The organism is Vibrio sp. Y29_XK_CS5 (assembly GCF_024181835.1).
Taxonomy (GTDB): Bacteria; Pseudomonadota; Gammaproteobacteria; order Enterobacterales; family Vibrionaceae; genus Vibrio; species Vibrio harveyi.
Map to the genome: position 1 here is coordinate 1 of NZ_JAMZAM010000004.1, position 57671 is coordinate 57671.

Below are 57671 nucleotides of genomic sequence, written 5' to 3' on the forward strand. Positions count from 1 at the left end.
AAGTTAAGTTGACCGATAAAGGTGTCGAAGCGGTTAATAATGACCAGCTTGACCTAGACAGCCTAACGGTAACTGCTTCGGTATCTGATGGTGTGAACCCGAAAGTAACAGACACGGATTCTCTTGATGTCGTTCGTGTGAATGATGCGCCGACCATTGATGTCACAGCGGTTGATAGCGTGACTGAAGATGCGGTATCTACCGACACAGTAGTGGCAACACTCGTTGTTGCTGATACAGATACGCCAGCAGACGAGCTTACCGTTCAGCTCGAAAACAACGCTGACGGTTACTTCGTCCTAGACGGTGATCAAGTTAAGTTGACCGATAAAGGTGTTGAAGCGGTTAACAATGACCAGCTTGACCTAGACAGCCTAACGGTAACTGCTTCGGTATCTGACGGTGTGAACCCTAAATTAACAGACACCGATTCTCTTGATGTGGTACGCGTAAATGACGCACCAACCATTGATGTCACAGCGGTTGATAGCGTGACTGAAGATGCGGTGAGCACCGATACCGTAGTGGCAACACTCGTTGTTGCTGATACAGATACGCCAGCAGACGAGCTTACCGTTCAGCTAGAAAACAACGCTGACGGTTACTTCGTCCTAGACGGTGACCAAGTTAAGTTGACCGATAAAGGTGTCGAAGCGATTAATAATGACCAGCTTGACCTAACTACCTTGTCTGTCACAGCGTCGGTATCTGACGGCGTGAACCCGAAAGCGACAGACACCGATTCGTTGGACGTGGTTCGCGTAAACGACGCACCGACCATTGATGTCACAGCGGTTGATAGCGTAACTGAAGATGCGGTGAGCACCGATACCGTAGTGGCAACATTCGTTGTTGCTGATACGGATACGCCACCAGACGAGCTTACCGTTCAGCTAGAAAACAACACAGATGGTTACTTCGTCCTAGACGGTGATCAAGTTAAGTTGACCGATAAAGGTGTCGAAGCGGTTAATAACGACCAGCTAGATTTGAATAGCCTGAGTGTCACAGCGTCGGTATCTGACGGAGTGAACCCGAAAGCGACAGACACCGATTCGTTGGACGTGGTTCGCGTAAACGACGCACCAACCATCGACGTCACAGCGGTTGATAGCGTAACTGAAGATGTGGTGAGCACCGATACAGTAGTGGCAACACTCGTTGTTGCTGATACAGATACGCCAGCAGATGAGCTTACCGTTCAGCTAGAAAACAACACAGATGGTTACTTCGTCCTAGACGGTGATCAAGTTAAGTTGACCGATAAAGGTGTCGAAGCGGTTAATAATGACCAGCTTGATCTAACTACCTTGTCTGTTAGTGCTTCGGTATCAGACGGCGTGAATCCAAAAGTAACAGACACGGATTCGTTGGACGTGGTTCGCGTAAACGACGCACCGACTATCGACGTCACAGCGGTTGATAGCGTGACTGAAGATGCGGTGAGCACCGATACCGTAGTGGCAACACTCGTTGTTGCTGATACAGATACGCCAGCAGATCAATTGACCGTTCAGCTAGAAAACAACGATGACGGTTACTTCGTGCTCGATGGTGATCAAGTTAAGTTGACCGATAAAGGTGTCGAAGCGGTTAATAATGACCAGCTAGATTTGAATAGCCTGACTGTCACAGCGTCGGTATCAGACGGTGTGAACCCGAAAGCGACAGACACCGATTCGTTGGATGTGGTTCGTGTGAATGACGCCCCAGAATCTACGCCAACAACTGTGACTCTGAATGAAGATGCGCAGGGCGCAGATGTATTGCTTGATTGGGCATCTTTCGGTGTGACGGATGTGGATTCTGCAGACGCTTCACTATCAATTCAGATTACCTCGCTGCCGACTGACGGATTACTTGAGTACAAAGACGCTCAGGGTGATTGGCAGGCTGTTCAAGCAGATCAAGTTCTCGATAAGTCGCAGTTTGACGCTGACGGTGTGAGATTTACTCCGGAGACAAACGAGTCTGGTGATAGTAGCTTTGGCGGTACCAATGTTGGTGACCAATCTGGTCATTATGCTCAAATTGGCTTTAAACCAACAGATGGTCAGAACGAAGGTCAAGAATCGACGCTAACCATTGATGTCACCCCTGACGCTGATGCGCCAACCTTGAGCACCGTAACGCCAGGCTTGTCGGTACCTCTGCAAGAGTTCAATGTTACGTCTTGGAACAACGTCGTAGTGGGTTCTGGTAATGGGCTAGGTGTCACAGGTCAGGTTCTTATCAATGCAATTGATGCTCTTGATTCTGCTAACGGTAATCAATCCACAACTTCGAATGTGCAAGATACGTCGTCTTATGCGACAGCCGCAAATGAAGCAGTACTTGTGACAGGATTGGTTTACCTAGAAGCGGGGACAAGCTACGACTTCACTGGTCGCGCGGACGATAGCCTTGCAATCACAGTTGGTGGGTCATTGGTCGATGAAGCTCGTTGGGGTAATGCTCAAGGTACAATTACGGGTGGTGCATTCGTACCTACTGTTTCTGGATTCTACCCGCTAGAGATTTACCATCACAATCAAAGTGGTCCGGGTAACTTCAACGTCGATGTTTCTATCAATGGTCAAGCGCCAGTTAACCTAAGCAATAGTAACTTGGTTGTGGTTAGTGATGTTAACGCGTTAGACGCGACTGATATCAGAACCTCTGCACTACAAGAAGTGAATGGTGTTGAAGTCTACGAGACCTACCAAGTAAACGAAGGTCCTCAAGATACTGCGATTCCTCTATCTGAAATTAGAGCAAATCTAAATGATACTGACGGCTCAGAATCGCTTGAAGTGACATTGAAAGGTATTCCTGTAGGCGCGGTGATCTCGGATGGCACTAACTCAATTACTATTGCTAGCGCGGATGCGGTAGATGTAACCGGATGGGCGCTAGACGGACTGACGGTGACTCCTCCTGCAGGTTCTCATGATGATTTCACTATCACGGTAACTGCGACAGCAACAGAAGAGTCTAATGGTGATACTGCTGACTCTACGGCGACGATCAATGTAGTTGTGCATGAAAACTTGCCAACGAATACAGCAAGTGATGTTGTTACAACAGACGAAGATCAGCAGTTACAAGGTAACGTCCTGCTGAATGATTCAGATGGCGATAACGTTCTACTGGTTGACCATATCACGGTTAACAACACTGATTATGCGGTTGGTCAGACGGTATCGCTGAGCAACGGCACGCTGGTTGTGAACCAAGATGGTAGTTACACGTTCGACCCAGTAAAAGATTGGTCAGGTGACGTACCGACAATTACGTACACGACAAATACTGGAGCGACAGAAACACTAGATATTGACGTCGTAGCGGTAGCAGATAAGCCAACAATCAGTATCTCTGTGGGTGATATGTCGAAAACCGACGCGGTTGAGTCTAATCACAGCTTGGTAACATCGGCAACAAACAATACGCCGGCTCAGAACAAAGTTATCGCAGATGCAATTGGTTTAGATGGCGTTCAACAAGGAGTGAATCCGGTCGCGAATGTAGCCTTGGGTAGCAACAATGACACTTCAGATACTGATTCGTTATTTGTCGGTACAAATTACAACGACACCTTCTATGGTGGCGCTGGTGATGATGTCTTTGTTGGTGGTCGTCAAAATGACTCTTTCTACGGTGACGATGGAAGATCTACAACGCAATATGATGGTAAAGACACGGTTTACCTAACTGGTAACTTCAGTGACTACCAGTTTACGTTTAAGAACAACCATAGTGGCCAAGTTCCGTATTGGATCTTCCTAGACAAGCGTTCAATCGATTCAGAAAATGACAATACGGGCTTTGAGGACCGTGGTGATCACCTGTACGAAATCGAGCGCGTTGTCTTTGCGGATAAGGTGATTGAGATAAATAAAGATGGCACTTACGAGGTTCTACAAGATCGTTGGGTGCCGATTGAAGTGGATGTTGACTTAGCTGACACTGATGGCAGTGAGTCATTAGCTCAAACTGTCCTTGTTGATGGTCTACCTGATGGTGTTGAGTTGTACGTCAATGGTCAAGCTGTTGCGGAAGAGCCAAGCGGTGGCTATATCGTGAACCTCGATGCTCAAGGTCAAGCTAACTTTGATGTAAAAGTACCGTACGATTTTGAAGGTAGCCTGGACTTCCCATTAAGTGTCACTGCAACATCGGTTGAGTCATCAAATAATGACCAAGCGACTGAGACCGAATCGGCTCGAGTTTCAGTTCGCGATTACGAATACGTTACCGGTACGCACGGTGATAACGATATTACCGGTACAGCTGATGACGACATTATTGTTGGTGATGTCCAAGGTCTGCAGATTGTTGAGGGCGAGGATTACAACATTGCTTTTGTTCTAGATACTTCAGGCAGTATGGGGTATGACGTAGGTAAAGCAGAGACTGAGATTCAAACGGTTCTTGATACCTTGATCAGCAGTGCTACCGGTTCTCATTCGGGTAAAGTGAATGTCTTGCTAACAACGTTTGCAACGAATGATAAGTTGCTGTTGGAAGTTGATTTGAGTGACCCAGACGCTTCAACGAAAATCGCGACTGCATTTGCAAACAATAGAGACAATGGCAGTGGTAACACAAACTATGAAGCTGCATTTGATTCAGTGCTAGATTGGTTTGCAGGTAAAGATAGTGATGCAAATAACGTCACATACTTTATCTCTGATGGTACGCCGAACCAAGCTGACCACAATAGCGCTTATGATTTGGCTTCGATGACTAATGTGGTGATTGGTGCTGAAAATGGCAAAATTATTACTTTGGGAGACGTGTTACCAAGCGATTATCAACGTGGTGATGTTGTGACTTACAACAACCAAACGGTTATTGCGAGCAACACAGAGGTTTATTCTTTGTCGACTGGCGACCGCCTTGGCTACATGTACAGCAACACGGGTTACTATGACTACAGCAATAGTGTTACCGCTCAAGCTGAGAATATGTACAAAGCATTGGAAGAGTTTAGTGAAGTGCATGCGATTGGTCTTGGTAACAACTTGGACGCAAGCACACTCGAAAACTACGACTCAGACAATACAGTGCGAACCAACATTGATGTTTCACAGTTGGCTGAAGTTATCCTTGGTAAGGAAGTCGCTTTGCTTCAAGGTAGAGATGACATCGATAGTCAAGCTGGTGACGATATTATCTTCGGTGATGCAATTCGATTTGGTTCTAGTGATGAACAAGGTGTATCTGCATTACAAGAGTATGTTGCTGGTCAATTAGGTAAAGATGTTGGTCTTGTTACCGAGAAAGATGTTCATAACTACATTACTGACAACCAAGCTGAATTTGAGCAATCTCGTTCAAGCGACCGAGCGGATAACCTGTCTGGAGGTGAAGGCAACGATATCCTATTCGGGCAAGGTGGCTCAGATACGCTGGACGGCGGTATAGGTGATGACATCCTGATCGGTGGTTTGGGTAACGATATCCTTACCGGTGGTGATGGTGCAGACATCTTCAAGTGGGTGGATGTTGCAAATGAGACAGATACAGTAAAAGACTTCAATGCAAACGAAGACTCTCTTGATTTCTCTGACTTGTTCGAGGATCTATCTAAGGATGAACTTGGTTCGTTACTGGATGATCTGAAGTCGGGTGATCACGCTGGCGATGTTGGTAATTACCATGTGGAAGTTACGCAAGATGGAGCAACAGACTCTAACTTGAGTATCTCTAAAGGTGGAACGACATTAGATATCCATTTTGATGGAGCAAGTGTTGATGACGTCACTTCACACCTGATTGCAAGTCTGGATTCTCAACTTAAAGATATGTAATCAAACCAACTGAAGGTATGAAAAAAAGGTCTAGCGTAATGCTAGACCTTTTTTGTTTTCAGTCAGGTATAAGCCTTTATTGGCGTTTTCTGTGTTTTACTACAAAGTGTAGATGTCATGCTCTCGAAGCAGGTACAACGCGAAGCAAGCTGCGAGCATTGGCCACGCAGCAAAGAACAGCAGGTTGTTAAATGGGTCTAGGTATTTAGCAAACGAAGAAAAGGTTGAGCCAGCATGTAAAACTAAAATGGCGAGGTAGGTTATATTTTTCCATAAGCCAGCGACAAAAATCCCAATAAATACTAATTGGGCAAGCCCCATCGCGACAGAGATTCCACTTGAAATGTCTAAACCATAAAAGCCGGCAAATACTTTCATTGCGTGTTCTGGAACAAAGACTTTATCTAGTGCCCACATAATAAACACCAAGGCGATACTTAATCGCAATGCTAATAATCCTAGTCCTAATTTAAGTGGCAGTGTTTCTTTCATTTGGAGTCCTTTAAAGAGTAACGAATAAGTTCTCAATGGCAGACCGCGGTTTTTCTTATCTGATTACAACGGGATATGTAAATATTCGTGAATTGGTTATCTTGAGAAGCAAGTCCGTACAGGGTAATCCCGCTTGAGCACTAAAAGTGCGATGAACAAAAAAAACCGACAGAGTCGAATTCTGTCGGCTTTTGATTTACTGCGGTTTACTTAACGGACAAATACTCAGAAGGGGATTTGTCTGGTTTTGGTAGTTTCATTGCCGCTACGGCGTTGAAGCCTGCTTGTGTTAAGCCACCAGAGTAATCAACACTGCCATTTGGTAAGTTGGCTTTAGTTTCTGATGGGTTCCACTTGCGGAAGTAATCCGTCAAATCGTACTGGGTTAAATAAGACGTACACGCCATCAGCAAATCGCCTTGGCTTAACTGGCTGCTCTGCGTTGAACAGTAGTTAATGCCTTGGTCACCAACACTGTCACCACGAGCTTTGCGGTGAGCCAACTTGAAGAAGTTCCAACCCTGATCTTCACCAAAAATGCTTGGTTTAGATGCTTGATTAGAGTACCAAGTGTCGATGTTAAAGTGATCTTCTGCCCAAAGCTTCAACTGACCGAACATGGCTAAGCGCATACCGACATCTGCCTCACTCCAAGCGTGACCTTCAAAGCGGTCTAGCCATAGAGGTGACTTAGATAAGTCACTTGCGATGCGGTCCATGTATGGCTTCGCTTCGCGTTGCTCCTGCATGTATAACGCAAGAATGTTGTTGGTCACCTCGGTTGAGCCAGCTACCATAAATGGTGCTGATGCTAAGTTATGACCCACTTCGTGCCATAGCAGCCAATCATTCGTTGGGTTCGTTGGAACCACTGTCCATGTCGGCCAGTAGCTGTTGCTTTGTACTGGGTAACCAGAATGTGCTGCACCAATAGAGATTTGTACATCATTCACAAAGCGGTGTCGGTTAGCTAAGAGAGCATCATAGGTAAATCGACGATGCTTGCCATCTTCCGTCACCTGATCGCGTCCGTAAAAGTCGCTTGCATGATTTGCGAAGGCGTTCAGTTCATCAGCGAATTTAGGTACATCAGTTTCCTGTACGTTGTTGACAGGAGTGGTGTAGATGAAATGACCAGAATCGATTTCGGCAAGTGGTACGTCAGCATTGATGTTGTTTACCCATTTGCCATCTTTCCACCAAGATGCTTGTAGTACGCCGTTAAAGTTGAACGTCACCAAGTCACCTTGAGCTGTTTCAAGAGGCTGGATGTAAATCAAACCACCATAAGGGACTTTAAAGGTTAATTGCGCCCCGTCATATTGGAAGGTCTTCTGAACGCGAGGTGGACGTTTCAAACTCAACTCATGATTCGCGCGCCCTGTCAGATCATCTACTAACGCCACGTTAATCGAAGCTTTTACGCCCCCGGAAATCGTCACATTTTCAAGTTGTGGAGCCCACAAACCTGTTGATTGCATACTGCCAGCGGTGCCAATTACGGTTTTGTTGTTAGTGTGAATATCGACACTAGCCGAACTTCCAGATTGCAATGGTCGACCTGGGTAGCCTGTCGTATCAACACTGATGTCTAAATCCCAGTATGAGCGACCTAGCATCATGCGAGTTAACGGTTTTTCCATCCAGTTTAGTGGGTAAGAAGGGTTAAGTTCGCCTGATTCTGTAATCATTGACCATTTAGCTAACTGCTCTTGTGTCTCTTGCCCACATACATTTCCGCCTTGGTGAGTGTTATTGGTGTAACAGTTCAGTATTTCGACTGCGCGTTTGAAGCCAAGCTCGTCTTGTACGTCCTGTTTATACTCGTACTGTTCGTTATTCCATAGCCAAACTGATAGGTTGTCGTAAGTTGATGTTAACTCCGCTTGCGACAAGCGTTCACCAATCTCACCTTTACTACGGTAGTAAAGCTCGTGAGAGAATAAGCGATCAATGTTTGCACCTAGGTTTGCAGCCTTGACCATACTATCGACGACTTCAGGACTCATTTCGTAGCGAGTGAAGTCAGGACGGTGGTGGTTACCTCGGCTCGGAATACCATGACCTTTACGTACTTCAATACAGTTAACTTCGTATTGGTATTCGTCCTTACACAATGGCACACCAGGGAAGTTCTTTTGCAGTTCCGCGATGGCTGCTTGTTTCTCTTGCTCAGATTTCACCATGTGGAAGGCATAGCGCTGTTGCTCTTGGTCGCCAACAGTTACCTTGTACAACGGAATCTCAAGCGTTGGCATGTCGATATTACCCGGCCATGTGACGGTGCCATTGTCATTGATTTCAATTTTTGTGGTATCGGCATAACGCTCATAAACCACAAGATCGAATTCCGCCACTGTGTGTAGGTTAGGGACGTTTGGACCCGATGTACTATGACACCAGTAGCTATCTGAACAAAGAGACTGGAAGGTCTTCGCAACGTTTGCACCACCTACAGAGACGCCAGCGGCATCAGCTAAACGAGCGATAGGCTCAGGATTACTTGCCTCTAGAGCATCAAAGAAGATGATGTTGCCGCCGTTATTTACATATTCGATCAGCGCTGTGACGTCATCTGCATCCAACTTAGGCTGTTGAATATCAGAAACGACGGACTTGGTATCATAGCCATCGGTTTTAATCTCATAAGATTGAAGCAGTAATAGCGGAGTCGTCGTTGCATCAAGAGTGCTGAATGAACCACTATTTAGCAATTCCATATCACCAAGTTGGTAGCTTGGGTTAACGAAGAAGTCGTAGATTTGACCCTCTTTGCGATCCCAACGGAAAGCGTGCCCTTTGCTGATGTTCGTTGCAATGGCAATCGAATCCTGTGATGCGTTTGGTACTAGCCAATTGATCAAGTTGCCGAACATCTTTTGCATGCTGCCGTTGTCGGTACGAGTATCTGCGTCTTGAGCAACTTGGTTGTGTGGTGTGCTGTAGCGACATGTTTGTTTCTCGCTATCAATGCCCAAATCTGCGCCTGCCCAGTAGTTTTCTGGACACGAGAAGATAGAGGTGTACATCGCGTTACCCAAGAACACTACTTTACCTGAACCGATCATACCCGCGGTCATGGTTGGTAAATTGAAGGTCGCTGTTTGTTTCGAGATTTTTTCCGGACGCTGCATCTTGACTGTCGATGTCTCATCAATGGTCGTCGCATCTACGATGTAAGCTTTCTTGTCTTTACCTGAGCCACGTGTCCAAGCGGCCTCTTCACCAAAAGGAAGCCAGTAACTGTTGTCATTACGTGGCATTAGCACAGGGAATGCTTCATTGGTTAGGTTGAAGTTACGCATTGCACGCGTATAACCAGAACCGCCCCAACCATGGTTATCATGGAAGATGTGCACGCTATCCACGCCTGCATAAATTTGATGCAGAGATTGCGTTACATAATTGCTCCCAGTAGCGCGAACGGTACGCAACATAGGTGCCACAAAGCCTGACCACTGTGGTGCTTGTTTCAACTGTCCATCGATGATCTGCGTTAAACCTTGGCTAAACTGTGCAGCAAACTCGTTTGGCGTCGTGAAGTTAGTACCCTCAATCTTTGCGCCGTTTGGTAAGCTAAGGTTGATCAGTTCATTGATTACGTTAGGGTACTGTGCAAATACCTGACGAACGTTATCGTTGATCTCAATGTTGCTGCCAGTCTGAATACCATAACGACGAACAAACGCCTCTAGGTTTTGTTTTACCAACGGATTGTCACTTAAATCCGCAAGTTGGTAATTTACCTTGTTACCTTTAACTTGCCCGAGTGTGAAGGTATCGATACCAAAGATCAGGTTCTCGCCCCATAGGTATTCAAACTCGCCGTTTGCATCTGTCATACCACGGGCAGAGTGGCTGAAGAACTCAACACCTGCAAGGGGGTGGCCTTGCGAGTCCGTCAAGCGACTTGTCGTTAGTGGTTTGTTTGCAGCGCTTGGCTTGTATTCATAAGTTGCTTCGGCGTTGGCAGAAACAAACGACCCGGTTAAGTTGTTACTTGCACCTGGGGTGACTTCTGGCTGAAGCTCTGGATCAACATGTGCGCTTGGTTGCTCACCCTCATTCGCGACACTTGGATTGAGAAACTCATCAATCGCCGCTTGATCTTCGCTTAGATACAGGTCTTGGATATCGTAGCTGTTGATTTCATCTAAACACACTTGCGTATCTTGAGTAGTGCATGTGTCGATCTTGTTTAACAGCTTAGTAGCATTACTTGCGTGTTTGCCTAGCACATCTTTAAGATCATACGCTTGAGTTAATTCAGATGGTTGTGAACCTTCACGTGTTTGTTCTGGCACTAGGTAGTTGAACGTACCTAGAGTAATACCACCGAATTGACAGGTGAATGTGCCTTCAGAAGCGGTATAAGTGAAGTAGCCTGACTCACTGATATCCTGATCATCACACTCAAGATCACCGGTTAACTGTTTACTATGAATAAACAGTTTACCTTGATACGTGGTTACACCGATATCTGGTTGATCTGGCGGTAAATCAGGTTCAACAGTCGGTGGCGTGGTATTTGTTGAGTTGTTGCTTTCATCGCCACCGCAGCCAAACAGCAGCGAAGCGACAAGGATTGAAAGAAGACTTCGTTTCAAAGACTAAACCCTTATGAAGTGCCATCGTCATTTGGATGGCGAGTTGGTTGAGAGTTACTTTATTTTAAAGCTCAGAGCTATCGAGATTATGCTGTTAAGTAATTAACTTTTAGTAAGTTTTTAGGGCTCGATAAATGCGCGCGCATTCTAGTTTTAAAAGCGGCAGGAGGGAACAAAAAGATTAGCTTTGTATTGAACAAATTTTTACAACTGAGGGTGGGATTCACAGAATGAATAAGCCTAGTGGTTAGTTGGACTTTCTTTTCTGCAAAAATAGCGTACAGTTTGCTGGTTTTTCACTGAAATCATCCGATCATGACCAACGCAAAACTCCTTCTTATTCGTGGTTTACCAGGCTCTGGAAAGACAACGCTTGCTAAGAAATTGTCCAAACAGCTCAAAGCGAAACACTTTGAAGCTGACATGTATTTTGAGAATGAAATTGGAGAATACGTTTTTGATGGTACGAAGCTAGCGGATGCCCATGAATGGTGTTTTCAACAAACCCGTAAGTGGCTTAATAAAGGTAAGGTGGTGATTGTCAGCAATACCTTTGTTCGTCACTGGGAAATGAAGCGCTACCTAAAGTATTGTGAGAAAAAGCAAATTGAAGTGGAAGTGCAGGTGTGTCGTGAGCAATATCAAAGCATTCACGATGTGCCATCAGCGACGATCGAAAACATGCGTCGCCAATGGCAAGAATAACGTTTTAACCTCTTTTGGTCTCAAGAATACTACTGACCCCTGCCATCGATCATGACAACCAGTGTTTTGCTCATAATGGCGATGTCCATCGAAATCCACGAGTAAAATGAGCTTAGGCTCAATGCGTAGCTGTGGTCGAAGCCGACTTTACGGCGAACATCCTCAATACATGAGTCGTAGCCTTGATTGACTTGTGCTAACCCTGTGATGCCTGGTAGAACACCGTAAGTGCGTTCAACAAAGTAAGGAATCTCATCTTCTAGCTTTTGGTAAAAAGCAGGGCGCTCAGGACGAGGACCAATCAACGACATTTCACCTTTTAGCACATTGAATAACTGTGGCAGTTCATCTAAGCGTGTCTTACGTAAGAATCGACCGACAGGTGTGATTCTTGGATCATTCTCTGAAGCCCATACCGCGCCAGAACGTTGCTCGGCATCGACATACATAGTGCGAAACTTCATGATTTCAAACAGCTCCATCTTGTCTGGTGTACAACGACCCACACGAAGCTGACGATAAATGACAGGTCCTTTTGAGTTGATCGTGATTGCCATTGCAATGATTGGCATGGCTGGTAGGGATACAAGCAAAATAAGCATTGAAACAACAACATCGAAAGCGCGTTTTGCTAAATGAATATTTGAGTCATAACGTGAAGTCTTCATGATACTTTCCTTATTGATTAACGCGCTTCCAGCGACCATTTTCCATTCCTAGAAGATAACGAAGCCCGCCTGCGAAGTTTGCTATGTGTCCGACTACTATGTAGTTGATCAACTTGAATGGCTTAAACAAATTGAACGCTGGGATTAAATAAGTGATGAGAGTGATTGAGTAAACGGCTAACTGCGCTACGAGTAGAGCTTGAAACGTAGGGTATTCCATCAACAATAACGAACTCACGAAACACATGATCATTAGGTAAGGAGTCGCAAGACGCAGTACCTTTCCTGATAAAAATGCAAATGCAGTGCCACGATAGCGGGGTAACAGCAGCTTTTTAAGTTTCAAGAACTGCTGCATATTGCCTGCAGAGATGCGTAGACGTCGTTTGAAGTCAGAGTTATCAGAGCTTTCTTCTAGCTCAAGAGCCAGCATCCTAGGTTCATAAATGGATGCATAACCTTGTAGTACGATACGCATTGGTAAAATGAAGTCATCGTTAATGATCTCAGGTTCGAGCGGCGTGAACAGTTTGGTTCTAAATGTATAGAACGCGCCGTGAGAACCAATGGTTGAGCCAATCAACGACTCTTTGTATTTCACATTAGATTGGTACTGCCAGTAAGCTGCTTCACCTTGGTTTTGTGTCGCCATGATTTGATAAGTCGCATTGACTACACCGATATTCTCATTTTGATAGTGTTGGCTCGCTAGCAGTAAGGAATCACAAGAGACTAGGGCAGAAACATCACTAAGGACGGTAATCTCAGTGGTTATGTTTTTCATTTCAGAGTTGATGAGCGTCACTTTGCCACGATTGATTGCGTGGTCTCGAATGATGAATAAAGTGTCAGCACAGATCGCTTCTTGAATGGTGTTCTGTGCTATCTCTGCTGTGTTGTCGGTGCATCCATCACAAGCAATGACAATCGTTAATTTATCTCGCGGATAGTCAAGGCTTGCAAGGTTTCGGATCTTTTCTGCGATCCATTGTTCTTCGTTGTAGGCAGGTACAACGATTGTCATCGTAGGTAAGATGCAGTCGTTTTTGGATGCTTTGTAACAACGCTCTTTTACCGTTGCTTTCTTCGCTACCTTGCGCTGTTCACGACGTGTTGAAAGCCAGTTCAGAACAAGAGGGTAGCCAACGTGATGGTAGACAATTAATAGCGCAGACAAAACGAAGCCAGTGATCCAAAGTAAATCAATCATAAGTCCTCTCCTTGAGCTAACATCGCGTAGCGGTTAACCATATTGCGGATATCGAAATGCTTAAGAATATGGGCTCTAGGCGAACGCGGTATTTCTGATAAATGCTGTGACAATGCATCCGCTAGAACGGGAACTTTATTTGGCTCAACCAATGCGCTTGTTTGTGGGCATAGCGTCTCCTTTACCGCACCAACATCACTAGCAATGCAAGGGACGCCGCAGGCTTGTGCTTCTAAGGTTGAAAGTGGAAAACCCTCTTGAAGTGAAGGTAGACAAAAGACATTTAAGCTTTGGTAAAAGTGCGGCATGTCACTAACCAAGCCCAAGAACGTTACTCTGTCTTCCAGTCCCAAAGTGCGTACCTGCGCTTCTAATAGCTCTCTTTGGCTGCCGCTTCCTGCAATAGCAAGGTGTGTATGTGTTGGTAGATGTGAGAAGGCTTTGATTAGGATCTCTTGCCCCTTAACGGCTTCTAAACGACCTGCTGTTCCGACAATGAACTTATCAGTGGGAAGCGAAAAGCGCTCACGGGCTTGGTTTTGATTACCATTGGTGAACTTTTCACAATCAATCCCATTATGAATAGTGCTGACTCGAAGATAGCCTAGCTTGTTGGTTATTTGGTCAGCGACAAACTCAGCGTCTGCAACAACTTGGGGGCGAAGACTCTTGAGTAATACTGTTTGTAATCTAGCTGCTTTTTGGTTGTTTAAGTGCCAAGCATCATGCTCCGTGTGGATTAAGGTTTTAATGCCTAGCAATCGTGTCGCAATCCCGCCATACAGTAAGGGACCGATATGGTGAGTATGAACGACATTTGCGTTGAGTCTTTTGAGTATATGTTTCAATGTTCGGAGTGTGGTTAGGCTAAAACCTGGCGCTTTATCGAGAAAGCAAAGTTGGTCTCGGTAATCCAACAACTTACTCCAATGACGAAGTGCAACCGTTTTGTTCCCCTCAAGACTAACCACAAAAACGGAGTCTTCTGCTTTAGCAAAACGAAGCATCTCTAGTACCAGAGTTTCTAATCCGCCGGGGGCGAGATGTTGGACGACGTGTACAATCACATTGCCGTTCTTGGTTGAGGTTCGAGTGTCTGAGTTTTCCATTCCTGAGTCCTCGATATATTTGTTTTTCTACATGTTGACTTGTGCACGCTATGTGCCAAAAATTAAAGTAATTAAAAACAACAAGTTAATGATTTGGACGTGCTGAACATCAAAATGAGAAAAGAATATTCTCATTTTGAAATTCAGAATTAACGGATGAAAGAAATTTCCAGCTAATTGCTTGATTTAATGGGAATGGGGATGAGAAAGCACTCAACGAACGAGTGCCTTCACATGATGCTGAAATTTAAAATTCTGGCTAGAAGATTACTTTAGGGATAGTGGTAATCACAGGGACGCCCAAGTGTTTTTCAAGGGATTTTCGTGAGCGAATCGAGTTATCTGCCAGTTCCGCAATGGTTGCTAATCCGATACCTAATCCAGCACCACCAATGAACCCTAAGATAACAAACATAAAAGCGGGTAAATTGGCTGGAATTGTGGGAGTGTAAGGCTCATCAATGACTTTCACGCGTTTATTTTCTTCAAATACACCCAAAGAACCGGTGAGTTGGGCCATTTCATAACGTTCAACCAGTTCTTCGTACAATTGGCGTTTGACTGTCACATCTCTTGCCAGTCGATTGATTTCAGTTGCGGTGCTACCAAATCGATTCGCATTGGTTTCTAACTCTTGAATCATGCTTTGCAGACTCGCTGTCTCTTCTTGAAGCGATTCATATCGACCGCGCATGATTTGCAATTGATGGAGCTGAGAAACAAGCAGAGGTTGCGCATCACCAATATTACTTACCGTTGCGGTGCTGGCGATATCCCAAAGCTGGTTACTGTTCATCTCAGGTTGTTTTGAGTTGAGTAGAACGGCGCGCTCTTGTTCTAGGCGATTCAATTCTCGCAATTTACCTTGGACCATACTGTGCGCTTCTGTGTACTTGGCACGAAGTAGGGTTAGTTCACTGCGGATCTCGATGATTTGCTCTTCAATTTTACCAATCACTGGGTTGGTCTTAGAAAGTTGTTGGTCCAAGCTACCTAAGCTGCGTTTTACACCAGCCAGTTCCGCTTCTTTCTCTGCCAATGTCTGCTTTAGGCTCGCTAAACGAGTCAGGCTTTGTGCCTGCATCTCTGGTGTTGCGTGCGAATAGGCGTTTTTGTATTCGGCAAAGGCTTGCTCGGCTTTATCCAGTTCCTCACGACGTTTATCAATATGCATGGTAAGAAAGTGGCTTGAGTCTTTAATCGAAGATCGCTCTGGGGCAAGAAGTTGTTCTACAAAATGATCGCTGACGGAGCCAAGTATATCTTCCATACCTTCAGACTTACTGCTGGTTAACTGGATTTGAATGAAGTCTTTACCAAGCTGTTGCACCGTGAGGCGATTGGCAAGCTCTTTAATGATGGACTCTTGTTCTTTCGGTCCCATGGTGTCATCAATCAAGCCTTGTTCTTGAGCAACCGAATACAGCACATGACGGCTTTTCAATAGGGTACTTAACGCGCTCAAGCGATCTTTCAGCATGGTTGAGACGGCAAGATCTTCGAGGAATGGATTCATCTTGGCTGTTTCTTGAATCAGCATACTAGTGTGTGCCACATATTTCGTTGGCATCATTTTACTGACGACAAAGCCTAAGATAGGCAATACCAACATAGGAATAACAATCAGATAGCGACGTCGCCATGCACCATGCAGTAATAAGGTGATGTTGTCTCTTAAATCGTTCATAACGCCCTCACTAATCGCTCAACTTGACGTGCTCTTGATTGCCAACTTTGTTGTTGGATGATCGAGAGTGAACCCTCTGGTGGTGGGAGTAAGTGATCCAGGCTCGCACGAACATCATCCACATCCGCCACAACATGCAACATGTGTTGGTAGGGCTTAAGTGCCGGGAAAGCCGTACTGATGACCGGTGTTCCTGTGGCGAGGTATTCCAATAGTTTAAGTGGATTACAGGCTTGAATCTGTGCGTTATCGACGAACGGTAGCCAACTCGCATCCCAATGTTGTGAGTAGCTAGGTAAATCTTGATGTGCTCGCGGACCTAGGTAATGGATATTGTTTCGTTGTGGCAACGGGTTGTGAGGAAATTCATTTGGACCAATAAAGACCAAATCCCAATCCAGGGCTTGATCGGCGACTTGTTCTATTAAACGGTAATCCAACCATTCTGATAGGCTGCCGTAAAAACCGAGTACCTTACGACCATTGTTTGGCATATCTTGCGCTTTCGCCGTTGGCTCTGAAAACAAACTGAAGTCCACACCATGCGGTAGAGTCACGGTTTTCTCTTGCGGAAGCTCAGCGGTAAGCTTATCACTGGCAGCCAAAATAAGGTCTGCGTTCTCAATCAAGTCAGCTTCATGTTCCAAAATGGTTCGATGATCGACACCCGCGAGTGCGCCAAAGTCATCACCACAGTAATAAACAATGCCTTTGGTACTCATTTCTCGACAAATATCCACAGCGGTAGGCAGTGACGTCCAAAAAACGGCATGTTGAAAGCCGAGCTCATTCAGTTTTTTGCTCAGTTGATGTTTCATCATTTTCGTCGCGACGTTACGTGCCCATTTAGATTTGGGAGCAGGGATCGTCAGCAAAGTGATGGTGTGGATGTTTGAGACATCCTCTCGGCCGAAAGGCGTTTGAACCTTGTCTTGTTGTTTGAATGATCCAGTCAGTTTGGTGACGAGGCGTTTAGCGTCTTTTGGTGTGAACTTTGGTTGTCTTAAGCCGATAGAGTTGACCCAAAGAATACGATGGTTGTTCGCTAGGTGCTTTATCAGATGTTGAGTGGAAGATGGCAAGCCGCCGAAGTCTTCTCCAAATACTACGATATCTGTCATCGTTCTCTCCTTGAGCCAATTGATTCGTTGTTGTTACTCAAAGACGTATCATGATGCGTGCCAAGGGCTAAGTTTCATTAAAACAATAGGTTAGGTTATTTCTTGATTTGAGAGGGTGACGGTTTCTCATTTTGACAATCAGTTTGAACGATGCGATTTATCACTATAGTTAATGCGGCAAGTATGTAAATCGGCCAAGTGAAGCCTTGGGTGAGGAAGGTCCCTGAGACTATGGTGCCAATAAGTCCGCTCAATACGGCGTTTGCACCTACAGAAAGCGTGAAGTGGGACTTTTCAGTCAGAAGTGAAATTGAACTTAATGACGTTTTGACCAGAGAAACAATCAGAGTAATGAAAACCGCTAAACCAACAAAACCGGTTTCAGCCAGTACACCAAACCAAGTACTGTGCACCGCGTGGTTGATGCCATCCCAATGCGGGCTGTAGAAGAAGTAGTTGTAGTAGAAGTTCTCTAAACCAACGCCGGTTATCGGATTGTCGAGTGCCATTTTGAAAGCCGCTTCCCAAGCGTACAAACGTCCCATTGCAGAGGCATCAATACCGGCTTCTGCTGCCCCCCCCGATGCTCGCCCAGAGATCCCAGCTACAGCATAAAGAATCAAAGCCGCGACTAAGCCTAGGAAGACAACCAATGCCTTACTCTTGATGTGTTTGAACGCGAAATACGCGAAAACTGAAAGCGCTCCTAATAGACCACCGCGGCTTTGTGTCTCAAGGATAGACATAAACAGAATGATACAAGTGAGCAGCGCGAACCCTCGCAGCCACATCGACGACCGTTTCTCGACCAATTGGCTCACCGTAAAGGCGAGGGGGAACATCAAAACCAGCGCTAAGTCATTGGGGTCACCTAATACCGAGCCAAACGAACGACCAATCGACACACGCGTTCCTTCGACAATGTCAATGCCGTTGGTGGCGTTATAAAGAGCAACGAGTCCGACCAACAACCCAGCAACGATAATTGCTTTTGACATTTGTGCGAGCTGTTTGGGTGTGGTGATAAGCCAAGTGATCGCCAGTGTCATCACAATGATCTTCCAATACGTATTATTAAACACGGTAATCGCGATGTCGCGCGCAGAGGCGAACACAATACCGATGATGACTAACGCCCAAAAGATGAACAGCCACTTTAAAGAAGGGTGCCAGAAAACCGATAGCTGACGACTGATTAATAAATGAAAAGATAACGCGCCAAGTGCGCCTAAAGACAACAACAATGGGATTTTGAAGTTGTAGATAACGGGAAACGCTTCGTGTATTCGAAAGAAAGAGAAGATGACGAACAGAGTCACCAGCCAAAAGGTTTGGTCGAGGACAAACAAGATGGCAAGCGGAGCAAAACAAATTGCGACAATTAAAATTGGATGCGGCATCACTAACCACGCTAAAGCGATGACCACAGTAACGGTTGTCGCAGCGATGATTTGGGTTGGTCTCACATCCGTGGCATTCATAACGTCACTCTTTTCGCTTCCGTTCTTAACCTCATCATAAGGTTATTGCGTGTTTCCTTAGACATGTATCGGAAGGCGATGCTAGCAAACAGTGTGCATGTCAGAATACAAATCACAATCGCACTTCCGATGGATTGAGTAGAGTAAAGCAGGAACAGTGCCACTCCTGAGATGATTTGTAATGCGACCATCAAACTTAGGTGGAAAGGAAGGTACATGCACTGTTGTCCAATCACGAACGTCATCACCAGTTTGGTGAGTTGGGCATAGTAAAGCGCGATGAATACGCCATAGATACCAAGGGAAGAAAGCGCAAACAGAAGAGCAATTGCAACACCAGCGGCAACGACGTTAATTCCTAATAACCAACGAGTGCGACGTTTGTAAAGAATCGCGATGTTCAGCAGTTCACTCCATTCTTTTATCATGGCGATTGGTAGAAAGAATAATGTGTAAAGCGCAGCTTCTTGGTATGTTTCTGGTAAAAACTGGCTGATCATAATGAAGGCAAGAGTTGCGACCAACACCGTGAGTGCCGCAATATAAATCATACCGAAGTGAGAAATCCGAACGGCTTCATTACCACGATTACGCTCCAGATACGCGAAGCGACGTGGCATCCACCACATACCGAATGGCTGAACCAAAATACACATGCCAATGGCAAATTTAACCGCAATTGCGTACACCCCAAGTGTTGCCAGTGAAGCATTAGCGCCGATGAACCAACGCTCAGCACCGTTCAAGCAAAACGCAACTAGCGCAGACATCATGACAGGGATACAGTAATGCAGGTGTTGTTTCGCGAGCGCTATGTCAGGCATGACGACTTTGTATTTATTGATAATGTGTAACCAGGTAAATTGGATTACGGCAGCAAGCAGACCACCAAGCAAGACAGAAATGACGTGTGGGTGAATCAATAAAGCGGCAACAATGAACACCACTTGAAGAACGGTGGCAGTCACCATCACGCTGAGAAGAGTTTTTGCTTTATCATCTTGCATGCGCAGCCAAGCAGTGCCGATACCAATCGCGCCTTCCAAGATAATTGCGAACATTAGCACGATAAATTCAAGCTGAGAAAATGGGCTAGGAATCGGGGCAGCTAAAATCGCAACCAGTAGAACCAAGCCAATCGTCGCCGCAATCCAAACGGAAAGCGAGTAGATCTGGTTGAGCATGGTCACTTTCTTCTTGCTGTCTTTCTCCACGCCGACAAAGCGGTATAGCGCTTCGTGCATTGCCATGCTCGCCAGTAGCGCAGTAACGACACCAAAAGAGGTCAGTAACTCGAGTTTGCCCATTTGTTCTGGCGAGAGAAACTGAGGAAGCACTGGCAGCATAATTAAGCTGATGCTTTTGTTGATCACCAACGCAATGGCGAACAACGACATGTTGGTCATGGCTTTAGACATGGTCATATCCTTTGACGTTGTCACGCTTCTTTGCGCTGTCTTGAGCTTTATTAGTCGGGTCAGTACAAAGCTGTTGGGTAATAGAGAAGTAACAACGTTCTGCGGTGTATAAACTCGCAACGTTCAGTGCCTCCATCCCCATGGTGACTTTTAGCCAAGGCGCTTCGTTTAAAAGTCGAATGGCATTGTGAAGAGATGCGGCGTCTTTCGGTGTGTATTTAATGCAGTTCTTTCCATGGGTTAACACTCGATCCCAATAGCTGTCGTCATGTGGAATCACGACACACATACCAGCGGCTAACGCCTCTAAAATTGATAACCCAAACGGTTCGTTGTTACTGGTAGAAACAAACACACCACACTGTGCGCGAAGTTCATCCAGGTTCTCTGGTGACTCATGCCATGAAATGTTTGATTGATTGAAATCTGGCTCAGAGCACTCGACGCCTTCGATGTTGGGTTTGATGTAGCAAATGGTTGCATTTAGGTGGCATGAGTCGTCCAGTTTCATCGCATCGAGCAATAAATCCACATTTTTCCATTTCAAGAGGCTGGCAGCCCAGAACACTCGATTGGAAATTGGGTTCGCTTGCTTTGGTGCGCGTTCTGAAGACAAGCCGTTCACAAACGAAGAGGTGTTTAAGGTTGTCCAAAAGCGTTCTACTGCCGGTTTTGGCATTTTTAAATAGGCAGCAAGCGCATCAATCATGGAGGCACGAGTGTTCGATAAATAATGAATCGCAGCCGCTTTTACTAAGCAGTAGCCAGATGAGCGAGACACGCCCACAGGGCCATGCACCATTTGTACGATAGGTTTGCGATTGAATAGACGAAGCAAGTACATGGGCATGTCGTTGTTTGGTGAAGACAAGCCCATAAACCAATCGAGTTTCGGTAGTTTGAGCGTCACCAGAATCAGTTGAACTAGATAAAAGCAGTTCATCAGCCAATAAGCGATACCATGATGAGACGTGATTGGAGAGCGCTTGATTTTCAATACCTGTACGCGAGGATTTGAGCTGAGTGTTGAAATCCAATGTTCTGGATTTGTCGTTGCGATATAGCTAATCACGTCACGTTGGTCACACTGTTTAATCAACTCAGCGTTGGCAATTTTCGAACCGCCTTGCATTGGGATAGCGTCAAACATCAATACACGTTTCATGGTCAGCCCCTTAGTTGATGTTTAACCAGCGCGAAATGGGTTTCATGCAGTGGGTGACGGGCATTGGTGTTGGTTCTCTCTGCAAGAGCTCATTGCGGTAAATATCTTCAATCGCTTTGACTGAGGCAGAAACCGTCAGATGCTGATTCGCGTGTTGATGCGCATTCTCCGCTAACTTATTGCGTAGTGGCGCATCTTGAATCATCTGCTGAATTGCATTTAACAGACTCGCCATACCGTGATTGGCGAACAATAAGGCACTGTGGTTGTGCTCAAACAATTCCGGGATGCCACCTGTTTTTGGTGCGATGATTGGTAGCTTTGCTAGTGCCGCCTCACCAAGAACAAGACCAAACGCCTCTTCGTAAGCGCCACTGATGAAGGCATCTACGTTACCTTTCATCCAGTCTCCGGCGTTATGTTGTTCACCAACAAAATGCACACGATCCTCCACACCCAAATCTATGGCTAACTGCTTCAACGCGACACGATCTTCACCATCACCAACAATCACCAAATGTGGATTATGTTGATGGTAGTTGTGCATACGCATAGCCTGGATTAAGCGGTCAAAGCCTTTGCGTTTAATGAGAGATCCAACCGAAATAAAGGTGAACGCTTGCTGGGGAATACCCAGACGATCTTTAACATTGATGGGGGCATCGTGACTCTCCAATGACACACCGTTATGAACGACATGAAGGTGTTCTTCTGGGTAACCATCTTTGAGAATCTCGTGACCCACGTCTTTACTCACGCAAATCAATTTTGGAGAAAGGTGCAGACCCAATGAGAAGCGGTCACGCAAAGTGTAGTGGCAGTGTAGTTGCGTCACCAAAGGGATGTGGTTCATACGAGCGGCTAGGCACATCCATTGGCACGGACCACCACTGTTTACATGGACAAGGTCAATGTTGTGCTTTTCGATCAATGCCGTGCCTTGTTTGATCAAATCGTTCCAACCGCTGATGTCCCAGCGAGGCGTGTTCCAACCTCCAACAAGGCTGAAGTTTGAATGTTCCGCTTTGATGCCTAGAGATTGGCATTTCTCAATCAAAGGTTCGCAGTTTGACCAAACAATCGGTTGGTACTGGTCGTGGTCAATGTTTGTGATGAGGTCAAGCAATACGACTTCGCTACCGCGAATCCAGTTATCACCATAATGAACGTAAAGAATGCGTTTTGGAGTAGTCATCGTCGTTACCTCGGTTAGCCAATCTGTTTGAATTAGCTATTGCAACCGAGATGCCAAAATATGCCATTAGTTTAACTATTTGTTTTTGAATGGAAAGTGATACATAGGTGAAAACTTAGCGCGAAACTTCTCAATTTGAGAATGGATATGCATCAAGTATGATTCTCAATTTGGTAGCGTTCAATCAGAATAGGAATGATGTTGCGGGAGGAATAGTGATTTTTGATGGTCTCAATCGCTTTGTGACGCATTGGGTATTGTTCGCTATGGCTCATTCCCAACCAGTGATTAAGTTTGTCGGTTAGTGCGGGAATATCATAAGCGAGGAAGCCATTTTGACCATCTTCGATGAGGTCAGGAAGGCGACCAACGTCAAGACTGATCACAACGATACCTCGGGCCATCGCTTCTAACGCCGCCATTGGCAAGCCCTCATAGCGCGATGAAATGACGAGAACGCTGATATTGCGCCAAACGGCATCCATGTCACTCTGATGACCGTGAAATATCACGTTGGTAGGTGCGCTTTCTACGAGTCTCGGTTTTTCTGGTCCGTCACCATAAATAGAGAACTCGTTATCAGGAATTAGGCGGGCAATATCTATGAAACGGTCTGCGCCTTTCTCATAGCTTAGACGACCAACAAATGCGATTTCTTTGTAGCGACAATGCTGTTCGGGAATCGTGACAAAGTTATTGAGCAATTCTGATTGAGTGGGGAGCTTGTCTTGAATAGCCTGACTCACCGCAAAGCTATGATCAGAGAGTCGTGCGGAATATCGGTCCAGCCAGTCATACACCCAAACTTTGCCCGTTGGTGTTTCACCGGCGTGGTAGGTGGAAATTAAACGGGGAAAAGTGCGAGTGAATAGCTTTGCGCTTCTAGCTAACAGTGCAGCTTTGTATCCATGGGTGTGAATAACGCTGGGTTGATGCTCAGCCACCGCGCCAGTGATTTGTTTGACTGGAATGGTTTTTGACCGTTCTGACTTTGGGCACAGGTGCCATAAATAGCTCACAGGGATTTGAGCTTGGTTTAATTTGTCGATAAGTGGTGCTGGTGGATCGTATTCCACCACCAACACAACTCGTACGTTAACATGAAAGGACTGCAACCCAGTGGCGAGTTCGACTACATGGCTTTCAATACCACCATAAATGCGGCTATCTAGCAGTGTCCAAACTTCGCCGATAACTGGGATCTCAAGATTGTTCGAGATTAGCTTCATCCGCTTCCCACGCTTGTTTTTTGCGATACACAGTGGAAGGGCTAAGCTCCAACATCACCGCCGCGTTAAGCACGTTACCATCACAATACGCAATGGCGTTTTGAATCGCCTCTCGCTCAACTTTCCACATTGGACGAATGGTGCCATCGGAATTGAAGTAAGGTGATGACACTTGCGCCGCAGGGCTTGCTGGAGGCGCTTCGTTCGTAACCATAGTTGAGGAGAACTCTGGTTGCACGGATGTTTCTACAGGCGCACTTTCTAATGGTTGTGCTTGCATTGGCGTTGCAGCGGTGACTGGATTTACGTTGGCTACTTGAGCACTTTCAACATGAGGTGGGGTGACAGTGCGAGTTTTTGACGGTTTGCGAGTCAGTTGAGCGGGTAGGTGTGCGAGCGTCACTTTGTCATCGTCATTCAACACGACAATGTTGCGAATGATGTTTTGCAGTTGGCGCACGTTGCCTGGCCAGTCGTAGTGCTTAATCACATGTTGGGCTTCGCTATCGATATTGCGGAACTTCTTCTTATCCTGCTTCGCGTATGTGGTTAAGAAATGCTTAGCTAGCGTGACAATGTCACTACCACGTTCACGAAGTGGGGGCATATCGATGGGGACAACGTGCACACGATAATATAAGTCTTCACGGAAACGACCTTCTTCCACTTCGGTTAATGGGTCTCGGTTGGTTGCGCAGATAATACGTACATCCACTTTCATTTCTCTAGTCGCACCAAGTGGTGTGTAGGTTCCGGTTTGTAGAAAACGCAGTAACTTTTTCTGCATTTCTAATTCCATCTCGCACAATTCGTCGAGGAACAGGGTACCGCCATGAGCAAGCGTTGCGGCACCTTTACGGTCTGTGGTTGCACCGGTAAATGCCCCTTTGACATGACCGAAGATTTCACTTTCCATTAGATCTCGGGGAATGGCACCGCAGTTGATGGCGATAAAGGGTTTGTCTCTGCGATCGCTCTGCTGATGAATAGCTTCAGCACACACTTCTTTACCTGTACCACTCTCACCGACGATGAATACGCTAGCAGAGGTAGGAGCCACGGCGTCAATGGTTTTGTATACCGCTTGCATTGGAAGGCTAGAGCCAATGAAACCATGGTAGTTGTGACGATCGAAGGTTGATTGAATGTTCTCGACGAGATTTTCTAACTTCGCGCGTTTTAAATGTAAAGCAACGGAAGTTTTTAGGCGGTCTGCGTTGATGGGCTTCTCTAGAAAGTCTTCAGCACCTTTTTGGATGAGATTGACGGCAAGGTTAACACTGCCGTGTGCGGTTGCAATGATAACGGAGGTCGGGATCTCGTTTTCATTGATCCAATCCAATACGTCTTCGCCTGACATGTCAGGAAGCTTTAGATCGAGAATAATGAGCTGTGGTTTGCTGCGCTCAATAAATTGAATCGCCTCACGCCCCGTTTCTACATGGAAGATATCGTAAGGCTCATCCTTGACATACTGCTTATAAAGTATGGCTAGTGAAGTAGAGTCTTCTACCAGTAACACCCTTGGTCTCATAATCCTTTCCCAACTTTCTTCAATTCGTTGTTTTAATGCGTTAAGTCGGCTTGAGGTTCATGCAGTAATGATGAATTTGTTTTTCTTACCTCAAGCTGATGGCTTCTTTTCGATTCTCATTTTGAGAATCTTTATATTTAAGTATTAGCATATGCAGTGAGGATTGCAGAAAGTTCTATATTTTTTAGTCAATTAAATTACTTATTTTTACTTTCAGTCTTCGAAACCTTGTTCTTTTCTTTGGGTTAGCGCAATAAAAGATTGCTCTGCAAGCGCAGGTAATGACTGGCAAAGTTCAAATGCGCGTTTTATGTCGCCTTCGACACAGTGTTTTTCGATGGTACGAGCGTGACGCGATAGAGTCCGGTTTCCGAGGGCGAGTGCTGAGCTACCAAGCGTGTGGACTTCAAACTCCATAATTTCTTTGTCTTGCTCATTAAGCGCTTGCTGGATTTTTTCGACCCGCTCGCGTGATTCCTCAATGTAGTGATCGATTAACGTGGGCATGATTTCCGCACAGGTATCTTTGATCATTTGTTGAAGAATTAATTCGTCGACTAACTCTTGCTCCAACGTGGTGTCAGTTTGAGTATTCATGGTGCGCGCTCCCTATAGAGTAAATAATTCGCTGTTCTTTATTTGTTGAGATATTTTCGCTTTCAGCTTCTCTGGCAAAAAGCGCAGTTTCTTCACCTGACGAATCAGTTCGTCCTTTAAACCCGCGTTGTGCTTCATGTTGAGAACCGCACCTAAAAGGTTGGCATTACTTGCTTCTAACAGTGCTTTAGCTTGGTCTATTTGGCTTGTCGTTGTGGAGCCGTAACTGGCAACCAATACGCAAGTATCACAGACTCCTGCCACCACTTGAGCTGGGATATTACTGCGGTTCATACTCAATAGTGGTGAGGTATCTATGACCACTCGGTCGTATTGCTCAAGCCAAGCCTCTATTGCTTTTGTCAGCATGGCTGGGTCTCGGTAGGTGAGTTGCGTGCTTGCCATAGAAGGTACAGGCAGACCAACAAGTGTTTGATGGTCTTCTTCACGAGCGATAAGTTGTCCGACACCCTCGGTCTCTTCATCAAATGCGTGCACAGTACGATAGGCTGGCTTAAACAGATTTAAATCGACATAAAGTGTTTTATGACCCGCTAAAATCAAACGTTCTGCCAGTGCAGATGCGACCGACGTTACCCCGTCTTCAGATTGGCATGCAACCACACCGATAGATTTGTAGCCCTTGAGTTCACTTTGAAGGTAGATTTGCTCAATCTCAGCATGTGTTGCAGGAATTGTCATTACAGCGCTCCTATTAACACTATGGTGGTGGTGATTTGTAGCAAGTCACGCAAGCCAGCACGGGCTTTTTCAGCAAAGCTTTCGTCTTTATGCGGAACGTAAATCGTGTCACCCGCACGAATTACAGGCAGGTTGTAAATATTGGCGGTTTTGCTGAATTCAACCAAGTTAAACACGCGTGCCTGACCTTGGCAGCAAGACATGTTCACCACACTGATCTTCTCAACGTAAGCGCTGTCACTTGGTCCACCAGCTTCAGCAAGCAGATCGAGAATGGTCATGTTGTCATTGAAGACATAACGACCTGGTGCGTGTACTTCACCCAGTACGCGAACTGTGGACTCTTTAGAGCGATCTAGCCAGTTCTTGTCTTTTTCTGGAATGTAGATGGTATCGCCGGGGCGCACATCTGGCAGAATCGACTCATCACCAGTTTCAAAGTAAAGCGACAGGTTGAGTTTGCTTACTTTGGCATAACCCAAACCACGATGTGTCACTCGGATGTTGTGAATATCGGCGTCTTTGGTTGGACCATCTGCCGCAGAAAGAATATCTAAGAAATGCATTTCAGTCGTAAAGCGGTAACGACCCGGTGCGTTGATCTGACCGAACACGTAAATCGATGCGTCAGAGCTTTGGCTGACCCATTGTGATTTGTTGTCTGATGGATCGTCTGGTAGCGCATGAACACGAACCACTGTGCCCGCTGATACACTTGGTAGCTTAGAATGTGGCGAGCCTTGTAGAATGTATTTATCCAAATCAAACTTGGTCACTTTACCGTTGTTAGAGATTTCAATCTTACTGGTGTCCGCACGGCGAGTCGGGCCGCCTACATGAGCAATCAAATCGATCAAGTCCATTTCGTCTGACCATTCGATACGACCCGGGCGAACGACTTCACCCATTACAGCGACCGCACGACTTGGTGCAACCTTTAACCATGACTTTTCGTTCATGTCGGTTTTTTCAGGGACGAAGATAGCGTCACCCGGTCCAACTGCGGGCACTCTCTGATTCGACAACCCTTCGGTATGAGCTGTTAAATCGAAATTGATTACGCCGCCATCGGCTTTGATGACGCGGATTTGGCGAGATTCAGCAAAACGCGTTGGACCACCTGCGTTAGCAAGGATGTCCATGAAACTCGCGCCTTTTTTGCCTTCGTAGGCACCAGGATGAGCTACTTCACCCATTACATAAACCACGTTCGCACCGGCTTTGATCTCTTCTTCCTGTTTTGGCACAAAGATGGTTGCTCCCGGTAGGATCTCCGGCAACAAGCTTTGGTCACCTGTATCTAGGTAGCGCTTAAGGTTAAACATAATAGGCGTGTTGTTGGTGATAACACGGATTTGCTCAACACTGGCATAACGAGTCACGCCGCCGGCGCGCATGACCACATCAACAAGGGTCGTGTTAGGTTTGTAGGTAAATGAGCCCGGTGCGTTTACTTCACCGAAGACTTTAATCGCACGAGCAGAATCAGCGCTGTCACCTGAGTTTGCCAGTTTCGCAGCATCGAATTCTTGTTCGATATTACCAACCAAAGGTGAGGCAGGGACGAAGAGCACGTCTAATGATTCTAGGGCTGGTAGTTTTGAATCGTCCCCCGTGTCGAGAAAGCGTTTGTAGTCGAACTCAATGCTCTTGTTACCACGTTTTACGATGATTTTATCCAGTTGAGCACCGGCACGTAGACCGCCAGCTTCATAGAGGAACATCTGAATATTTGAGCCCGATGGAAGCGTGTATTCGCCCGGCTTAACCACGTAGCCTTGTACTGAAATCAGAAGCTGTTGCTGTTTGATGAACACGCGTGCGTTGCTCACATCGCGGAATACAGTTTTAAGGTTGTCGGTGATGACATTCTGAAGTTGAGTCTCGTTGTAACCCGCAACAAAAACGGGACCGATTTCTGGCAGATTAATGCGGCCACGTTTATCTACTTGAAAGCCTTTGTTCAGCGATGCTTCGCCTGGAAGGTTAATTTGCACCAAGTCACCGACTTTAACCACATCATCTTCCGCTGCCCACGTTGTATTAAAGGTGATCAAACACAACATTAGTAGGGTGGTGATGGCTTTGAGGATTCTCATAGTGTGCCTCCCATCTCTGCGCTTGTGTCAGATTTAGCGTTTAGAACTTCAATACTCACGCGACGATTCGTCAAACGAACTGCAGGAGTTTGTCCTTCGTAAAGGGGGAGTGTTTCTCCTACAGATTTGGTTTGCACACGATCTGAGGTGATTCCGAAGACGTTGAGGTAGCGTTTCACTTGCTCTGCTCGGGCTTGTGCCAACTTTTGGTTGTATTCTGGTGTGCCTGTTGCGTCTGCGTGTCCGGTTACAACCAATGACAAAGAAGGGTGATCGCGGAGAATATACGCCGCTTCAGCAAGATGCCCCATGTATTTAGGGTTGATTTCCGCTGAGTCTACAGCAAATTGATTGTCTACGTTCAGTAAGTCATAGATGTCAGCAACGATATTGAGATCACTACGTAGCGCTTCGATATCTTGTGGCGGTTTACACGTGGTTTGTGACAGAACGTAATCGAGTTGTTGCTCAAGCTGATTTAGGCGACGGCGTTGAATTACGATGTCATTGGCGGCATCAAGAAGCAATCCTCCTTCCAATTCACGTGCGATGCGGTTTTGTTTTTCAAGCGCCTGTACCACGGCCGCAGGAAAACACCAGCGCGCACCTTCCTGAATTAACGCGTCCAAATGCAGCTTGGTTAGTTGCCAATCAAAACGTAAACCGTGCTCAGGTCCAAGAGGCTCGTCTGGCATTACTGGTGAAAACTGATAATTCTCGATAGAAATATCTTGGTAGCTTTCCGCCATGCCACCCTGACCGTGATCGGGGTAGTTGAACGTCGAGCAACCAAACATGCCGACAACGAGACCGCACAACACGCTTTGTCGTATAAGTTTCACCATGCCAACCTCCGTATTAACCGGTATTTTTATTAATGACCTTTAGAATTGACCGGGATAGCGTGATTGATACGCAACAGGCTCATGATTTCTAATGGTTGTCCCGATACATTTTCAATACACATACTGCGTTCACGTTCAACTAGGCGCTTATATAAATAAACAATGGCACCAATCCCTGAAGAATCAAGAAATTGGACGTGTTGCAGGTTGATTTCCACTTCCTTGTGATCGTCACTGTGGATCACTTCATCTATTTGGTGCTGGGCTTGACGACAACCTTTGGCGTCGAGGTCACCGAAAAACTCAACCATCAATGTATTGGGTGCAGTTTCTTGTTTGCGCAGTTCCATGTTCCATTCTCCGTTCTCATTATGTCCTGATTTGAATAGAGCAGAGAATGTGCCAATAAAAAATATCAATATAAACAGTTGGTTAATCGAGGTACTGAGACGCTCTTATTTTGAGAATGGCTTTCTTCTCATTTTGAGAGTCAAAAAAGACAAAGGCGGCAAGCATTTGAAAGTGCCAAATCTGTCTGATCTTTATGTGTTAGATTGCACTTAATTGCTTATTGGTGTTGTTCTTGATCGTAGATTGGTAAATGTAAGTTGGGTATTTGAGCTTAGTACGGTTCAATAGAGATGCTTTTTTGTACAAGGTTCCCACATGCCATTAAGAATGACATTGATTGCCCTCGCTGTAATTGCTTCCGCCCAGCCTCATGCTGATCCAAATTTACAACCACCTGTTTCACTCGCTGATTCCTACCAAGATGGAATTGATGTTTCCCAATATTGGTATAGTGAAAAGCTCGATGGCATTCGTGCTTACTGGACGGGACAACATTTAGTGACACGAAATGGAAATCGTATTTACGCACCTGATTGGTTTATTCGCGTCTTGCCTGATTATCCCTTAGATGGGGAGTTATGGGCCGGGCGGGGCAACTTCCACCTTGTTCAACAAACCGTGTTAGATAAAACCCCAATTGAAAGTGCATGGCAACGTATCGACTTTATGTTGTTTGATATGCCTTATTCGGCGGGTGACTACAGGAAGCGTTACTACAACATTCAAGATTTGGTATTTGCCATCGACGCACCTCATATTAAGTATGTTGAGCATCGTGCGATTCAAGATGAGAAACATTTGTTCGAACAACTTGACCAAATTTCGCAATCTGATGGTGAAGGTGTGATGTTGAGAAAGGTATCAAGCCGTTATCAGGCGGGAAGAGGCAGTGATTTACTCAAGCTTAAACGCTTTGAGGATGCTGAAGCGACGGTCATCGGTTATAAGCCAGGAACAGGGCGATTGTTAGGGATGATGGGGGCAGTACTGGTAAGGTTAGCTGACGGCACAGAGTTTTACATTGGCAGCGGTTTTACTGATGGCGTGAGGAAATCCCCGCCAAGAATTGGGGCAACGATTACTTTCCGATACAACGGTTATACGCATAACGGTAAGCCAAGATTCGCGCGATTCTTAAGAGAGCGAGTGCCTCATTGATGATGCTCTATTGGCTTCCAACTTGAACACCACATCTTTTGAACAAACTTTTCCAGAATTGCACGTGATCCATGGTCTGAAGTCTGAACTGCTCATGTGCATTTTCAATTCCGTAACTCGCACCGTGCGCCGCCATTCTCTGTTCGACTAAGTTGATTCCACCATCAAGTTGCTGATAGGTACTATCGACAAACGCCATGTATGGTTGAACTTCGGCGATATAAATGGACTGAAAGACGTTCCTCAAGTAACGAAATTGCGTGGTATCACGATTCGCACCGCAAATTATTTTGTCTTGGTTTGCTTTAAGCATTTGCGTGGTTTGTTCTAGCCACTGGGTCGCATCAATGAGTGTGTAATAGAGTCGACCAACAAGGCGTGTTTTTTCAATCTCTTCTTGATAATTCACTATGGTTACGTCGGGTAAGCGCGAAAGGGTTCGATAAGGTGTTTGATACATCTCGTCCAGCGCAAGGAAAGCGTCTCGCACATGGGCAACTTGGTCTTTACTGTCCAACGGCAACCATTCAGAGCCCGTAAGTTGTTTGCGCATCGCATCGCTGGTAAGCAGCATATTGTCGAGGTGTATTGTTAGATGATGCCATTTCTGATCGTACAAGCCGTTAAGCTTTGCACTTTCTTCATCACTTAGAGGGTAATCACTCAAACAGCCATTCAACGTTCTAAGCAAACTCGTTTGGTAATCGAAGTCATAAAAAGCATCTTGGACCTTACCCAGTTGCGAGTTCTTTTCTGCGAGCAAGTTAAACAGACCACATTGGCGTAATTGGTAGCTTTCTAGCAAACCAAGTGATAGGCGGGGGAGCTCTTGGAATAGCTCTCTTTTATCAGGAATGGTAACGGCAGGAGAGGCTTCTAGTTGAGATTCTGATACATCTAACACATTCGCCAGGCGTTGATTGTATTTTTCGAATACAGCTTTCTCTGGGTAAAACCATTTATTACACCCACCGAGTAAGGTTGTCGTTAGCAAAAGCGCCGTAGCAACAAGTGAACTTCTCACAGCATTTCCTTTTTAATCACTCAGATAAGTATACTTTGTGACACGCGGGAGAGATCAAAAAAGCCAGCGAGTGCTGGCTTTAATATTTGGGGCGTTGAAGTCCGAATTATTGCTGAGAGAAGTTCAGTTGTACTTCTGGATCTTGGCGGTGCATCCAGCGTAGACGAATACCCAATAGGAACGCTGCTGAAGAAAGACCAATGATAAAGCCTAACCAGAAGCCTTGAGCGCCCATTGGTTCCACAATCCAATCTGTACGTCCGAGCACATAGCCGATTGGCAAACCAAGCAACCAGTATGCGATAAAGGTACGATTGAAGATAGCACGCATGTCTTTGTAGCCGCGCAGAGCACCGGCCGCTATCACTTGCACCGCATCTGTACATTGGTAGATTGCTGCAAACAGCAATAGCACCATCGCCAATTCAATTACCTCTGGGTTATTGGTGTAAAGCAGGGCAATTTGTTCACGGAAGATGACAGTTAGAATCGCTGTCATCATCGCAAGCGCAAGACCCACCATGACACCTACGCGAGAGGCAACACGAGCACCATCGACGTTTTCTTCACCCAAACGGTGACCAACGCGAATACTTACTGCAGCACCCACGCTCATTGGCAACATAAATACCAGCGAAGAGAAGTTAATTGCGACTTGGTGCGCGGCAACAATGATCGAACCTAGTGGCGAGACTAAAAGCGCAACCACAGCAAACAGGGTAACTTCAAAGAATAACGCCGCAGCAACTGGAAAACCCAGTTTGAACAAGCGAATCTGTGCTTTTAGTTGAGGCTTATGGAACTCACCAAACAGGTTGATGCTTTTTAGTCGAGCAGACGTCGTCACATATAGAAGCAGTAAGCCAAACATAACCCAGTACACAATTGCCGTAGCAACACCACAGCCCACGCCGCCTAGTGCCGGCGCTCCGAATTTACCGTAAACGAAAATCCAGTTCAGTGGGATATTCAGCATCAAGCCAATAAAACCAATCACCATCGCTGGCTTGGTCAGAGACATACCGTCAGTAAAGCTACGCAAGGTTTGGAACAACAAGAATGCAGGTACAGCGAAGATCACGGCATGAATGTAACCCACCGTCTTTTCTGTCATAGCGGCTTCAACGTCCATAAACCCAAGAATGAACTGCGTTTGGAATAGTACGCCGATAATAGGAATACTGATAAGCAACGCAAGGACAATGCCTTGTTGGATCTCAAATGGGATTTTAACGCGTCGACCAGAGCCGTTCAGCTGAGCGACTACTGGTACAAGCGCCATTAATAAGCCCACACCAAACAGAATTGATGGAAGCCAAATACTTGCTGCCACAGATACCGCCGCCATGTCGGTCGCGCTGACGCCACCAGCCATTACGGTATCCACAAAGCCCATGCCTGTTTGCGCGACAGAAGCGATCAACACAGGGGTTGCTAATTTGATAAGACTCGATGCTTCTTCTTTATAGCGATGCACGAAATACTCCAGAGCGGAACAATATGTTGTAAAAGAAATTATTTGAAAAGATAGAGAGCGCTTGAGGACAAAAGACGTGATGAACTGATCTGATGGTTGATTTTAGTCACTATAAGGTGAAAAAATGCCTCGAAGGAACTCCGCGCAGATGATAAACAATTGTATGCTCAGATACCATACCCACAAGATGTGGATTTTTGGTTAATTGATAGACGATTATAAAAATCATCTGCGGACGTTTGTCTTGGCTATCAGTCGCTTCTAAAAAATAGGTAAAAAGTATGTTTACAGGAATCGTTCAGGGTACGGCTAAAGTCGTTCATATCGACAAGAAAGATCGTTTTCAAACTCACGTTGTTGAACTTGAAGGCGCGCTAAGTGAAGGTCTTGAAATTGGTGCCTCTGTTGCGCACAACGGTTGTTGCCTTACAGTAACGAAAATTGAAGGATCGCAAATCAGCTTTGACCTAATGCAAGCGACGCTAGCGCTGACCAACCTTGGCGAATTGACAGCAGGCGATAGTGTAAATATTGAGCGCGCTGCTAAGTTTGGTGATGAGATCGGCGGTCATAGCATGTCAGGGCACATTAGCTTAATGGCAGAAATCGCTGAAGTGATTGATACACCAAACAACCGCACGATTTGGTTTACGCTACCACAGGAATCAATGAAATACGTACTTGCGAAAGGGTACATTGGTTTAGACGGATGTTCGCTCACGATTGGTGAAGTCGAAGATAATCGTTTCTCCGTTCATTTAATTCCAGAAACGTTAGAGAGAACCCTATTCGGGCGTCGCCAAGTCGGTGAAAAGATCAACGTAGAATTTGACCCACAAACACAAGCGATTGTTGATACGGTCGAGCGTGTATTAGCAGCGAAGCAGCTTTAAGTCTGTAAGAAATAGCGAGCTTGGTTTATCGAGGTAGTCAAAATAAACGGACATAAATAACAAAGGAGCACTTGCGGCTCCTTTTCATATTTCGATTGGGGGGGATTTGCGTAATTACTCGTAATTGTCGTCGATGAACAATTCAACTTTCTGCTGCAATTCATCAACTTTCATGTTGAGGTGAATGGCATGACAACAAGCCGGACAGTCATCATAGAACTCTTGGTTACCGTTACTTGCATCGAGGGTGATGCCGATTGAGTGCCCACAATGGGGACATTTCACATGTCTTTCAGTGTAATTTTGCATACATAAACTCCTAGTATTGCAGGGCTTTTAATACTTTGTTGTTTAGAAAATACAGCCCTTAGTTACTCGCTTGCCTCTTAGGGTTAGAGATACAACGTAAGCCGAGTTACTTAGAATATTAGGCGCTATGGTTGCTAATTGAGTCGAAATAAGTACAAAAGTTGACCCCAAACCCAACGTTGGACTTGAGGTCATTATCTAGGGTGATGTGCGTCGAAAATTTACACTCAGTAATGATCTTTCCCTTCCAAATCAATAGGAAATTATCTTCTTAATTATCGATTGCGCTTGCTCAAGATAATGCCCGCCGAATAGGTTGCAATGATTCAAGATGTGATAAAGATTGTAAATGTCTTTGCGTTCTTGATAACCGAACGGAAGTGGCGCAACTGATTCATATCCTTGATAAAATTCAGGTTGAAAACCCCCAAATAGCTCGGTCATAGCAAGGTCACATTCTCGATCTCCCCAATAACAAGAAGGGTCATAACAAATAGGACCAGCGGGTGTGAGCGCCACATTGCCGTTCCATAGATCACCATGCAGTAGGGAAGGTTGTGGGGAGTGATTAGCGAGAAGCTGTTTCACGACGTCAATAAAGTCATCGATGTCTACCAGAGAAACGCCTTTCTCTTTAAGCAGTTGTAACTGCCACCCGATGCGTTGCTCCGCGAAAAATACTGACCACTTTTTATGCCATTGGTTTGGCTGAAGTGTAGAGCCTATGTAGTTGTCTGTATCGAAGCCAAATTCTTTCTGTTCACCCCATAAATGCAGGCGCGCTAATTGTTCACCAAATTTAAAGCTGTTATCGCTATCTTCAAGCGTTTTAGTGGGAAGGAAATTGAGGATGATAAAACTGTGCGTTTTGGTTTTACCGACCAAAACGACTTCTGGGACAAATAGAGTAGAGGTTTCGCGCAATAGGTGAAGGCTTTCTGCTTCTACTTCAAAATTGGCTAAGAAATCCCGATCATTAACTTTGACGAAATAGCGCTGCTCTCCGTCATTGATCATATAGCTTTCACTGATGTCTCCACCGGAAAGTTTTACCTTCTCGGTGATCTGATATTCGAACATCAAGGTATCAGAAAGCTGTTGCGATATTGCTTGCCACATACAAAACCTCGCTTATCTATTTGACCAACAATAGTTTAGGATAAACGGCGGAACATTGACGCGCAGTTAAGCAAACTTCGACAATAATTCTTCCGCATATAGTAGAAAATGTTTATAAGTGTGAATCACGTCGCCTATAACCCTATGATTTATCGGCTTAACATATGGAGCTAAAACAGCACAGCTAGTATTATTATTTTTTTGACTTTAGTTCCATTGGTGGCATGAAAATACTGATTTGTGATGACTCGGCGGTCGCACGAAAGTTGATTACCCGATCCATCGTACAAGATACATCATTGCACCTACTCGAAGCCCAAGATGGTCACGAGGCATTGAAAATCCTAGCGGAACAAAATATTGACGTTTTGTTCCTCGATTTAACCATGCCAGTCATGGATGGCTTCGAAGTACTAGAGTCCCTGCCTGTTAGTCAATACCAAACCAAAATTGTCATCATTTCGGGTGATGTTCAGCAAGAGGCTAAACAACGCTGCTTAGATCTTGGGGCGATGGATTTCATTGCTAAACCATTATCCGAAGAACAGGTTATTCCTCTCTATGAAACGCTCGGTCTTCATTATGCCGTTAGTGCTCACACTGAAATTGAACCTCAACATACGTTAGAAGTTACGCCGCTAGCAAAGTTCCGTGAAGTTGCCAATATTGCACTAGGTAAGGGCGCTGCAATTATGGCGGACCATCTACGTGAGTTTATTCAATTGCCTGTTCCTCACGTTGGTCCTTTGTCTTACGGTGAATTACATATGACGCTGGTGGATGTGATTGGGCGAGACAGCTCAGTTGCGGTGGCACAAAGGTTCGTAGGGGGAGGTATACACGGAGAGGCGTTGGTTTGTCTGCGTGGTAAAGATATCAACCAAATCGGCGAACGACTCGGATACTTACTTGAATTCACGCCACACAACGAAATCATCCTTAATGTATCGAACTTACTGGTGTCTTCATTCCTAACTTCTCTTGGGAGCCAGTTAGACAAGCAGTTTTCGTTACGCCAACCAGGAATCATCGAGAACATTACCCCTTACAGCGAAGAGAAAAACGAATCTGGTGAACTCTTTACCATTGAATACACCTACATGGCAGAATCACTCGATTTTGAGTGTGAAGTTCTGTTTTTGATAGATAAATCATCCGTAGACATCATCTATGACATCATGGAGCTAATCTAATGTCCGAAATCACGCTGGACATAGCAGACTTTCACTGGGTTACCCAAATTCTGGATACCATGGACTCTGGGCTTATTGTCCTCGACCAAGACTATAAAGTCTGCGTTTGGAACAGCTTTATGCAGTCGTACAGTGGTATTTTGTCACAAAACATTCTCGGAGAGTGTTTATTTGACCATTTTGAAGATCTTCCGAGAAGGTGGTTAGAGACAAAACTCAAGACATCAGCAGATTTAGAAACACGTTCATTTTCTAGCTGGGAAAACCGACCATACCTTTTCAAGTTCAACAACTTTTCTCCGGTTTCTAACAGCAGCAACTTGATGTTCCAAGACATTGTGATTACGCCATTGCGCTCGTTGTCAGGTGAAATTAGCCATATTGCAATTCAGATTAATGATGTTTCAGAAACGGCGCGTAACCGTATCCATTTGAGAGAAACTAACCAACACTTATCGGAAATCAGCCGTAAAGATGGTCTCACTGGTCTATTTAATCGGGCTTTTTGGGAACAATCTCTGAAGGACGAATTTGCGCAACTTAAAGTGATTGAAGGGGCGAGCTCGTTAGTGATCTTTGATATCGACCATTTTAAAAAGGTCAACGATACCTATGGACACCACACGGGGGACGAAGTGATTCGTCGTACCTCAAGCTTGTTACGTAAAACGGCACGTAGCAGCGATGTATGTGGTCGTTTTGGTGGTGAAGAGTTTACGGTTTTGCTGCCACATACTAATCAAGAGCAAGCTTGTTACTTTGCAGAACGTTTAAGAAAGCGAATTGAACAAGAAATCGTGAAAGTTGAAGACTTTTTGATTAACTACACGATCAGTATCGGCGTTTGCGAGTATAAATCGTATTTCGAAAGCCACACACAATGGCTTAAGAGTGCCGATGCTGCGTTATATCGCGCTAAAGAAAATGGTCGAAACCAAACTTGTAGTCATGAAGACGACTAGGGGATACTAGGGATTGTTGAACTTTTGTAGTTAAATTTTATTCGAGATAAAGGCGTTTTAATCGCGACGAGAGGCTTGTCGCCTAGTCATTTTAAGTAAATGCCTCTGCCTTGTATAAATAACTCACAAACTGCTGAAAGCATCAGCTCGAAAGGTGAACAGTACCGAACTCAATTGGTTGAAAACCATCCAGTTAGTGCGTCAACTCTCATTAATATGAAATAAGTTAATGAAATTTTCTCGGCATGTCTTACTATTGAAACTATTTCGCTTTCAGCTTCGAAGGCTTGCATTAAACGGAGAAAAACAGTGGTTGTAGAAACCGATGGATATCTCGCTCTAATTGAGCACTTGTCACTTAACTTAGATATTTTCACGTCTGAAATCGGTGACACAGGATCAGAAAGCATTGAAGATGTTGTGACTGACATGGTTGCATCGAACATCATGGCGATATTCGAGCAAAACCCAGAGTTGCATTCAAGCGTGCGTTTTAAGTTGCTAAAAGAGGCAGATGCGGTCGTTGAAGATTTGGGTGAAGTACTTGCGGGTGTATGGTCAAAGAAAGCGACGAATGAGCAGATTGCCTTTTTGGATGAGTACATCGCATTAGTTAAAAACCTGTTTGATACCGCGGTAGCGACCTACGACTGATTTTCTTCTTGCGTCATTCAAATTCAAGAAGAGTTACATTGTAACTCTTCTTACTTGCCAAAATTTCGATGCCCAATATGGGTTGTCGATTCTCGAAATGATCACGCCTTTTGAAGTAGAAGCGTGCATGAACTGTTTGTTCCCAAGATAAATGCCCACGTGGTATGTGCTTCGTTTGGTTTTGAAAAATACCAAATCACCTTGTTGGGCGTCCGACCAACTCATTTCAACACCTTGTTTAGACTGTTGGCGGGTAGTACGCGGCAGCGACATTTTGTATGCCTCAACAAACGCTTTTTGAACAAAAGCCGAACAGTCGATGCCTGACTTTTTAGTTCCACCTAGTCGATAAGGCGTGCCTTCCCACTCATTATAGAATTGGTACAAATCCTGATTGTCGGACAACAGCTGATTGACGGACAGGGAGGCGTTGACTTGTGTTTCTGGATCTGGACCTGACGAGCACGCACTGAGTAGCACACTGATTATTAAAGGAAAAAATAAATGACGAACCTTGCTCACTGGTCATCTCCATGACTTAAAACTGAAATATTAGCGTCACAATCAACACCTAGTATGGGCTGAAAATCACGTTTTTGTCTCACTTATGTGACGAAAAAGCGGACACGTTGATTCAAACTCAGGAAAGAACATCCATTGATTATGACAAAGCGCAAACGTTTACGCCTTTCTTTTTCACTGATTCAAACTATCAGTGCAACATTTCTAACTATCATCGCACTTGTTATAGCCCTTTCTGTCTCAAGTTTCAAAGGAGTGGAGCAGGTGGGTGACCAATTTAATGCCTTGTCTCAAAAAGCGTTACCAATGGCAATGGCAAACGCGACGCTCACAAGGAACGTGTTGGAACAGGTGAAACTGCTTAATTATGGAATGCAAATAACCGATCCTAATGAACTTCCTTTGATTACATCTCAAATCGAAGAACTGGCAAGTCAAAGCGACGACCTAATCGAGCAAACGTCCGGCGTTGCTGATCATCTCTCCAGTATGCTCCAAGGAAATGTCGCAGAACTCCATCAAATCACCAACTCCATTTTATCCAAACAGTCTGCGGTGATTCAGATGCAAAGTGACATTAACTCGGCTGTTGGCGGGTTTCGTTACGGTCTTAGTTCGATTGGACCTGAGATGAACCGCATCAGTTCATTTCTTAGTAACGAAAATCCTGAATCGAGTGATGCAGCAAATCGTTTTATCGCCTCTGCAAGTTCAATGGAAAGCACTTTTTTGGTCATGATGATGCAAACTGAGCTAGGAAAAGCGGAGCGAGAATACAAGGAGATGCGCAATCGCATCGCTGGCATCAATCTCGCTTTTGATGATTTCAAAGAATGGCATCCAGAAGTTAACGAGTTTGCTAGCCTCATTGCGCCTTATGAAATGGTACAGGCGGGCTTCAAGGACGATGGTGTACTCCGTTTAATATTGGCAAAGTTGGAAAGGAGTGAGCAGCAAAAAGCTGAGTTTCAACGTGCCTCTCAGCTTTCAAATGAAACCATGTATTTACTCGATCAAGTGTCTGATGCGGCCTCCGCTTTGATCAAAGAACGTGAAACTGTGGTCCAGAAAACAATTAAAAACGTTATTTTTATGGTGGTTACTGCCGCTGGTGTTATCTCTCTGGTCATCCTCGTAACGTGGTTTGGTCTAAGAACGTGGATTAATCGAGGTCTTAGAAATATTCTGAATCGCTTGTCGGCATTAACAGAGCATGACTTTCGCGACAAAGCTCAAGAGGTAGGTCCGTTTGAACTCAAAGAAGTCGCACGCAAGCTCAATTTTGTCATCGCCTCAACGCACGACTCTATTTCTACCGTGACTCGTAATTGCGATATCTTGTACCAAACTGCAGAAATCAGCCACAGTGCTGCTGAGCAAACAAATCAAAGCTTAACCACGCAAAATGAAGCGTTAATGAGCATGGTGACGACGATCACTCAGTTAGAAGCGTCGATTCGGGAGATTGCATCGGTCACTAATGCTTCGTCTGAAGATTCTTATTTAGCGACGGAACATACAGTGAAAGGTGTGAGTGTTGTGGAACAAAATCGCCTGCGTTTGGAATCACTAGAGAGCTCTCTCAACACAAACGAACAATCTATGATGGAACTCGATCTGCGCGTAAAACAAATTCGTGAAATGGTTGACATGATCAGTGGCATTGCTGACAACACTAACTTACTTGCGTTGAACGCAGCGATTGAAGCTGCGCGTGCAGGAGAGCAAGGAAGAGGCTTTGCGGTCGTTGCCGATGAGGTTCGTAAGCTCGCCAGTGATACCTCGCAGCAAACCACCAATATTCGTGAAATGATGAATGAGTTAGTTATCGCAGCGGATCGTTCTCGGAAGGCTGTGAATGATTCACGTGAGGAAATGTCTTCTGCGTTACAGTCAAGTCATCAAGTGAAATCTACCTTTACTGAAATTAATGAAGCGGTTCAGCTTATCCAACAACGTGTCGACCAAATTTCTGTTGCGACAGAAGAGCAAGAACGCGCTACCGCTGAAGTTTCTCAAGCTATCTCACACCTTTCTGAGCAAGGTGAACATACCAAACTTCAGTTGGAAGCCATGGTTGAGAGCTCGGAACAAGTCGCAGACATCGCAGGGCATCAACAAACGATGCTGCATAAATACGAACTGCTTAAAGTGAGTTGATCCAACATTAGGTAAGAGCAACCGAACTTCCTATACGACCAAAGGCAGGGCAATCGCTCTGCCTTTTTAATTTTCGACTCCAAGAGTGAGTGACCTAAATCGCAAATTGGCTCATTGCACCCAAAAAGCAAAGGTAATCTAACGCCAACCGATATACGTTGAAGTTGGTAAGCTTTTCTGCGCTAGGTCACTTGCCTTTGTACTCAGAAGAAGCAAAACAAAAATGCCAACAAAATGAGGAATGATTCTTTGGTCGATAAAGTATGTCCAGTGGTATTAAGAGACCAAAATAACGAGATTCTTCTTTTCAAACATCCTCTTGCAGGCGTTCAGTTGGTGAAAGGCACTGTTGAACCCCTCGATTACGACTTCTTAAGTGCGGCAAAAAGAGAATTGGCAGAAGAGTCGGGGATTGAACTGGTCAATCAAACAACCTACTTAGGGGCTTGGGAGAGTGGGTTTCAAGAGCAGATTTGGCATTTCGTTTTGTGTGAATGTGAAGAGTTGCCGGAACAGTGGGTCTTCCACACTCAAGATGATGGTGGGCATGATTTTGAATTCTTTTGGCATAAGGTGACAGAAGACATTTCTTTTCGTGCGCACCCTGTTTTTCAACATGCTTTAGAGCAAGCTCGTGAGTTTATTCGTCTTGAGGCAATGAAGTGAAAGTTGGAATCGGTAATCACACGAATGGTGAGTTGTTTCAAGAACTCAAAGAACAACGTATTCAATTCAATCAGTTTGCCTTACAGCTGTTTGAAGACCAAATGATACAAACCAAACAACGTGGCCAGACATTGTCTGTATTGGTAACAACGCCTTCGGAATTAAGGGCTCCTTTTGGAGCAACGCTGGCTGAGCTTGTTGCTCATGCAGCTCTGAAAGGGCTAGAGCCTTGTCCGCTCGCCGTCGCATCATACTTGTTACTTCAAGGTATTTCGCTCACAAAAGATGAATACATAATGCTCGCTTCTTTGCCTCTTGCTCAGGAAGAGACCTATCCCAGAGGTTTATATCTGCGCAAGCGGGATGATGGTGTGTGGCTAAGAGGTTATCGATGTGAGGATGCCTTTATCTTTCCGCCTTCGATGAAGTTTTTGTTCATTGACTTAAAAGCACCACAAGAGGGATAACTTTGACCTACGTTTACCATCGCGTACCAAGCAACTTGACGGGAGACCGATTGAAACCTCTTAACTGCTTGAAAGCGTCACACCCGAACTTGTATCAACAACATGTCAAGAAATACGAGTATCGCCCGCAAGCTCTAAAGCGTCGTGTTCATGGGTTGGATTGTTATTGGAATGACGTGCTTCACTTTACACCGATTCATCCGGGCAAGGTACTAGAGGGATTGAGAAAGAGCGGCCTTGAGACGACAACGCTAGGTCGTTGGTTTCGGTTTGATGTGAGGGAGCTTGGCTTTGATAAAACCAATACCGTGATTTTCTGGTCGCCCAATCAAGAATTTGGTGATTGGAAAGAATCAAAAGAGGATTTTATGCCTTACAAAGAGACCGAACTTTTACAACTCAGCGAACTTCCGAGCAAAACGCTATGCTTTTATCAGGAGCGAATTCATAAGGAAGAAGTGCCATTGTTATTCTTTCGTACCCCTCACGTACTGTTTAAAGGCTCTGTCGGTCTCAAAAATGGTCATGAAATTACAATTGTTTAGCTGACTTCTATATGCTTTGCGCATTCATTCAGATAAGGAAAGGAAACGATAATGGATAAATTCGTAGTGTTTCTCCTATGCCTTTGCCTGACAGTAGGTGGCGTTATTCACCTTTACGACAATATTGTCGATGGCCTTTTGCCTTACGATTTTGCCCCAGGCTGGTTAAACATGTATTGGAGTGCTTTGGGTCTCCTAGATTTGCTTGCCGTGTATTTGTTGATCAAGCATCGACGGACCGGGCTGGTTTTAGTTTTATTGATTATGTTAAGCAGCGTAGGCTTTAACTCGTATGCACACTATGGATTGGGTATTTTCGAGAGCAGTGGACAACTGCAATGGCAAACGTTGCTATTAGGATTTTCTATTGGGGTATCAATTTGGTTGTGGAATTCGCAAAAGAATCGTCACTCTCGTCAGATATTCCGTTAACTTTTTGACATTACTTATTTTTCAACAGGGAAGTGTTATGGATAACTTTAAGGAGCTGGCGAGCTTCGGTATTTTTGCTGCGCTATCAGGCTTTAGCTTTGGTGCCATCTTTTTTGGTATTGCATTTGTATACGCAGCAATAAATAAACAACAAGACGTGAGTGTACTCGCCATCTCATCGATTATTCTGGGGATTATCGGCTTGTTTGTCGGCGTCACTCAATCAAACAAGAAACGTAATTTGATTAAAGCCTAAAGATTTCTATTCAATCCTAAATACACTGGGGTGAGTAGCGGTTGCATGTTCGTGATACATATCATCGAGGTAGGTCAGCAACTCATCTTCTTCTAGAAATGGCGGCACTACCAAATCTCTGATTGGGCGCTTTATCGATGTTTCTGAATCGATATAAAGCGTCCAAACCCCATCTTTGCATTCCGCAAGCATGACTTTTCCAAACACATTCACTTTCATTGAGCGGCTCATGAGGAAGACTTTTCTTTGTAACGAAATGGCTGGGTAATCAGTTTATCTAATCTTTGCTCGTCTTTGTCGCGAATCTCTGGAACACCAATCACAACATCATCATGTCCTAACTCCGGTTGAGCTCGATATGTGCCAAACAAGCGATCCCAGATAGACAAGAAGAAGCCAAAGTTTGAATGTGTCTCGCGCACGATGACTGAGTGGTGAACGCGATGCATGTCTGGTGTCACAACCAACTTACGTAACGTAGCGTCCCAAGGCAGTGGCAGCTTTGCATTGCTATGGTTAAACATGGCGCTGGCATTCAATACGATTTCAAACACAACGATGCCAATAGGAGAGACGCCTAAAGTAAACACAGCGGCGATTTTTACCACCATAGAGAGAATGATTTCTATCGGGTGGAATCGTGTCCCGGTTGTGACATCGATATCCAAGTCAGCATGATGCATGCGGTGAAGCTTCCATAGCGGTTTAACTCGATGGAAGACTAAATGCTGTAGGTAGATGATGAGATCGAGTAGCACAACGGTTATCAGCACATTTAACCAAGTCGGGAAGGCAAGAGCATTGAGTAGGCCCCAATGGTTTTCATAAGCGATGGTGGCCGCTTGAAAGGCTGCAATCGGCATAACTATGGCAATAACGACACTATTTAGTGCGACCAATGTGAGGTTGTTAAACCAGCGAAATGAACGGTCGACAGTCAGCTGCTTTCTCGGTCGCTTGTTTTCCCACAAGGTGCACAGCAACAAAACACCAATGAAGATGCTGAGTCGTAGCCAAGAAGGGTCGTTAAATGCAGTTTCGGGCACACTAATTTCCTTGTTTGATTCGCTTATTTGTTAAGACCTTAACACTCCACCGTATCTTTCAACGAGAAGAAAGGAATGTGAATGTCCGTCCGTTTATCAGCATTTCTTGAGACTAACCCTCTATGCAAGTAGAATCGCGCTCTACTTTATGAAGACCCTAACAACTGGCACTTTCTATCCATGAGAATCCACGCTTTCCATCGTTTATACCAGCACCGTCAATCTATCTCAACGAAGCCGTTTAACGCTCGCGGTTGTAAAGTGGTTCGCTGTCCTTATTGTCAGGTTTCTGAACAATATTGTTTGTGCGGCATTCAGCCGAACATCGAATCCAATATTGCCTGCATGCTGATCGTATCGGAAAACGAAGTGTTCAAGCCGAGTAATACCGGGCGTCTAATTGCTGATACGATTCAAGAGACCTACGTGTATCAATGGAATCGTACTGAGCCTTCTCAAGAGATGCTCACACTGCTAGAAAACGATGCTTATCAGCCTGTGGTTGTCTTCCCAGCAGATTACGTGGATGAGCCTGAGCGTTTATTGGATGGTTTGAATCCGGAGCGATTGAAGGCATCCGATGGTTCGGACAAAAAATGGTTACTGATCTTCATTGATGGCAGTTGGCGTGAGGCACGTAAGATCTTCCGCCGTTCAGAGTTCTTGAAGTCTTTACCTGTGCTTTCTATTGAGCCTGAATCATTATCTGAATACATCATGCGCCGCTCGGACAATGAGCAGCATCTATCTACTGCAGAAGTCGCGACGTTAGTATTCAAACAGGCAGGTGAAGAGCAAGCTTCGGAGTGTTTGCAATTGTGGTTTGAAGCCTTCCGTGAAACCTACATGCTGACGAAAACTCGCGTAAAAACCGACTGGTCTCGACCGCATCTGAAACGTTTCAAAGAGTGGGCTAAAATCGAGAGCTAACTCTAAGGAATGAACTTTTGTTGATGGCTTGTTGTTCAACTGGCTTCAACGAGGGGATAAATCTGCATTCCGTCACGGTTTGCAGGCGTACAGATATGGATAATGCCTAAAGTTTATCTTTTTGACTCCAGCATATTTTGGGAGTCGTTTGAGCATTTTAGGAGAGAATTGCATGTATTACGGCTTTGATGTCGGTGGCACTAAAATCGAGTTTGGTGCGTTTAACGAAAAACTTGAGCGTGTAGCAACTGAACGTGTACCAACACCAACAGACAACTACGATTTGCTGGTAGAAACCATCGCAGGTCTGGTTAACAAATACGATGCGGAATTTGGTTGTGAAGGTACGATTGGTCTTGGTCTTCCTGGCATGGAAGATGCGGATGACGCAACCGTACTAACGGTTAACGTACCTGCCGCAAAAGGCAAACCACTTCGTGCGGATCTGGAAGCTAAAATCGGTCGCAGCGTAAAAATCGAAAACGATGCAAACTGTTTCGCGCTTTCTGAAGCATGGGATGAAGACCTTCAAGACGAGCCATCTGTACTAGGTTTGATCCTTGGTACGGGTTTTGGCGGCGGCTTTATCTACGAAGGTAAAGTATTCTCTGGTCGTAACCACGTTGCGGGTGAGGTAGGTCATACACGTCTTCCTATCGACGCTTGGTTCCACCTAGGCGAAAACGCGCCCCTACTAGGTTGTGGTTGCGAAAAGAAAGGTTGTCTAGATAGCTACCTGTCTGGTCGTGGTTTCGAGCTTCTTTACGCGCATTACTACGGCGAAGAGAAGAAAGCGATCGACATTATCAAAGCAAACGCAGAAGGTGAAGCAAAAGCGGTTGAGCACGTTGAGCGTTTTATGGAGCTTCTCGCAATCTGCTTTGCGAACCTGTTTACTGCGACTGACCCACACGTTGTTGTACTAGGTGGTGGTCTATCTAACTTCGAACTGATTTACGAAGAGATGCCAAAACGTATTCCTAAGTACCTGCTTTCTGTCGCGAAATGTCCAAAGATCATCAAAGCAAAACATGGTGATTCAGGTGGCGTACGTGGTGCTGCGTTCCTAAACATCAAATAATCGTCTGAGTTTTCGGTAAGCGAAAATACATAAGACCTATATTGAAAGCCTCGTTTTCCCTTAAGGTGAAGCGGGGCTTTTTACTTATAGAGTACGAACAAAAAGAATAGGTATAAAAAAACTCGCGACGAATCGCGAGTTTTTGTTTTGGTCTGTGTAGCTTGGCTTATTTGTTCTTTTTACCTACGCCCAAGTTCTCTTTTTGAGCTAGGGTGATTTTGCTAAAGCCTAATTTTCTGAAGTAGTTATCACGGTAGTTGCGCACCGCTTTAGTATCAGATACTGCTTCGATTTGTTGCTCCATCTTTAGGAACTCAGTGATATCGATACCTTCTGCTTCTGCAACCGCTTCTTGAATATTGCGGTGTTGCTGGTATGAGAACGTCAGTTCTTTGTCTTGGTCTTTGTAAGTGTAAAGAATGGTGCGAGCCATAGCTGTCTCTCTGAAAAGTTTTTCTGTCATCAATAAAAAGGTCAGACGTGCTGACCTTCTCATTTTTAGTTGGGCTAGATTCTGCCTTGAAGTGGGATAATTGTCACGCTTTCTCCCGTTTTTACTGTATCAACAGCAGGGGAGATTTCGATCAGGCAGTTTGCCTCACTCATTGAGCGCAAGATACCAGAGCCTTGTTTACCCGTTGTGCGGACCGTTAGACGACCTGTTTCGTCGAGTTCGTAGATACCGCGACTAAACTCGGTACGACCTTGGCGAGAACGGAGGTTTTCTGTGGCAATGGCACTGACTTTGAGTGGCTTCCAGCCTTGTTCACCTTGCATCTTACGCAGCGCAGGCTCAACAAAGTTGATGAATGAAACCATCACCGCCACAGGGTTACCAGGCAAACCAAAGAAAGGTTTATCATTGATTTGACCGAACGCAAGCGGACGACCAGGACGCATGTTGATACGCCAGAAATCAATTTGCCCCAGTTTGTTCAATGCCAGCTTAATGTAATCGGCATCGCCAACGGATACGCCGCCAGAAGTCATCACTACGTCGGCTTGCGCAGAAGCATTTTCGAGCGCTTCAATCATCAACTTCTCGTTATCTTCTAGAATACCGAAATCCAAGATCTCGCAACCTAGCTTCTCTAACATGCCCATGATAGTGAAACGGTTTGAATCGTAGATTGAATTCGCTTTCTGTTCTGTGCTTGGCGCTTGAACTTCGTCACCGGTAGAGAACACGGCTACTTTCAACTTGCGGAACACGTTCGCTTCGCCAAAACCAAGAGAAGCAATCATGCCCATTTCAGGAGAGGCTAGGCGAGTGCCTGCGGTAAACACATCGCTACCAATTGCTAGGTCTTCACCCGCTTGGCGAACGTTTTGACCGGCTTTGATGCTCGCACCATTGAACGTGACTGTATCGCCATCTTGGGAAGCTTGTTCACGCATAACAACGGTATCACCATTGATAGGTGTTGGGGCGCCCGTCATGATTTTAACCGCTTGACCAACTTCTAAAGGCTGATCGTAAGCATGACCCGCCATCACTTCAGCAACCACTTGGTAGCTTTCACGCTCGATGTCATCACCGCGAATAGCGTAACCATCCATCGCTGAGTTGGTGTATTGCGGCACGTTAACTGGTGACACCACGTGGTCTGCCAACACACGACCGTATGCATTTTCAATCTTGCACGCTTCGGTTTCAGCAACTGTGTTCACCAAAGATAGGATCTTTTCTTGTCCTTGAACCACAGAAAGGAAAGCTGGAGAAAGGGTATCGCAGCAAGCACCTTCTTTCTCTTTACTCTTTGGTGCTTTCGCCTCTTGAACATACTGAATAACGAACTGGGCAATTGCTTCAAGATCGTTGATGTTCATTTGTGGCAGTTCAGATTCCAATTCGCCGCTGTCTGAAGCAATTGCGATGATGTTTTCATCGTTTGGATAAAGCCAAGGCTTGCCGACTTCTTCACGGTGTAATTCGATCTTAGGAAAGGCAATGTTTTTGCAGCCTTCCACCAGAACCATGTCTAGCTTGTCTTCATCAAATCGCGTCAGTAGGTAATCAAACTCAGATTCTGATTCTGGTGTTTCTGTCATCAGCGCGAAGCGGTTCCGAGAAGAGATCAGCATTTGCGATGCGCCTGCTTTACGTAGGCGGTGGCTGTCTTTGCCCGGTTGGTCGACATCGAAGTTATGGTGGGCGTGCTTTAGCATACCGATGCGTAAACCTGCTTCGGTCAACTTTGGTAGTAATGCTTCAAGTAGCGTAGTTTTGCCGGTACCAGAGTAGGCAGCAAAACCAAGAATAGGGATGTTTAGCGTGTGTTTCATGATTCAAGTTGTCCAAATTGCGCCAATTCTTCAGGCGTATTTAAGTTGACGAAACAGTTTGGTGAGTCGCTAAAGTCAACGTAACTGGTGTTGCACTCTTTGTAGAGTAGGATGATCTTACGATCGCCACGTTCTAAAAACGCGGTCAGCTTTGGCAGTACGCGCTTGTGGTAAAGCGTGAAGACAGGCTGCTGGTGGTCGCCATCATGAGCAACCAAAATATCGGTGTCTTCTTTTACTGCATTACAAAAACGTTCAACAAGGTCGGTGTTGATTTGTGGGCTGTCGCAAGGGACGAAGCCAACCCAATCGGTTTCTGCATGAACCAAGCCCGCATGGATACCGCCCATCGGACCTGGGAAATCTTTAAATTGATCACTGAAGACGAAACCAAACGCACGGTAGGCGTCTTGGTTTCGGTTCGCATTGATTAGAATGCGTGGTGTTTGCGGAGATAAACGTTCGATAACGTGTTCGATGAGTGGCTTCTGATTCAGTTCGATCAGACCTTTGTCTTTTCCACCCATACGGCTGGCTTGACCACCAGCCAAAATGACCCAACTAGTTTGTGTTGGCTGAAGCATATGCGTTCTCTTGGGATGTTTCTTTTGGTATGACATACAAGAGTGGAGACTCTATCAAAGTCTTGTCTTTAATCCACCACTGTTTTTTACATAAATCCGTCAACGCGTTCGCTTGGTGGCTAGTCACAACAATACTAGAGCCACGATCAAGCAGATCTTTTGCCATGATAACCAGACGTTCAATCGACTCTTGGTCGAGAGAGGCACTTGGTTCGTCCATCAACAAAATCGATGGTTTTAAAATCCAAGCCCGTGCCATTGCTACGCGTTGCTTTTCACCGCCGGACAATACAGAGATGTGTTCGTCGGCTAAGGTTTCTAACCCTACCATGCGCAGCGCACTAATAACTTGAGCTCGCTTATCTTTTGCCGTGTCTTGTTGATATTTAACTCCATAAACGACGTTTTCGTACACAGTGCCGTCAAAAAGGTAGGGAGACTGATGGAGATAAATCACGTCAACACGACCATTACGGCGCGTCCACTTCTTCAACCAAGTATCTTTCGGTGCCACCACTTTACCCGTTGAAGGCTTGAGCAAACCCGCAAGGATCTTAAGTAAGGTGGTTTTACCAACGCCATTGTCACCTTTTAGGTAAATCGCGTCGTTTGGACCAATGGCTAATTCAGGGATGTGGAAAAGCACACGCTCTTTAAAGCGCATGGACAATTGCTCGGCGGTAATTTTTATAGTCATAATTCACCCTTACATTGGGTCGATGGCGAGTCGATTGCTTGCTTCATGTTCTTAGATAGCCTTTGCCTCTCATGCTCGATAAGAGGAAGTTGAGCGCTAACGCTAACGATAGTAATACAATTCCTAATGCAACTCCTTGCGCAAAAGCACCTTTACTACTTTCCATAGCAATGGCAGTCGGAATATTACGGGTTACGCCCATAATGTTGCCACCAACCATCATTGAACAACCTACCTCTGTGACGATTCGTGAGAATCCCGCAATGATAGCCGCCAATAAAGGAAAACGTGTCTCCCAGATCATAGTAGCAGCGATACGAGGTATTGACGCTCCTAACGTAATCGCCGTTTCAACCGCGCGACGGTCACTCGATTGAAGCGCACCGTGCATCATAGAAACCAGAACCGGAAAACAGACGATCATTTGTCCTAAGATCATGGCTTTTTGCGTAAACAGCATTTGCCAATCACCCAAAGGTCCCGCTCTCGATAGCAGCATGTAGAGCAGCAAACCGATTACGACTGTTGGCACCGCCTGTAAGGTGTTCACAATGGACAGCAAGAACCACTTACCACGAAAGTCGGTGTAGGCGAGGACAAAGGACATCAAAATAGACGGCAATACCACCAAAGATATTGCCGTAATAGAAACACTAAAGGAGACCGCAACGATCTCCCATAGGTCTGCATCAAAATTCACCAGTAAGCGCAAGGCTTCTAGTGTTGTATCAGCAAGATTCATATTGCGTTATTTGGTCTCAGCATTCGCAACGAACAATTGTTTACCATTCAGACGGAAGCTGTTGATCAGCTCTTGACCGTGCGGATTTACTAACCAGTCACTGAATGCCTTCGCACCTTGGTAGTTGATGGTTGGATAACGCTCTGGGTTAACCAAAATCACTTGGTATGGGTTAAACAGTTTTTCGTCGCCTTGGAATAGAATCGCAAGATCCAATTTGTTTTGGTAAGCCAACCATGTACCACGGTCAGTCATGGTGTAGCCTTGCATCTCTGAAGCCATATTCAGAGTAGGACCCATACCTTGGCCTACGCTGCGGTAGCCACCAAAGTTTGGTTCCATCTTAGTTTGCGCCCAAATGCCCAATTCTTTTTTGTGTGTACCGGAATCATCGCCACGAGAGATGAAAGTTGCATCTTTGTTTGCGATCTCTTTGAATACGTCGAGTACGGATGCATCATCTTTCACTTGTGCTGGGTCAGACTTAGGACCAACGATAACGAAGTCGTTGTACATCAGTTTACGTGGAAGGACGCCGTAGCCATTCTCAACAAACACACCTTCTGCTTTAGGAGCGTGTGTCATTACCAAATCAACGTCGCCGTTTTCACCCATCTTCAGCGCTTTACCAGTGCCCGCCGCGATGATATCCACTTTGTAGCCAGTGTCTTTTTCAAATTGAGGAAGTAGGTAGTCCAGTAAGCCAGAGTGGTAAGTACTTGTTGTTGTTGCCAGGCGAATGTGTTCGCCATCTTGAGCTGAAAAAGCAGAGTAGCTTACAAGAGTGATTGACGTTGCAGCTAGAGTCAGCGCAATTTTTTTCATTTTAGTTGTTTCCTTTCCAATGATTCTTTGGCTTCTAAAGTCTTGGGTTACTAAAGAAGTCGCCAGAGCGTCATAGCGCGCTCATATCACAAGTCACCTTAGGGTGAGGGAGCGAGAAGCGATGATTACGCGTTGATGTCTCCCGCATCCTGAGACCACTTGGACACTCCATATAGCAAACAAGATGCCAACATTTTACAAGCTCAAAATGTTTGATTTATGCGCTAATTCATGGACTTATTTGCATAAAAATTTGCGTTGGTACAAAATGTCGCACTTTTTGTAGGGTATCTCTGTTTAAACTTGGTACACTCTGTCCCATTCAAATCCAACTGGGGTAAATATGTCTACTCAATCCCATATTAGTACAAACCAACAATACAACGCTTTTTCAGTACTGGTCGTTGATGATGAACTCGGTATGCAAGCCATCCTTAAAAAGGCTCTGGGCAAGCTGTTTTCTCAAGTCGATACAGCGGGCAGCATTGAAGAAGCGGAAGAGCTACGTAACTCACGCCACTACGATTTGATTCTGTTAGATATCAACCTGCCGGGGCGTTCAGGGATTGAATGGGAAGAGGCGTTTGAAGATGACGACAAACGCGCGGATGTCATCTTTATGACAGGCTACGCGGATTTGGAAATTGCGATTCGAGCCCTTCAGCTTGGTGCGTCGGACTTTATCCTCAAGCCGTTTAACCTAGAACAGATGCTGAAAGCGGTCAGTCGTTGTATGGATCGTCGTTTGAACGAACGCATGCAATACGCGATGAAGCGTGACTATCAGCGTCACAACACCTCAGAGATTATTGGCGGTTCGGAAAAAACTCGCCAGCTCAAACAACTGATCACTCAATTTGCGCCGTCTCGCGCATCTGTCCTAGTGGAAGGTGAGTCGGGCACCGGTAAAGAGTTGGTAGCGAGAGGCATTCACCAAGCAAGCGGTCGAACAGGTCCATTCGTCCCACTTAACTGTGGCGCGATTGCACCAGAGCTTTTAGAGAGTGAGTTATTCGGTCATACCTCAGGGGCTTTTACTGGCGCTAAGAAATCTCGCGAGGGTCTTTTCCGCGTAGCCAATGGCGGCACATTATTCCTTGATGAAATCGGCGAGATGCCTTTGTCCATGCAAGCGTCACTGCTACGCGTGTTAGAGCAGCGCACCATTCGTCCGGTTGGTTCTGAGCGTGAAATTAGCATTGATGTTCGTATTGTCGCGGCGACCAACCGCAACCTGCAAGAAGAGGTAAACAAAGGTAATTTCCGTAGCGACCTCTACTACCGTTTGAACGTGCTGAAGATTGAAGTTGCCCCTCTACGTGAGCGTAAAACAGACTTGTTTGAACTGGTTCCATATTTCAGCAATATGCTGACCAGTGAGCTGGGTATGCAAGCACCGAAGTGGGCGCATGAAGATATGGAAGCGATGAGTGAGTACGAATGGCCAGGTAACATTCGCGAACTTAAAAACCTCATCGAGCGTTGTATTTTGTTAGGTAAACCGCCCGCGCATCACTGGCGTGAACTCAATGGCGGTCATGCTTTACCTAATGTCTCCATTACCGTGTCACACAGTGAAGAATTGCCAACCTTCAAAGAAGGCAAAGAGTTCTCTGGTGAAGGCTATCCAAACACTTGGACACTAAAAGAAGTGGAAAAAGCGCATATCCAACAATTGGTTAATTTGCACGAAGGCAACAAGTCGGCGGCGGCTCGAGATTTAGGAGTGGCACGAAAAACGCTAGAGCGCAAATACAAAGAGTGGGATTCTGAGGACGAGGATTATGCCGAGTAGTAGTTGGCAGCAACACAAAGGATTGTCTAAATGGACGTACCGATTCAAAACCATGGTGCGTTATCGACTGTTGATTTTGACATCTGCGCCAATCTTTCTAACGCTGATAGCCCTTATCGGCATTACGATCTATTGGTCGATTCACTATACGTGGCAAAACGCGTTGTTAGACGTATCGGAGCGTTTGGGTGTCGCTAATAACAGCATTACGCTGCTGCAACAAAAGCAGGCGAACTACGTCAAATCGTTCGCGGACTCTTATGATTTTCGTACCCGAGTGAATCAAAATGTCCCACAAGCAGAGTTGCAAAAGTGGGTGACTGCACAGAAAAAACGCTACGGTTTGGACTTTTTGTCCTTCCAACGTGTTAATTCGATGGAAAACAAATTCCGCTTTATGGATTTAACTAAGCGCGAATCTTTCTTCGATGTTCTCGACAGAAAAGAGCTGGAAAAACTAGACCCTGAACTCGCCAAACGTGCTGAAGTACCGATTCTAAAGAATGGTGGAGTGGAAGCGCGTGGCTTGGTGAGCCGAACTGTGATCCCAGTTTACAGCCAACAGAACGACTTAATTGGCTTCTTAGATGGCGGTTTGCTGCTTAACAACAGCACGGTATTGGTCGATCAAATTCGTGATCTTATCTATTTGAGTGATAACGACACCCTCCGTCCCGTGGGGACTCTGACGGTATTTTTGGATGATCTTCGCGTCAGCACCAACGTTCCCTTAGATAGCGACCAACGTTTGGGGCGCGCTATCGGTACGCGAGTAAGTTCTGAGGTATACAACAAGGTATTGGCGGAAGGTGAGCAATGGGTCGACCGCGCGTTTGTTTACGATGCTTGGTACATCACTGCTTATCAACCAATCAAAGACCAGTACGACAATGTCATTGGTATGCTCTACACCGGTTACTTGATGTGGCCATTCGTCAAAGCGTATATGACAAATATCGTTGAGATTAGCTTGATTACCTTAATGTTGCTCTTAGTTTCTGGCGTGATGGTGTATCGCGGCTCTCGCGATCTATTCCGTCCAATCGAGCGCATCTACAAAGTTGTGAAGCTTGTCCAGTTGGGTAAAGAAAAGCGTATTGGTCCATTAGGGTTGGATGAACACCATGAGCTGGCTCAGTTAGCACGTCAGTTCGATAACATGCTTGACGCTTTGGAAGATCGTAAAGTCGAGCTGAAGAACTCCGCCATGGAACTGGAAGGTAAAGTTCAACAACGTACGGCGAGTTTGAAAGACAAAACTGAAGAGCTTGAACTTCATATTCAACTGCTCAACCAAACCCGTGACAAACTGGTCGTCAACGAAAAGCTTGCCGCACTGGGTGAGTTGACTGCTGGGATCGCCCACGAGATTAACAACCCAACCGCAGTGATTCTGGGTAACGTTGAATTGATTCAATTTGAGCTAGGTGAAGAGGCAAGCCGCGTTCAGGAAGAGATTGATGCGATTCACGCTCAAATTGACCGTATTCGCAATATCACGCGCAGCTTACTGCAATACAGCCGTCAGGGCGGTGTACAAGACGAAATTACGTGGCAGCACGTGAATCCAATTATCGATGAGAGTATTACGCTGGTTAAAACCGGCACTAAAAAGCGCGACATCGATTTTGTCACCGATTTACAAGCCCATACCTCGGTCGAGATCAACCGCCACCACTTGCTGCAGATTCTGGTGAACTTGCAGATGAATGGCATTCACGCGATGGACGGCAAAGGCAAGCTAACCGTCGTGAGTGAAGATTGGATTGAAGACGGCGAACTGAAAGGTGCCGCGATTCATGTCACTGACGAAGGTTGCGGTATCAAGCCAGAAAACTTGAGTCGTATCTTCTCGCCATTCTATACCACTAAACGCGACGGTACTGGGCTAGGGCTTTCTGTTTCGCAAAGTATTCTTAGTCAAACAGGCGGCGAGCTAAAAGCTGAATCGGAATGGGGCAAAGGCAGTACGTTCAGTATCTACCTGCCAAAGAAAGCCGAACTATTGCTTGAGGTAACGAATATCGCTTAACCGGCGATTCCAATTCGCCAACGCGCAAAGAAAAGGGTCAGTGTAATCACTGACCCTTTTTGTATCTGTCCTCCCCTAAACGCGAGAGGAATACGCAGAATTAACCCGTATGCACTGCAATCTTCGGTGGATTTATGCCGTGCTTCTTGAACTCTTTCATCACACGCAGAGTAATGTCGGTTTCAAACAGCTTCTCGTAGGCGGTGTCTACCACATAAGCCTTACACGTTAGCTGAATTGCCAAGTAGTTATCCGTAATGGTCTGCTTGACGAGAACCGTTACCGGCTTAGGTAGGTGGATATAACGGCTTGAAGACGCCGCTTCCTGAATCAAGTCACGTGCTAACGTAATGTCTTCATTCATGCCCACATAGAACGGAATCACCACCTGCATATCCAGCGCGCCATAGTTACCGCTGACCACAACTTCACTTAAGAACTTGTTGTTTGGAATCGTAATGATGTCATCGGTTAGGGTACGCATACGCACAGAGCGCAAACCAATCGCAATGATATCGCCGTAGTTACCTTCGAACGTGACGCGGTCACCAACTTGGAACGGACGGTCAACCATCACCGTCATACCCGCGATGAAGGATGCGGCTAGGTCTTTCAAGGCGAAACCAACCGAAACCGCTAACGTACCACCAATCAAAGCAAGGATTTGATCGTTAATACGGAAGCTCATCATAAACACGACAGAGCCAGCGGTTAAGTAGATAAAGAACTGTAAGAAAGACTGAAGCTTTTGCAGCACCATGCGGTATTGCACGAACTGGCTGCCGATGCTTTCTACCATCGAGTTCATGAACTTAAGCAATAGCCACGTTGAGGCAATCACAATGATGGAGAAGAACACGCCGCTCCAACGAATTAGGCTAGCGATTTGCGAGATATTATCCACACTCGCGATCTCTTCAGTCGCCAATGCAGAGGTGCTTAATAGCGATAACGCTAATACGGTGAGTAGTTTTTTCATCGTTATTTCACCAATAAATGTTGACGGTCGAGAACGTTGGTAATGTGACGGAACCAGTGATCCGACACGCGAGCTTTGTCTTCGCTCCACTCAATAAAGCCGCGGCTTTGGAAGTAGCGCAGAGTACCAATCACTTCCGCAATACTCAGCTGAGTACACTCAGACAACTCTTCCGGCGATGCCACCTCAAGCTGAACAATAGAACGCAGCACGGCAAGCATTGGCTTCGGCATTTTCTCTAGCTCTTGAGACTCTGGCGCGTGGAACAATCGAACCACCACTTGTTGCGTCTCTTTATCCTGACGCAGAGACAAGCGGAAAAAGCGCAAGCCAACTGTCGGGTTACCATCTGAGTAATGCCATAGAATACGGTAGAAACCTTGCTTAGCTCGTTCTTCTTCTGTGATGTCTTCTTGGTCCCATTGTTTAGGCACGACAAGACCATCAAACGTTACTGGGTTCTCGATCTCTTGGTTAATACGTGTATCAAACAGCGCAGACAGTTGTTTTTCACTCCAACGCGGCATAAACGCTACCCAGTCAAACAACAAACGTTCGCCACGAGCACGGTCGACGAAACGCCAGCTTGCTTTCTCAATCGCCATCACAACGCGGTGATTTTTCTTAGAGCGACGAAGTAGGTTAGTCAGTTTAATCAAACCGCTTAAACCGCCTACCATTGGCTTAACTAAGCGCTGGGCGTTATCAACTGCGATAAGGTAAGGCGTATCACTTTTACGAAGATGCGCAAGAACCTGAATCTCAGACGCGTCTTCTTCCAACCCAAGCTGTAGAGCCAGTTCTTTTAGCAGTTCACTGTAACCTGCGTA

The 57671-nt window shown here is 45.5% G+C and carries 50 protein-coding genes (1 of these 50 running past the window's edge); 17 read left to right on the forward strand and 33 right to left on the reverse strand.

The genetic code is table 11. From position 1 onward, the window contains the following. The coding region (locus NL647_RS16355; RefSeq protein ID WP_253650402.1) for a VWA domain-containing protein at window positions 1–5792 on the forward strand (5792 nt) is incomplete at its 5' end. A 99-nt stretch (window positions 5793–5891) separates the two neighbouring features. Here NL647_RS16355 and NL647_RS16360 read toward each other — a convergent pair. Both NL647_RS16360 and NL647_RS16365 read right to left on the reverse strand, forming a co-directional pair. Continuing rightward, window positions 5892–6284, reverse strand: a complete 393-nt coding sequence (locus tag NL647_RS16360; RefSeq protein ID WP_017190126.1) for a hypothetical protein — start codon at window positions 6282–6284, stop codon at window positions 5892–5894. Window positions 6285–6490: 206 nt separating this feature from the next. Then, window positions 6491–10891 carry an SslE/AcfD family lipoprotein zinc metalloprotease gene (locus NL647_RS16365; protein WP_253650403.1) on the reverse strand — a complete coding sequence of 1467 codons (4401 nt, stop codon included), beginning with the start codon at window positions 10889–10891 and terminating at the stop codon, window positions 6491–6493. Between the two features lie 315 nt (window positions 10892–11206). Between NL647_RS16365 and NL647_RS16370 the strand changes: the two genes are divergently transcribed. Further along, window positions 11207–11596, forward strand: coding sequence for an ATP-binding protein (locus NL647_RS16370; RefSeq protein WP_029788494.1), 390 nt, complete (start codon window positions 11207–11209; stop codon window positions 11594–11596). 29 nt (window positions 11597–11625) lie between these two features. Here NL647_RS16370 and NL647_RS16375 read toward each other — a convergent pair whose 3' ends face one another. The 16 genes from NL647_RS16375 to NL647_RS16450 all read right to left on the reverse strand — a co-directional run bounded on the left by NL647_RS16375 (window position 11626) and on the right by NL647_RS16450 (window position 30006). Continuing rightward, the gene (locus NL647_RS16375) at window positions 11626–12264 is read right to left on the reverse strand and encodes a sugar transferase (protein ID WP_009701686.1); all 639 of its coding nucleotides are present in this window, start codon (window positions 12262–12264) and stop codon (window positions 11626–11628) included. Window positions 12265–12274: 10 nt separating this feature from the next. After that, a complete protein-coding gene (locus NL647_RS16380) occupies window positions 12275–13474 on the reverse strand; it encodes a glycosyltransferase family 2 protein (protein WP_101961025.1) in 1200 nt (399 codons plus the stop codon). Beyond that, complete coding sequence (locus NL647_RS16385) at window positions 13471–14583, reverse strand: glycosyltransferase (protein WP_253650404.1); 1113 nt, start codon at window positions 14581–14583, stop codon at window positions 13471–13473. The genes NL647_RS16380 and NL647_RS16385 overlap by 4 nt, the downstream gene beginning before the upstream one ends. Before the next feature lie 259 nt (window positions 14584–14842). Beyond that, entirely contained in the window at window positions 14843–16270 is a 1428-nt protein-coding gene (locus NL647_RS16390; protein ID WP_005445897.1) for a chain-length determining protein, read from the reverse strand. Then, entirely contained in the window at window positions 16267–17391 is a 1125-nt protein-coding gene (locus NL647_RS16395) for a glycosyltransferase (RefSeq protein WP_253650405.1), read from the reverse strand. The genes NL647_RS16390 and NL647_RS16395 overlap by 4 nt, the downstream gene beginning before the upstream one ends. A 95-nt stretch (window positions 17392–17486) precedes the next feature. Beyond that, window positions 17487–18872 (reverse strand): O-antigen ligase family protein, encoded by a 1386-nt coding sequence (locus tag NL647_RS16400; RefSeq protein ID WP_253650406.1) that lies wholly within the window; start codon window positions 18870–18872, stop codon window positions 17487–17489. Then, a complete protein-coding gene (locus NL647_RS16405; protein WP_253650407.1) occupies window positions 18869–20290 on the reverse strand; it encodes a lipopolysaccharide biosynthesis protein in 1422 nt (473 codons plus the stop codon). Before NL647_RS16405 ends, NL647_RS16400 begins: the two co-directional genes overlap by 4 nt. Continuing rightward, window positions 20283–21455, reverse strand: a complete 1173-nt coding sequence (locus NL647_RS16410) for a glycosyltransferase family 4 protein (protein ID WP_253650408.1) — start codon at window positions 21453–21455, stop codon at window positions 20283–20285. The genes NL647_RS16405 and NL647_RS16410 overlap by 8 nt, the downstream gene beginning before the upstream one ends. 10 nt (window positions 21456–21465) lie before the next feature. Further along, entirely contained in the window at window positions 21466–22650 is a 1185-nt protein-coding gene (locus tag NL647_RS16415; protein ID WP_253650409.1) for a glycosyltransferase, read from the reverse strand. Between the two features lie 152 nt (window positions 22651–22802). After that, entirely contained in the window at window positions 22803–23879 is a 1077-nt protein-coding gene (locus NL647_RS16420; RefSeq protein WP_253650410.1) for a glycosyltransferase family 4 protein, read from the reverse strand. After that, window positions 23854–25413 carry a sigma-54 dependent transcriptional regulator gene (locus NL647_RS16425; RefSeq protein ID WP_253650411.1) on the reverse strand — a complete coding sequence of 520 codons (1560 nt, stop codon included), beginning with the start codon at window positions 25411–25413 and terminating at the stop codon, window positions 23854–23856. Before NL647_RS16425 ends, NL647_RS16420 begins: the two co-directional genes overlap by 26 nt. Window positions 25414–25626: 213 nt before the next feature. Further along, the gene (locus tag NL647_RS16430; protein WP_009697758.1) at window positions 25627–26010 is read right to left on the reverse strand and encodes an Hpt domain-containing protein; all 384 of its coding nucleotides are present in this window, start codon (window positions 26008–26010) and stop codon (window positions 25627–25629) included. 12 nt (window positions 26011–26022) lie between these two features. Beyond that, window positions 26023–26712, reverse strand: a complete 690-nt coding sequence (locus tag NL647_RS16435; protein ID WP_017817416.1) for an AAA family ATPase — start codon at window positions 26710–26712, stop codon at window positions 26023–26025. Beyond that, window positions 26712–28811: an SLBB domain-containing protein gene (locus tag NL647_RS16440; RefSeq protein ID WP_253650412.1), complete on the reverse strand. Its 2100-nt coding sequence runs from the start codon at window positions 28809–28811 to the stop codon at window positions 26712–26714. The genes NL647_RS16435 and NL647_RS16440 overlap by 1 nt, the downstream gene beginning before the upstream one ends. Continuing rightward, window positions 28808–29656, reverse strand: coding sequence for an OmpA family protein (locus tag NL647_RS16445; protein ID WP_005445864.1), 849 nt, complete (start codon window positions 29654–29656; stop codon window positions 28808–28810). The genes NL647_RS16440 and NL647_RS16445 overlap by 4 nt, the downstream gene beginning before the upstream one ends. Window positions 29657–29685: 29 nt before the next feature. Next, a complete protein-coding gene (locus tag NL647_RS16450; protein ID WP_005445863.1) occupies window positions 29686–30006 on the reverse strand; it encodes an STAS domain-containing protein in 321 nt (106 codons plus the stop codon). A 316-nt stretch (window positions 30007–30322) separates the two neighbouring features. On the opposite strand from NL647_RS16450, the gene NL647_RS16455 reads away from it, so the two are divergent. Continuing rightward, entirely contained in the window at window positions 30323–31165 is an 843-nt protein-coding gene (locus tag NL647_RS16455; protein WP_253650413.1) for a DNA ligase, read from the forward strand. 7 nt (window positions 31166–31172) lie between these two features. Here NL647_RS16455 and NL647_RS16460 read toward each other — a convergent pair whose 3' ends face one another. Together NL647_RS16460 and NL647_RS16465 are read right to left on the reverse strand one after the other, a co-directional pair. Further along, window positions 31173–32189: a DUF3080 domain-containing protein gene (locus tag NL647_RS16460; RefSeq protein ID WP_253650414.1), complete on the reverse strand. Its 1017-nt coding sequence runs from the start codon at window positions 32187–32189 to the stop codon at window positions 31173–31175. 106 nt (window positions 32190–32295) lie between these two features. Continuing rightward, entirely contained in the window at window positions 32296–33666 is a 1371-nt protein-coding gene (locus NL647_RS16465; RefSeq protein ID WP_005445850.1) for an MATE family efflux transporter, read from the reverse strand. A gap of 281 nt (window positions 33667–33947) precedes the next feature. Between NL647_RS16465 and NL647_RS16470 the strand changes: the two genes are divergently transcribed. Beyond that, window positions 33948–34559 carry a riboflavin synthase gene (locus NL647_RS16470; RefSeq protein WP_005445847.1) on the forward strand — a complete coding sequence of 204 codons (612 nt, stop codon included), beginning with the start codon at window positions 33948–33950 and terminating at the stop codon, window positions 34557–34559. A gap of 114 nt (window positions 34560–34673) precedes the next feature. Here the strand turns inward: NL647_RS16470 and NL647_RS16475 are convergent, their stop codons facing one another. Both NL647_RS16475 and NL647_RS16480 read right to left on the reverse strand, forming a co-directional pair. Beyond that, the gene (locus NL647_RS16475; RefSeq protein ID WP_005427574.1) at window positions 34674–34868 is read right to left on the reverse strand and encodes a CPXCG motif-containing cysteine-rich protein; all 195 of its coding nucleotides are present in this window, start codon (window positions 34866–34868) and stop codon (window positions 34674–34676) included. Window positions 34869–35120: 252 nt separating this feature from the next. Continuing rightward, a complete protein-coding gene (locus tag NL647_RS16480; RefSeq protein ID WP_017190145.1) occupies window positions 35121–35987 on the reverse strand; it encodes a fructosamine kinase family protein in 867 nt (288 codons plus the stop codon). A 224-nt stretch (window positions 35988–36211) separates the two neighbouring features. On the opposite strand from NL647_RS16480, the gene NL647_RS16485 reads away from it, so the two are divergent. The 3 genes from NL647_RS16485 to NL647_RS16495 all read left to right on the forward strand — a co-directional run bounded on the left by NL647_RS16485 (window position 36212) and on the right by NL647_RS16495 (window position 38796). Next, window positions 36212–37180 carry a response regulator gene (locus NL647_RS16485; RefSeq protein WP_009697765.1) on the forward strand — a complete coding sequence of 323 codons (969 nt, stop codon included), beginning with the start codon at window positions 36212–36214 and terminating at the stop codon, window positions 37178–37180. Beyond that, entirely contained in the window at window positions 37180–38142 is a 963-nt protein-coding gene (locus tag NL647_RS16490) for a sensor domain-containing diguanylate cyclase (protein WP_005445843.1), read from the forward strand. Before NL647_RS16485 ends, NL647_RS16490 begins: the two co-directional genes overlap by 1 nt. A gap of 309 nt (window positions 38143–38451) precedes the next feature. Next, complete coding sequence (locus NL647_RS16495) at window positions 38452–38796, forward strand: DUF3802 family protein (protein WP_005445842.1); 345 nt, start codon at window positions 38452–38454, stop codon at window positions 38794–38796. 33 nt (window positions 38797–38829) lie between these two features. Here NL647_RS16495 and NL647_RS16500 read toward each other — a convergent pair whose 3' ends face one another. After that, entirely contained in the window at window positions 38830–39318 is a 489-nt protein-coding gene (locus tag NL647_RS16500) for an NlpC/P60 family protein (RefSeq protein WP_017817422.1), read from the reverse strand. A 141-nt stretch (window positions 39319–39459) separates the two neighbouring features. On the opposite strand from NL647_RS16500, the gene NL647_RS16505 reads away from it, so the two are divergent. The 6 genes from NL647_RS16505 to NL647_RS16530 all read left to right on the forward strand — a co-directional run bounded on the left by NL647_RS16505 (window position 39460) and on the right by NL647_RS16530 (window position 43844). Then, window positions 39460–41478 (forward strand): methyl-accepting chemotaxis protein, encoded by a 2019-nt coding sequence (locus tag NL647_RS16505; protein ID WP_253650415.1) that lies wholly within the window; start codon window positions 39460–39462, stop codon window positions 41476–41478. A gap of 249 nt (window positions 41479–41727) precedes the next feature. After that, a complete protein-coding gene (locus tag NL647_RS16510; RefSeq protein ID WP_239911113.1) occupies window positions 41728–42144 on the forward strand; it encodes an NUDIX domain-containing protein in 417 nt (138 codons plus the stop codon). Beyond that, window positions 42141–42611, forward strand: a complete 471-nt coding sequence (locus NL647_RS16515; RefSeq protein WP_017190148.1) for a hypothetical protein — start codon at window positions 42141–42143, stop codon at window positions 42609–42611. The genes NL647_RS16510 and NL647_RS16515 overlap by 4 nt, the downstream gene beginning before the upstream one ends. 50 nt (window positions 42612–42661) lie before the next feature. Continuing rightward, window positions 42662–43156, forward strand: coding sequence for a hypothetical protein (locus tag NL647_RS16520; protein WP_223295733.1), 495 nt, complete (start codon window positions 42662–42664; stop codon window positions 43154–43156). Window positions 43157–43207: 51 nt separating this feature from the next. Continuing rightward, the gene (locus NL647_RS16525) at window positions 43208–43588 is read left to right on the forward strand and encodes a hypothetical protein (protein WP_049536024.1); all 381 of its coding nucleotides are present in this window, start codon (window positions 43208–43210) and stop codon (window positions 43586–43588) included. A 37-nt stretch (window positions 43589–43625) separates the two neighbouring features. Continuing rightward, window positions 43626–43844, forward strand: a complete 219-nt coding sequence (locus NL647_RS16530; protein ID WP_005445834.1) for a hypothetical protein — start codon at window positions 43626–43628, stop codon at window positions 43842–43844. Between the two features lie 6 nt (window positions 43845–43850). On the opposite strand, the gene NL647_RS16535 is transcribed toward NL647_RS16530, so the two are convergent. Together NL647_RS16535 and NL647_RS16540 are read right to left on the reverse strand one after the other, a co-directional pair. Beyond that, a complete protein-coding gene (locus NL647_RS16535; protein WP_049536023.1) occupies window positions 43851–44075 on the reverse strand; it encodes a hypothetical protein in 225 nt (74 codons plus the stop codon). Beyond that, window positions 44072–44890 carry a sterol desaturase family protein gene (locus tag NL647_RS16540; protein WP_253650416.1) on the reverse strand — a complete coding sequence of 273 codons (819 nt, stop codon included), beginning with the start codon at window positions 44888–44890 and terminating at the stop codon, window positions 44072–44074. The genes NL647_RS16535 and NL647_RS16540 overlap by 4 nt, the downstream gene beginning before the upstream one ends. A gap of 180 nt (window positions 44891–45070) precedes the next feature. Between NL647_RS16540 and NL647_RS16545 the strand changes: the two genes are divergently transcribed. Together NL647_RS16545 and nagK are read left to right on the forward strand one after the other, a co-directional pair. Further along, complete coding sequence (locus NL647_RS16545; RefSeq protein WP_061065009.1) at window positions 45071–45820, forward strand: tRNA-uridine aminocarboxypropyltransferase; 750 nt, start codon at window positions 45071–45073, stop codon at window positions 45818–45820. Window positions 45821–45992: 172 nt separating this feature from the next. Next, window positions 45993–46901 carry an N-acetylglucosamine kinase gene (gene nagK, locus NL647_RS16550; protein WP_009697775.1) on the forward strand — a complete coding sequence of 303 codons (909 nt, stop codon included), beginning with the start codon at window positions 45993–45995 and terminating at the stop codon, window positions 46899–46901. Window positions 46902–47067: 166 nt separating this feature from the next. On the opposite strand, the gene NL647_RS16555 is transcribed toward nagK, so the two are convergent. The 6 genes from NL647_RS16555 to NL647_RS16580 all read right to left on the reverse strand — a co-directional run bounded on the left by NL647_RS16555 (window position 47068) and on the right by NL647_RS16580 (window position 52035). Continuing rightward, window positions 47068–47334, reverse strand: coding sequence for a DUF2960 domain-containing protein (locus NL647_RS16555; protein ID WP_005377584.1), 267 nt, complete (start codon window positions 47332–47334; stop codon window positions 47068–47070). Between the two features lie 74 nt (window positions 47335–47408). Continuing rightward, window positions 47409–49187 carry a bifunctional molybdopterin-guanine dinucleotide biosynthesis adaptor protein MobB/molybdopterin molybdotransferase MoeA gene (locus NL647_RS16560; RefSeq protein ID WP_253650417.1) on the reverse strand — a complete coding sequence of 593 codons (1779 nt, stop codon included), beginning with the start codon at window positions 49185–49187 and terminating at the stop codon, window positions 47409–47411. After that, window positions 49184–49771 carry a molybdenum cofactor guanylyltransferase MobA gene (gene mobA, locus NL647_RS16565; protein WP_005441549.1) on the reverse strand — a complete coding sequence of 196 codons (588 nt, stop codon included), beginning with the start codon at window positions 49769–49771 and terminating at the stop codon, window positions 49184–49186. Before mobA ends, NL647_RS16560 begins: the two co-directional genes overlap by 4 nt. Beyond that, window positions 49749–50468 carry an energy-coupling factor ABC transporter ATP-binding protein gene (locus NL647_RS16570; RefSeq protein ID WP_005445824.1) on the reverse strand — a complete coding sequence of 240 codons (720 nt, stop codon included), beginning with the start codon at window positions 50466–50468 and terminating at the stop codon, window positions 49749–49751. The genes mobA and NL647_RS16570 overlap by 23 nt, the downstream gene beginning before the upstream one ends. Window positions 50469–50511: 43 nt before the next feature. Further along, window positions 50512–51210: an ABC transporter permease gene (locus tag NL647_RS16575; protein WP_005445822.1), complete on the reverse strand. Its 699-nt coding sequence runs from the start codon at window positions 51208–51210 to the stop codon at window positions 50512–50514. Between the two features lie 6 nt (window positions 51211–51216). After that, complete coding sequence (locus tag NL647_RS16580; protein ID WP_005445821.1) at window positions 51217–52035, reverse strand: substrate-binding domain-containing protein; 819 nt, start codon at window positions 52033–52035, stop codon at window positions 51217–51219. Between the two features lie 343 nt (window positions 52036–52378). Here NL647_RS16580 and NL647_RS16585 point away from each other — a divergent pair, with 343 nt between their 5' ends. Together NL647_RS16585 and NL647_RS16590 are read left to right on the forward strand one after the other, a co-directional pair. Further along, window positions 52379–53830: a sigma-54 dependent transcriptional regulator gene (locus NL647_RS16585; protein ID WP_005445819.1), complete on the forward strand. Its 1452-nt coding sequence runs from the start codon at window positions 52379–52381 to the stop codon at window positions 53828–53830. Continuing rightward, on the forward strand, window positions 53820–55862 hold the full coding sequence (locus NL647_RS16590; protein ID WP_027726806.1) for a cache domain-containing protein: 2043 nt from the start codon (window positions 53820–53822) through the stop codon (window positions 55860–55862). Before NL647_RS16585 ends, NL647_RS16590 begins: the two co-directional genes overlap by 11 nt. A 100-nt stretch (window positions 55863–55962) precedes the next feature. Here the strand turns inward: NL647_RS16590 and NL647_RS16595 are convergent, their stop codons facing one another. After that, the gene (locus NL647_RS16595) at window positions 55963–56841 is read right to left on the reverse strand and encodes a mechanosensitive ion channel family protein (protein ID WP_005427576.1); all 879 of its coding nucleotides are present in this window, start codon (window positions 56839–56841) and stop codon (window positions 55963–55965) included. A 2-nt stretch (window positions 56842–56843) separates the two neighbouring features. Then, window positions 56844–57671, reverse strand: partial view of an ATP-binding protein gene (locus NL647_RS27260; RefSeq protein ID WP_366777435.1) — the 3' portion only. 360 nt of this gene lie beyond the right edge of the window; only the last 828 of its 1188 coding nucleotides appear in the window; the start codon falls outside the window, past its right edge; the stop codon is at window positions 56844–56846.

Bases quoted from the DNA above. Each gene is read 5' to 3' on its own strand.
- NL647_RS16360 (WP_017190126.1), bottom strand. From the start codon at position 6,284: ATGAAAGAAACACTGCCACTTAAATTAGGACTAGGATTATTAGCATTG.
- NL647_RS16370 (WP_029788494.1), top strand. From the start codon at position 11,207: ATGACCAACGCAAAACTCCTTCTTATTCGTGGTTTACCAGGCTCTGGA.
- NL647_RS16375 (WP_009701686.1), bottom strand. From the start codon at position 12,264: ATGAAGACTTCACGTTATGACTCAAATATTCATTTAGCAAAACGCGCT.
- NL647_RS16380 (WP_101961025.1), bottom strand. From the start codon at position 13,474: ATGATTGATTTACTTTGGATCACTGGCTTCGTTTTGTCTGCGCTATTA.
- NL647_RS16385 (WP_253650404.1), bottom strand. From the start codon at position 14,583: ATGGAAAACTCAGACACTCGAACCTCAACCAAGAACGGCAATGTGATT.
- NL647_RS16390 (WP_005445897.1), bottom strand. From the start codon at position 16,270: ATGAACGATTTAAGAGACAACATCACCTTATTACTGCATGGTGCATGG.
- NL647_RS16395 (WP_253650405.1), bottom strand. From the start codon at position 17,391: ATGACAGATATCGTAGTATTTGGAGAAGACTTCGGCGGCTTGCCATCT.
- NL647_RS16400 (WP_253650406.1), bottom strand. From the start codon at position 18,872: ATGAATGCCACGGATGTGAGACCAACCCAAATCATCGCTGCGACAACC.
- NL647_RS16405 (WP_253650407.1), bottom strand. From the start codon at position 20,290: ATGTCTAAAGCCATGACCAACATGTCGTTGTTCGCCATTGCGTTGGTG.
- NL647_RS16410 (WP_253650408.1), bottom strand. From the start codon at position 21,455: ATGAAACGTGTATTGATGTTTGACGCTATCCCAATGCAAGGCGGTTCG.
- NL647_RS16415 (WP_253650409.1), bottom strand. From the start codon at position 22,650: ATGACTACTCCAAAACGCATTCTTTACGTTCATTATGGTGATAACTGG.
- NL647_RS16420 (WP_253650410.1), bottom strand. From the start codon at position 23,879: ATGAAGCTAATCTCGAACAATCTTGAGATCCCAGTTATCGGCGAAGTT.
- NL647_RS16425 (WP_253650411.1), bottom strand. From the start codon at position 25,413: ATGAGACCAAGGGTGTTACTGGTAGAAGACTCTACTTCACTAGCCATA.
- NL647_RS16430 (WP_009697758.1), bottom strand. From the start codon at position 26,010: ATGAATACTCAAACTGACACCACGTTGGAGCAAGAGTTAGTCGACGAA.
- NL647_RS16435 (WP_017817416.1), bottom strand. From the start codon at position 26,712: ATGACAATTCCTGCAACACATGCTGAGATTGAGCAAATCTACCTTCAA.
- NL647_RS16440 (WP_253650412.1), bottom strand. From the start codon at position 28,811: ATGAGAATCCTCAAAGCCATCACCACCCTACTAATGTTGTGTTTGATC.
- NL647_RS16445 (WP_005445864.1), bottom strand. From the start codon at position 29,656: ATGGTGAAACTTATACGACAAAGCGTGTTGTGCGGTCTCGTTGTCGGC.
- NL647_RS16450 (WP_005445863.1), bottom strand. From the start codon at position 30,006: ATGGAACTGCGCAAACAAGAAACTGCACCCAATACATTGATGGTTGAG.
- NL647_RS16455 (WP_253650413.1), top strand. From the start codon at position 30,323: ATGCCATTAAGAATGACATTGATTGCCCTCGCTGTAATTGCTTCCGCC.
- NL647_RS16470 (WP_005445847.1), top strand. From the start codon at position 33,948: ATGTTTACAGGAATCGTTCAGGGTACGGCTAAAGTCGTTCATATCGAC.
- NL647_RS16475 (WP_005427574.1), bottom strand. From the start codon at position 34,868: ATGCAAAATTACACTGAAAGACATGTGAAATGTCCCCATTGTGGGCAC.
- NL647_RS16480 (WP_017190145.1), bottom strand. From the start codon at position 35,987: ATGTGGCAAGCAATATCGCAACAGCTTTCTGATACCTTGATGTTCGAA.
- NL647_RS16485 (WP_009697765.1), top strand. From the start codon at position 36,212: ATGAAAATACTGATTTGTGATGACTCGGCGGTCGCACGAAAGTTGATT.
- NL647_RS16490 (WP_005445843.1), top strand. From the start codon at position 37,180: ATGTCCGAAATCACGCTGGACATAGCAGACTTTCACTGGGTTACCCAA.
- NL647_RS16505 (WP_253650415.1), top strand. From the start codon at position 39,460: ATGACAAAGCGCAAACGTTTACGCCTTTCTTTTTCACTGATTCAAACT.
- NL647_RS16525 (WP_049536024.1), top strand. From the start codon at position 43,208: ATGGATAAATTCGTAGTGTTTCTCCTATGCCTTTGCCTGACAGTAGGT.
- NL647_RS16530 (WP_005445834.1), top strand. From the start codon at position 43,626: ATGGATAACTTTAAGGAGCTGGCGAGCTTCGGTATTTTTGCTGCGCTA.
- NL647_RS16535 (WP_049536023.1), bottom strand. From the start codon at position 44,075: ATGAGCCGCTCAATGAAAGTGAATGTGTTTGGAAAAGTCATGCTTGCG.
- NL647_RS16545 (WP_061065009.1), top strand. From the start codon at position 45,071: ATGAGAATCCACGCTTTCCATCGTTTATACCAGCACCGTCAATCTATC.
- nagK (WP_009697775.1), top strand. From the start codon at position 45,993: ATGTATTACGGCTTTGATGTCGGTGGCACTAAAATCGAGTTTGGTGCG.
- NL647_RS16555 (WP_005377584.1), bottom strand. From the start codon at position 47,334: ATGGCTCGCACCATTCTTTACACTTACAAAGACCAAGACAAAGAACTG.
- NL647_RS16560 (WP_253650417.1), bottom strand. From the start codon at position 49,187: ATGAAACACACGCTAAACATCCCTATTCTTGGTTTTGCTGCCTACTCT.
- mobA (WP_005441549.1), bottom strand. From the start codon at position 49,771: ATGCTTCAGCCAACACAAACTAGTTGGGTCATTTTGGCTGGTGGTCAA.
- NL647_RS16570 (WP_005445824.1), bottom strand. From the start codon at position 50,468: ATGACTATAAAAATTACCGCCGAGCAATTGTCCATGCGCTTTAAAGAG.
- NL647_RS16575 (WP_005445822.1), bottom strand. From the start codon at position 51,210: ATGAATCTTGCTGATACAACACTAGAAGCCTTGCGCTTACTGGTGAAT.
- NL647_RS16580 (WP_005445821.1), bottom strand. From the start codon at position 52,035: ATGAAAAAAATTGCGCTGACTCTAGCTGCAACGTCAATCACTCTTGTA.
- NL647_RS16585 (WP_005445819.1), top strand. From the start codon at position 52,379: ATGTCTACTCAATCCCATATTAGTACAAACCAACAATACAACGCTTTT.
- NL647_RS16590 (WP_027726806.1), top strand. From the start codon at position 53,820: ATGCCGAGTAGTAGTTGGCAGCAACACAAAGGATTGTCTAAATGGACG.
- NL647_RS16595 (WP_005427576.1), bottom strand. From the start codon at position 56,841: ATGAAAAAACTACTCACCGTATTAGCGTTATCGCTATTAAGCACCTCT.